Genomic DNA, 55,323 nt, shown 5'->3' with positions numbered 1-55,323 from the left:
AGGGGGCGGCGCGCGCGGATCGGCCCGCCATGGCCGGCTTTGCGTCGTCATCGGCATCACCGGTGCCGGGGCGGGGCAACGGGCCGGGCAGCGCCTCCAGCGCCTCGCGCGTTTCCGCCGCCGCGCCCATCGTGTCCATCAGATCGACCAGATCGCGGGCCTGTTCGCCCAGCGCCAGCGCCCGGTCCGATTCGAACATCGCCTCACGCGTGTAGCCGACGGAGCGCAATCGATGATCGGCCTGCATCTGCACCAGCGCCAGCCGCTCATTCTCAAGCCGCGCACGGCCGTCGCGCAGGCTGCGCACCGCCAGCTGCGCGCCCTCGCGCAGGCGACGGGTGCGTTCGACTTCGGCGCGAATGTCGGCGGTGCGCGCCCGCACCACCGGGGTCACGGTCGCCAGCACGGCACGGACATGGACGATGTCGCGGGTCGATCCGGGTTGAACCAGCCCCAGCACCGCCGGGCGCCGCGCCAGCGATTGCAGCGCCGCGATGAGCCGCGCGATCGGCCCCTGTTTTTCGGCCAGGCGCACGCGCTGGGTCGCCAGCATCCGATCGACGATCGCGATCCGCGCGCGCGCCGCCGCGATCTGCGCCTCGGCCGCCTGAATGCTCGCCGCGACCGCCGCCTCGCGCGTCTTCGCCCGCCGCGCCTCGTCGCGCTCGTTCGATGCGGCCTGTTGCAGCGACCGCGCGCGTGCTTCGGCGTCCTTCGCGGCCTTGTTCGCGGTCTTCAGCTCGTCCTGCTGCTGCGACAGGCTCGGCGTCTGCGCCCACAGCGCGCTGCCGCCCAGGCCCGCAAGCGACAGGATGACAAGCAGGGCAAGAGCGCGGCGCATCGCGTCAGCCTTCGCGATGATAGGGGTGGTTGGCAAGGATGCTCGTCGCCCGCCACAATTGCTCGGCCAGCATCGCGCGCGCCATCAGATGCGGCCAGGTCGCCTGTCCAAAAGCGATCAGCAGGTCCGCCGCGTCGCGCTCGGCATCGCCGAAGCCGTCGGCGGCGCCGATCAGGAACCGCGTTTCGCGCACCCCATCCTCGCGCCACGCCTGCAACCGCTCCGCCAGTACGCGGGAGGGCAGATTGTCTCCCTTTTCGTCGAGCAGCACCCGGCGCGTGCCGGGGGGCAGGTCGGGCATCCTGCCGCCGGTGTCCGGGAGTTCGGTCACTCGCGTCGGCCAGGACACCCGCTTCAGATAGCGATCGACCAGCTCGCTCTCCGGGCCACGGCCGATCCGCCCCCGCGCGACGATATGCAGCAGCATCGATCGGTCAGCCGTCGTTCCCGCCCGTCATCGGGTCAGGCGGTGCCTGACGGCCCGTCGCCGAACGCCCACATGCGTTCGAGATTGTAGAAGGTGCGCACTTCCGGGCGGAACAGATGGACGATCACGTCGCCCGCGTCGATCAACACCCAGTCGGCGGTCGGCAGCCCTTCCACCCGTGGCGTCTGGCCATATTCCGCCTTGATCTTCTCGGCGAGCTTGTTGGCCATCGACGCGACCTGGCGGGTCGATCGGCCGCTCGCCACCACCATGTAATCGGCGATGCTGCTCTTGCCCGCCAGCGGGATCGAGACGGTCTCGACCGCCTGATCGTCGTCCAGCGAGGCGAGGACGAGCCGGTGCAGCCCTTCGCCGGCTGGGGCGTCGGACGCGGAAGCGAGTTGGGTCGAAGCGGGCAAGTGGGTTCCTTTACGGTGCGGATGATCTGGCGGCGGTGCGGGCGCCGGTATAACGCCGGTGCCAGCCGGGGTCGGCGGCGCGCAGGCGTGTCGCCGAAGTCGGATCGGGTCGGAAGCGCAACAGCACCAGGGCCGGCAAACTCCACTTCGTCCAGTTCTTCGCCTGGCGTGCGGGCCGCACGAAGCGCCGCAGCCAACCCATGGCAGGACTTGCATGGGCATCGCGATCATAGCCCGGACGCGCGATGACCGCAATCGGAACCTGCCGGGCGATGTGGCGCCACCCCTTCCACCGATCGAACTGGGCCAGGTTGTCCGCGCCCATCAGCCAGATGAAGCGATGCCGGGGATAAAGGCGCGGCAGCTTCGTCAGCGTATCGACCGTATATCGTGTCTTCAGCCGCCGCTCGACCGCGGTCGGGCGGATCGGGGCGTGTCGCGCCATCGCCCGGGCCGATGCCATCCGCGCGGCGAACGGCGCCATCCCCTTCGCCTCTTTCAGCGGATTGCCGGGGGAGACCATCCACCAGACCTCGTCCAGCGCCAGCGCACGCAGGGCGTGGAGCGAAATCGCCCGATGGCCCCGGTGCGCCGGATTGAACGACCCGCCAAGAAGCCCGATGCGTTTCAGCGCGCCGCCTCCCGTGGCGATTCGCCGGCCATCGCGCCGGCGCGATATTCGGCCTGGCGTTCGATCATCCACCCGGGATATTCCGCCGGCAGCGCGCTCGCCGCATCCAGCGCCGCGATCTCGTCGGCGCTCAGCGTCAGCGTCGCTGCGGCCAGATTGTCGGCCAGCTGATCGACCCGCTTGGCACCGGCGATCACGCTGGTCACCTCGGGCCGCTGCAACAGCCAGGCGAGTGCCACCCGCGCCATCGACGCGTCATGGGCCTGCGCGATCGGCTCCAGCGTGTCGAGCACCTTGTCGCCGCGCGTCATGTCCACCGGGGGAAAGTTGAAATTCGCACGCCGCCCCTCGCCATCGCCGCCGCGATATTTGCCCGAGAGATAGCCGCCGGCAAGCGGGCTCCATACCATCAGGCCCAGCCCCTCCGACGCGATCATCGGCCCGATTTCGCGCTCCAGATCGCGGCCGGCAAGCGTGTAATAGGCCTGAACGCTCTGAAACCGTGCCGCCTGCCGCCGTTCGGCGATGCCCAGCGCCTTGGCGATCTGCCAGGCCGCCCAGTTCGAAACGCCGACATGGCGCACATCGCCCGCGCGAACGAGGCTGTCCAGGGCGTCGATCGTCTCCTCGACCGGGGTCGCCGCATCCCAGCCATGGATCTGGTAAAGGTCGATATAGTCGGTGCCGAGCCGCTTCAGGCTCGCCCGGGCCTGCGCCATGATATGCTTGCGCGAGGCGCCGCGATTGTTGACGCCCGGCCCCATCGGCCCGAGCACCTTCGTCGCGAGCACCAGTTCGTCGCGATCGATGCCCAGATTGCGGATCGCCTGTCCGGTGATCTCTTCCGACAGTCCTTCCGAATAGACGTTCGCGGTGTCGATGAAATTTACCCCGGCATCGAGCGCCGTCCTGACCAGCGCATCGGCGTCCGCCTGTCCGACCTTGCCCACCTGCGCGAACATGCCCTTGCCGCCAAACGTCATCGTGCCGAGGCAGATTTCGGAAACGAACAGGCCGGTTCGGCCGAGCGGCTTCATGCGCATGGGGATTCTCCTGCGGGCGGGGACGGGGCGCGAGATAGGAAGCGCGAACCCCGCTTCCTAGGGGCGGCAGGTTCAGGGCCGGCTCTGGCCGGTCCCGCGCACCACCCATTTATAGGTGGTCAGTCCCTCCAGCGCGACCGGGCCGCGCGCATGCAGCCGGCCGGTGGCGATGCCGATCTCCGCGCCCAGCCCGAATTCACCGCCATCGGCGAACTGGGTCGATGCGTTCCACATCACGATCGCGCTGTCGACGCCGGCCAGGAAGCGTTCGGCGACCGCCGCATCGTCGGTGACGATCGCGTCGGTATGATGGCTCGAATGCGCGGCGATATGCGCCATTGCGCCGGCAACCCCATCGACGAAGCCGGCGGTGACCACCGCGTCGAGATATTCGGTGTCCCAGTCCGCGTCGGTGGCGGGATTCGCACGCGGCTCGATCGCGATCACGCGCGCATCGCCGCGAATCTCGCACCCCGCATCGGCCAGCGCCGCCAGGATCGGCGCCGGATCGGCAAAGGCGCGGTCGATCAACAGCGTTTCGGTCGCGCCGCAAATGCCGGTGCGCCGCATCTTTGCATTGACCGCCAGCGCGCGTGCCATCTGCGGATCGGCGGCGCCGTCGATATAGGTGTGGCAGATGCCGTCCAGATGCGCGAGCACCGGCACCCGCGCTTCCGCCTGTACCCGCGCGACCAGGCTCTTGCCGCCGCGCGGGACGATCAGGTCGATCATCCCGTCCGCGCGCAGCATCGCGCCCACCGCCGCGCGATCGGTGGTCGGCACCAGCTGCACCGCTTCGGCGGGCAGCCCGGCGTCGGCCAGCCCCCGCGCGAAGGCGGCGTGGATCGCGCGGTTGCTGTGCGCCGCCTCCGATCCGCCGCGCAGGATCGCGGCATTGCCGCTCATCACGCACAGTGCGGCCGCGTCGGCGGTCACATTGGGCCGGCTTTCATAGATGATGCCGATCACCCCGATCGGCACGCGAACACGGCTGAGCGACAGGCCGTTGGGTCGCGCGCGGTGGTCGATCACCGCGCCCACCGGATCCGCAAGCGCCGCCACCGCCTCCACCCCCGTCGCGACGCCGGCGAGCCGGTCCGGCGTCAGCCGCAGCCGGTCGAGCATCGCGCCGGTCAGGCCGTTCGCCGCGCCGGCATCGATATCGCGCGCGTTGGCGGCCAGGATCGCATCGGCATCGGTGCGGATCGCCGCCGCCGCCGCGCGCAGTCCCGCCGCCTTGTCCACGCTGGGCAGGGCGGCCAGTGCGCGCGCCGCGCCGCGCGCCCGCGCGCCCATCTCCGCGACCAGTTGTTCGGGTGCCTGTTCCATCCCGCGCCCGCTATCACGCCCCGCGCGCAAAGTCCCTATCGCCTATCCTTGCCGGCGCTGATAGTCGGGCTTGCATGGGCGAATTCGACGCGGCGGGGGACATCGTGACGGGCGGGCTGGTCGCCCGCGCGATCGATGGCGGGCATGGTGCGGGTCATGACGGGGGCGGGCCGGGTGCGCTCTGCCTCAATTGCGGGACCGTGCTGGTCGGCCCGCACTGCCACCGCTGCGGCCAGCCGGCGCATGTCCACCGCACGATCGGTGCGATCTGGCACGAAATCCTGCACGGCGTCGTCCATTTCGAGGGGCGGTTGTGGAACACGCTGCCGCTGCTGGTCTTTCGTCCAGGCGAGCTTACCCGCCGCTACATTCATGGTGAGCGCGCCCATTTCGTGTCGCCGATGGCGATGTTCCTGTTCGCCGTCTTCACGATGTTCGCGGTGCTTCAGATCGGCGGCATCTCTCCGCCTGCGGAGATCGGGACGCAGGCCCAGTTCCGTCAGGGGATGGAACTGGCGATCAAACAGTCCGAAACCGCGCTCGCGGAGGCCCGTCAGGCACGGTCGGCCGCGCCGCCCGAAAGCGACAAGGCGCGCAAGCTGGACGCGCGGATCGGCGAACTCGAACGCAGTCTTGCCGGGCTGCGCAACGTGCCGGCGACGGCGATGCGTCCCCAGGGCAGCATGTTCGGGTTCAAGACCGGTTGGAACCGGCTGGATCACGGTATCGAAAAGGCGGAGAAGAATCCGGGCCTCGCGCTCTACAAGCTCCAGACGAACAGCTATAAATTCAGCTGGGCGCTGATCCCGTTGTCGATCCCCTTCATATGGCTGTTGTTCGCGTGGAAGCGGCAATATCGCGGCTATGACCATGCGGTGTTCGTCACCTATTCGCTCGCCTTTGTGTCGTTGCTGTTCATCGCGATCACGATCGCCGGTGGGCTTGGAGTGGGGTCGGACTGGCTCGGCCTCGCCGCGATGCTGGTTCCCCCGGTCCACATCTTCTTTCAGATGAAGGGCGCCTATCGCCTGCGCTGGTGGAGCGCGCTGCTGCGCACGCTCGTCCTGCTGTGGTTCATCACCATCATCGCCGTGCTGTTCGCACTGCTGCTGCTGGGGCTGGGATTGCTCGGCTGAGGCTTCACAGACAGGGGAAGATCGCGTCGAGCACCCCGAACATCGCCTGATCGAACGGTTGGTCGCGGCGCTCGGGCGGCAATGTTCTCAGGCGGGGCATGAATTCATCCGAATCGAGCTGCGCCTGGCCCGGTGGCGGCGGGCAGCCGGGGGCCGGCTGCCCCGCCGCGACGGCATCGGCGATCCGCTGGCGATACGCCTTCGCCGCGCTGGACACGAGTTCCCACAGCGCGAGGCGTTCCGGGTCGTCCTCGGCGACATCGCCCGGCCGCGCCTCAAGTGCGTCCCACCGGGCGAGGAACTGGCCCAGCGTGGTCCGCTCCGCCGCCGCGACCGGCTGCGCGCCGAACGCCAGCGCGATCGCGATCATCACCGGCTTCAGCACGGGAAGCGCTTCTTCATCATGGCGTAGAACGCGGCCTTGACGCTCATCCCCCGCTGCGCGGCCGGGATCGCCTCGAATTCGGCGAGCAGTTCCTTTGCCCCGATCCTGGCCTTGCCGACCGGTGGCGGACAGCTGTGCGGGGTGCGCCCCGCCTGCTGCGCGGCGGTCAGATCGGCGCGATACGCATCGGACACGCCCTTCATCTCGCTCTGCAACAGCTTGATGTCGGGCGAACCCATGGCGAAGATGCCTTTCGCTTTCAGCGCATTCGCCTTGTTCAGAAACTCGCCGACGCTCATCGCCTGCGCCCCGGCCGGCGCGCAGATCAGCGCCACCGCAACCACCCATCCCGTACGCATTCCGCCCTCCCGCGAATCGGGCGGAAGTAAGCACGACCGGACGCCCGTGCGCCATATGAATTCGTCAGCTTCACAGTCGCTTCGTCGTCGCTAAAGTCGCGGCGCGAATCCATCTGTTCGGGGGCATTGATGATTATCGGAATCGACCTCGGCACGACCAACAGTGCCGCGGCGGTCTGGCGCGGGGGGCGGGCGGAGCTGATTCCCAACCGCCTGGGGCATGTGCTTACCCCCAGCGCGGTGAGCATCGGTGCGGACGGAGAGGTCATCACCGGGCTTGCCGCGCGCGAGCGGATGGCCAGCCACCCCGACGTGACCGCGACCGCGTTCAAACGCTATATGGGGACGCGCCGCTCGGTCCGGCTCGGCAATCGCAGCTTCTCACCGGAGGAACTCTCCGCGCTGGTGCTTCAGGGGCTGAAGGCGGATGCCGAGGCGTTTCTGGGCGAACCGGTGACCGAGGCGGTGATCACCGTCCCCGCCTATTTCAATGACAAGCAGCGCAAGGCGACGCACCGTGCCGGGGAACTGGCCGGGCTGAAGGTCGAACGGCTGGTCAACGAACCGACCGCCGCGGCGCTGGCCTATGGCATCCATCAGCTCGACGACGAATCGCGCTTTCTCGTCTTCGATCTGGGCGGCGGGACGTTCGACGTTTCCATCGTCGAGATTTTCGAAGGCATTATCGAGGTGCGCGCCTCGACCGGCGACAATCATCTGGGCGGGGAGGATTTCAACGAACTGCTCGTCGCGATGATGCGCGATGCGCATGCCGATGCGTTCGGCAATGCCGGGCGCGGCGACGATGCGCTGCATCAGAAACTGCGCGAAGCGGCGGAGCGCGCGCGCCGTTCGCTGTCGACGGCGGGCGAGGCGGAGATGCGGATCGTGTGGGCCGATACCGAATATCGCCACACCGTCACCGCCGCCGCGTTCGAGGAGGCGGCCAAGCCGTTGATCGACCGGCTGCGCGAACCGGTGCTGCGATCGATGCGCGATTCGGGTCTCAAGAGCGCGGACCTGTCGGAAATCATCCTGATCGGCGGATCGACGCGCATGCCGCTGGTTCGCGCCGCGGTGACGCGCATGTTCGGCCGCTTCCCCAATGCGACGGTCAACCCGGACGAGGCGGTGGCGCTGGGCGCGGCGGTGCAGGCCGGGCTGAAATCGCGCGATGCGGCGCTGAGCGAAGTGGTGGTGACCGATGTCTGTCCCTATTCGCTGGGCGTGGCGATTGCACGCCGGCTGCCGGGCGGCGGGATCGAGGACGGGCTGTTCGCGCCGATCATCGAACGCGGCACGGTGATCCCGGCCAGCCGGGTCCACAGCTTCGGCACGATGCACGACAACCAGACCAAGGTCGAATTCGGGATTTTTCAGGGAGAGGCCCGGCTGGTCCGCGACAATGTCGAAATCGGCCGGACCGAGGTGCGCATCCCGCGTGGCCCGGCGGGGCAAGCGGTGGACGTGCGCTTTTCCTATGACGTGTCGGGCCTGCTGGAAGTCGATATCGAGGTGGCCGAAAGCGGCGAGAAGGTGAGCCTGACCATCAATGACGGCATGGCGGGCGACGAGAAATCGCTCGCGAAGGCCCGCGCAGCGCTCGCCGCGCTGAAGACGCATCCGCGCGAGGAGGCGGAGAACAAGGCGGCGCTCGCGCGGGGCGAAAAATGCTTCGAGAACTTCCTGGGGGAGCAGCGCTATTGGGTCGGCGAGTTGATCTCGCGCTTCGTCGCGGCGCTCGACACCCAGGATCCGCGCACGATCGATGCGGCACGAAGGGAACTGCATCAGGCGCTCGACAGCCTGGAAGGCGAAACCTTCCTGTGACGATATGCCGGTGAGGGCCTGGTGGCAGGTACTCGGCGTCGCGCGCGATGCCGACCGCACGACGATCCGCCGCGCCTATGCGAAGCGGTTGAAGGTCACCAACCCTGAGGACGATCCGCAGGGATTCATGGCGCTGCGTGAGGCGTATGAGGCGGCGCTGCGCTGGTCGGACTTCGCCGTCGTCCACGATGACGATGACGATGACGATGACGATGAGGAGGAGGCACGCGCGGCACCCGACGGTCCCGACGCCGTTCCGGACGGCGATCCGGTCGCTGTCACGCCCGTCGCCCCGCAAGTCATCCCGCACGTCGCGCAGGCCCGCCCCGCCGATCCGGCCCCCGCATCTGCCGCCGATGATCCGGCCATGGCCGACGCCACGCACTCGGACGTGGATTGGCAGCCGGAGGCGGCCGCCCATGACGCCGAACGGGCCGATCTGCGCGCGCTCACCGACGCGCTTGAGGCTGGCCTGCGCGGCCCGTGGTTCGCCGATGCCGATCGCCTTCGATTCACCCTTGCCCGCATGCTCGACGCGCCGGCGATGATCGAACTCGAAACGCGTGACCGGATCGAACACTGGCTCGCCGGGTTGCTGGCCGACACGATCCCGCGCAGCGACGTCCTGCTGGTCCCCGCGATCGAGGCCTTTGGATGGGAGGCGGAGGGCAATCGTCCGCACGCCGTCTGGGATATCCTGAGCCGCCTCGACGAATGGCGGCTGATCGGCGATTTCGATCGCGGCGAGCATCGCCTGTCGCCGGCATGGCGGGCATTGACGCGCGGGACGGGGACGCGTTGGCCGCGACGGCTCACCGCGCTGCGCCCGGGGTTCCAGGCAAAGATGCGCGAGTTGCTCGATCTTGTCGATTATCAGCTGCCCGGGCTGGCCCATTCGATCGATGCGTCCGCGCGCGACTGGTGGCGGGCGTTTGTCGAGCGCCCGCGATTCGCATTTACCGACGCGATCGTGATCTTTCTGTGCGCCTGGTTCGCGATCTCGGCCGCGCTCAGCGACGCGCCTTCGGGTCTGCGCCTCGCGATCCTGACCGCCAGCGTGCTGGTCGCGACCGGTTTTCCGCTGGTGCGGCTGCACCTGATCGCGCCCTGGCGATCGCGGCGACAGGAACGTGGCGCGCTGCCCGATTGGCGGTCGCATGGCTGGATCGCGCTCTGGCTGGCATCGGCGATGGTTTTCATCTTCGCGCCGGACCGGATGGCGGTGATGGTCGCCGTGGCGGCGGCCGGCGCGATCGCGGCCTTGTGGATGCTCGTCGCCGCCGCGAGTGCGCCGCGCCTGGGCAATTGGATGTGGCGCGCCTTTTCCTATGGCGCGCTGCTGGCGCTCGGCGGTTCCGCGCTCGAGGCTGCGTCGCCCTCGCATCAAATCGCGCTTGCGGGCGTCGCACTGGCGTCGCTGGCCATCACCGTGTGGGGAGGACCCGCGCTGGTGGCTGCCGGATGGCGGCTTGGCCGCTGGCCCGTGGCGATCGCGACCGGGACCGCGCTCGCCTTTGTCGCCGCGGGACTGGTGCGGGTCGCGATGTCCGCCAGCCCGTTCCCGATGGCGCAGTCCGTCGGGGCGGGGCTGGTCGCCACCGTCCTGCTCGGCGCGGTGCGCGACGTGGCCGATGGCAGCGTCTTCGTGCGCTTCGTGCCGGCATTGCGGTTCGGCATCTGGTTCGTGCTGGTGATTGCGATCATCGCCGGCGCGCCGGATCGACGGAGACAGGACGGCCCTCCGCCGGTCCAGACCGTGTCGGCCGATGCCATGAAATCGATGGAGGCGGTGCAGCCCGGCTATCGCGCGCTCCGGACGGGCAACCCCACGCTCTATGCCTCGATCCGCGATATCGCGGCACAGATCGCCAGCGGGAGCCGCACGCGTGACGATGGCGCGCGCGCGATCGACCGGCTGGTGAACATCGCCTATCGCGAGCGGCTGCCAGAGGCTTCGGCGGCGCTGATCGCGGCGGAATTCGAGATTCAGCTGGCGACGCGGCGCGAATTGCGGAGCCGGGACCCGCGCGCCTGTGCCGACGGGCTGCGCGAGGGGCAGAAGCACGATCTGAGCGCCCAGCTCGAACGGCGCCACTATGCTCATGCGCTCGCCGTCGCCGCGAGCATGCCTGCGTCCGTCGCCGATCGTGCCGCCGGCACGCCGGCGTCCCTCGCCGATCTCCTGCGCGATGCGGCGAATGGCAAGCCGGACCGCGAACAGGCGCTATCCCGCGCGTTGCAGGGAAGCGACGCGGCCGCGAAATGCGCCGCGCGGATCGCCGTGCTGGAGGCGCTGGTGGCGCGTCCCGACGCCGATATCGCCAAAACGATGCGGCCCGCGCTCGTCACGCAGGCCGCAGAGGATTCAGCAAAGGCGAAAGGGCGTCAGGCCCCCTGAGGGGCAGGGTTGCCGAACGGCCCCTTTGGCCGCCGCGTCTTGGGGATCGATGTCCCCGCAACCGCGACCGGTTTCGTGCCGGCGCCCGGATCGGGGCGGCCGATATCGCCATCGGCGAGCAGCTTCTTGATCTCGTCGCCCGACAGCGTCTCATATTCGAGCAGCGCGCCGGCCAGCGTGTGAAGCTGGTCGATATGCTCGGTCAGCACGTCGCGCGCGCGCTTCAGGCCACCCTCGACCGTCGCCTTGATCTCGGCATCGATCAGCTGCGCGGTCTCGTTCGACATGTGGCGCGGCTGTGCGGCGGAGTAGCCGAGGAAGCTCTCGCCCTCGGGCTGCGCATATTCGACCGGGCCGACCGCATCGGACATGCCCCATTTGGTGACCATGTCGCGGGCAAGGCCCGTGGCGTACTGGATATCGCCGCTGGCGCCCGACGACACCTTGTCATAGCCGAAGATGATTTCTTCGGCGACGCGACCGCCCATGCTCACCGCCAGGTTCGCGTACATCTTGTCGCGATGGTAGGAATAGCTGTCACGCTCGGGCAGGCGCATCACCATGCCCAGCGCGCGACCGCGCGGGATGATCGTCGCCTTGTGGATCGGATCGCTGGCCGGCTCGTGCAGCGACACGATCGCATGTCCGGCCTCATGATAGGCGGTCATCCGCTTCTCGTCGTCGGTCATGACCATCGATCGGCGTTCGCTGCCCATCATGACCTTGTCCTTGGCCTCTTCGAACTCCTGCATCGCGACCAGCCGCTTCGACTTGCGCGCGGCCATCAGCGCCGCCTCGTTGACGAGATTGGCGAGATCGGCGCCCGAGAAACCCGGCGTGCCGCGCGCGATCACCCGCGCATCGACGTCGGGCGCCAGCGGCACCTTCTTCATATGGACTTCGAGGATCTTCACGCGCCCTTCGATGTCCGGGCGCGGCACCACGACCTGGCGGTCGAACCGGCCCGGCCGCAGCAGCGCGGGGTCGAGCACGTCGGGGCGGTTGGTCGCGGCGACGATGATGATCCCCTCATTCGCCTCGAACCCGTCCATCTCGACCAGCAGCTGGTTCAGCGTCTGTTCGCGCTCGTCATTGCCATTGCCCAGGCCGGCGCCGCGATGGCGGCCGACCGCGTCGATCTCGTCGATGAAGACGATGCACGGCGCGCTCTTCTTGGCCTGTTCGAACATGTCGCGCACCCGGCTGGCGCCGACGCCCACGAACATCTCGACGAAATCGGAGCCGGAAATGGTGAAGAACGGCACGCCCGCCTCTCCCGCGATCGCACGGGCGAGGAGCGTCTTGCCGGTGCCGGGCGAACCGACCAGCAGCGCGCCCTTGGGAATCTTGCCGCCCAGCCGGGCGAACTTGGTCGGGTCCTTGAGGAACTCGACGACCTCCTCCAGCTCCTCGCGCGCCTCGTCGATGCCGGCGACATCGTCGAACGTGACCTTGCCCTCTTTCTGGGTCAGCAGCTTCGCGCGCGACTTGCCAAAGCCCATCGCGCCCGATCCGCTGTTCTTCTGCATCTGGCGCAGCACGAAAAAGGCGATGCCCAGGAACAGCAGGAACGGCAGCGACTGATACAGCAGATACAGCCACACCGACGGCTGCTCTTCCGGCCGCGCGCTGATCGTCACGCCCTTCCCGCGCAGCGTCGGGATCAGCTGCGGGTCCGGCACCGTATTGGTGCGGAATTTCGAATTGTCGTCGAACGTGCCGGTGATGACGCTGGGCGAGACGTTGACGTCCTTCACCGCGCCCTGCTGCACCTTGTCGAGGAAGGTGGAATAGGGGATCGTCGTCCCCGCGGACTGGGTCCCGCGGCTGTCGAACATCGTGACGAACAGCGCGAGCGCCGCCAGGATGCCCACCCAGATGAGCAGGCTCTTCATCCACGGGTTGCCGTTGTTTTCGGGCCCTTGCTGCTTGTCGTTGTCGTTCATGCGGTTCCGGCACTCTTGCGATAGGCTGCCAAGATAGGCGTTGTCAGGTTAATGGCAATGGAACGGCCCGCGCATTGAGCCGATCAGTGTGATCGACGCGGCGGGGCCGGCGCGAACAGCCACAGATCGCCCTTCGGCGTCGCCATGACGCCGGCATGCGTCGCCTTGCGCCCGCTCTCCAGCGCGTCGAGCAGCGCCTCGATGTTCGCTCCCTCGGACCATTGCCCCTCGCCGATCGCCGAAATCATGCGAACATAGGCGATGGCGTCGCGCGCGAGCCGCCGCCGCAGTTCGCGAGGCAGCCCGCTCATATCATAGTGTCGGGAATCGACGTCGCTCGCGCGCAACCGGTCGCGGCTCAGCCATTCGAACATGGCGGTAAGGTCGCGGTCGGCATCCGCGCAGATGCTGGCGGATTTCGACAAGGCGACAGCGTCCAGCCAGGGGTTTTCCGCCAGCAGCCGGCGCATGCGCACGCGTTCGAAACGTGGATCGACGTTGCTCGGGTCATCGATGAACGGTGCCGCGATCGCCTCGGCAAACCGACGCAAGTCCGACCGCCGCCAGTTCAGCAAGGGGCGGATCACCGCGACGCGATCCACGTCCGCAACGGCCACGACGCCATCCTTGGGATAGCCCCGATGCCAGCGATGCCTGTCCCAGTTCCAGCGCGGGCGGATTCCCGACAACCCCGACGGCCCGGTGCCGCGGCGCGCGCGAAGCAAAAATGTCTCGGCCTGATCGTCGGCATGATGCGCGGTGGCGACCGCCATCGCCCCCGTCTGGACCGCCCAATCCCCCAGCAACGCATAGCGAGCGGTGCGGGCCACCGCCTGGATACTCGCACCCGAGAGCTTTCGCCGGGGCTTGAGGATCTGATGCGGGACCGCGATTCGATCGCACAGCTCCGCGACGAGCGCGGCCTCGTTCCCCGACTCGCGTCGCAAGCCATGATCGACGGTGGCGGCACGCACGGCACCGGGATGCGCTTGGGCGGCCAGCATGAGCATCGCCACACTGTCGGGGCCACCCGATACCGCGAGCGCAAGCATCCTTTCCGATGACGGCGTTTCGCCGGTCAGCGCCTCCACGTCGCCCCGGAACCGTTCGACCCATCGCGGGTCGGGCGGGGTCAGCGCGTCACTTGCACTTGCTGGCGGATCGGCCGGTCGCGACATCCATCTTCATCGCTTCGCTGATCCGGTCGCCATAGACCTGGGTCAGTTCGTCATAGACCTTGCACACCTCGCTCGCCGGCTTCTTCATCTTCACCAGCGCCTGTGCGAGATAATAGAGCGAATCCGGCGCGCGCTCGCCATTCGGCATCTTCTGGTAGTTCTCGAAAAAGGCGGTGGCGGCCAGCGCCGGCTTGCCCTGGTCGAGCAGCGCGCGGCCCAGCAGGTTCTGGGCATAGCTGGCGCGGCGATGCTTGGGATATTTCTGGACGACCTGGCGCAGTTCGACCACCGCCTTGTCATATTCCTTCGCCGACCACAGGCGGAAGCCATAGATATAGCCATCCTCGGCCGGGTCGTCGGTCTTTGGCCGTTCGATCCCCGCGACCGTGGTGGACGCGGCGGGGGCCGGGGTCGGCGTGCTCGCGGCGGCGCCTCCGCCGGTGGACGGGCGCGATGCCGGCGGGCGGGTGGCGCCCGACGATGACGGCGGCGCGTCGCCGGTCCCGACCGACGAGGCGGTTTCCTCCAGCGCCTTCAGCCGCGCGTCGGTCGACCGCTTATAGGCGGTGAACGCGTCCTCCAGCTGACGCAATTTATAGGAGGTCTGTTCGATCTGCCCCGTCATCGACGACATCTGCGATTCCAGCGCGTTGACGCGCGCGGTCAGGTCGGTGACGACGCCGGTCGCCGGCACGCCGGGAGCGCCCTGGCTCTGTTGCGGCGGGGTGATCTGCGGCTCGACGGTCTGGCCGGCGCCGCCCGGAAACACCTTGCGCTGCACCGCGCGCATCTCGCGCTCCAGCCGGTCGACCCGGCCCTCGATCCCGTCGCGGCCCGCCTGGGCGCCCGCCGGCATCGCCGCGATCGTCAGCATCGACGCGGCGCTGCCGAGCGCCGCCAGTTTCAACACGTTACGCATTCACACACCCCCCACAGGCGTCAGATATCGGTACCCTATACATCACATGGCGAATCTGTCGCCACGCTTTACGGCGGCGGCGTCAGGGCGCGGTCGAATTCCCGACCGGCGCCGCGTCCGCGCCCCGCGCCATCAGCGCCTCCGCGCTCACGGGTATGTCCTTCACGGCGACCCCGGCCTTGCCCAGCGGCGCGACGTTCGATCCGTTGATCGTCACCTGAATCGCCTCGGGCCGGCCCAGATTGATCATCGGCCCCCTGGCGTCGCGTGGCACGTCATACCGCTCCCCGGCGGCCATTTCCTTTTCGAACAATCGCTTCCCGTCGGCATCATAGATGCGCAGCCATACTGGCTGGGTCGCGGTCAGCGTCACCTGGCCGCCGCTGGACGGCGTCGGCGTCGCGCTCGGCGCGGGTTCGGGGGTCGCGCTGGCGACGGGGGTCGGTTCGGGCGCCGCGGCGTGGCCGCCCCGGAACAGGTCGGTGCCGTACCACAGGCCGACCGCCGCGAGCAGCAGCACCGCGATCGCCGCGCCCGCCCAGACCAGGCCGCTCGACGGCTCGCGGATCGGGTCCTCCGGGTCGTAGCTTTCATACACCTCGCGCTGGGCGAACATGTCCGCCGTCTCGCCGCGAAGTTCCCTGGCCAGCGCGACCTCGTCCAGCCCCAGCGTGCGCGCATAAGCCTTGACGAAGCCGATCGCATAGGTGGGGGAGGGCAGGCCCGAATAATCCGACGCCTCGATCGCCTCCAGATGGCGCAGCGGCACCCGCGTCCGCGCCGCGATGTCGGCCAGCTCCAATCCCTGCGCAAGCCGCGCGTCGCGCAGCTTCTCGCCGACCTTCTCGGGGAAGAGGCTGGGGCTGTTGCCGGTTTCTTCGTCCATTCGCTCGGCTCCGGTCGTGCGCGGGGTGGTGCGTCGTCCTGTGGTGACCCGCGCCCGGGGGTGATGTCAACGCTGGCAGGCGAGAAAAACCCGGAAAACCGCAGATCGATCAGGCCAGTTCGACCCCGTTCGCGCTCGCCCATGCGGCCAGCGCACCCCGCATGTCGCGGGGGGGCGCGGCCAGCAGTGCCGGCATCGCCGCCATCAGCGCGGCGCGGTCGAGCGACCGGACCATCGCTTTCAACGGGCCGACCGCCGCCGGGGTGATCGACAGCCGATCGATGCCCAGCCCGATCAGCGCCATCGCCTCCAGCGGCCGACCGCCCATCTCACCGCACACCGCCAGCGGCTTGCCGGCGTCGCGCGCCTGGTCCGACACGCGTTTCAGAAAGCGCAGGATCGACGGGCTGAGCCAGTCGTAGCGGACCGCCAGCTTGGGATGCGCGCGGTCGGCGGCGAACAGGAACTGGGTCAGGTCGTTGGTGCCGACCGACAGGAAATCGAGCCGTTCGAACAGGATGTCGAGCACTTCGGCAAGCGCCGGCACCTCCAGCATCGCGCCATAGCGGATCTGGAGCGGCAGTTTGTGGCCGCGCGACTCCAGCCACGCGCGCTGGCTTTCGAACAGGGCGCGTGCCTCGTCGAACTCCCACGGTTCGCTCACCATGGGGAACATGACGTTCAGCGTGCGCCCGGCCGCCGCCTCCAGCAGCGCGCGGGCCTGCACCTTCATCAGGCCTTCGCGGTCGAGCGCCAGGCGCAGCGCGCGCCAGCCCATCGCCGGATTCTCCTCCTCGCCATTTTCGTCATGGTCGAGATAGGGAAGCGCCTTGTCGCCGCCGATATCGACGGTGCGGAACGTCACCGGGCGGTCGCCCGCCGCGTCCAGCACATCCTTGTACAGCCGTTTCTGCCCCTCGCGCTGGGGCAGGGTGGCGGACACCAGAAACTGAAATTCGGTGCGGAACAGGCCGATCCCGTCGGCGCCGGTGATGTCGAGCGCGGCGACGTCGTCACGCAATCCGGCATTGACCATCACCGTCACGCGATGCCCATCCTTCGTCACCGGCGGTTCGCTCTTCAGCGCGGCGAACGCGGCCCGGCGTTTCTGCGTGATCAACAGCTTGGCGTCGAACGCCTCTTCCATCGCCAGCGTCGGGCGGATGACCAGCGTTTCCTCGTTCACGTCGAGCAACAGCCGGTCGCCCTCCGCGATCAGGCGGCGGATATCCTTGACGCGCCCCAGCACCGGCACGCCCATGGCGCGCGCGACGATGGTGACGTGCGCGGTCAGCGACCCTTCCTCCAGGATCACGCCCTTCAGCCGGCGGCGATCATATTCCAGCAGTTCGGCCGGACCCAGGTTGCGCGCGATCAGGATCGAATCCTGTCGCAGGCCCAGTTGCGCGGCGGTGCCGAGCTGGCCCGACACGATCCGCAACAGCCGGTTGGACAGATCCTCCAGGTCGTGCATCCGGTCGCGCAGCAACGGATCGTCGATCTCGCGCATGCGCATGCGGGTGCGCTGCTGGACGCGCTCGATCGCCGCCTCGGCGGTCAGGCCGCTGTCGATCGCCTCGTTGATGCGCCGGCCCCAGCCCTCGTCATAGGCGAACATCTTGTAGGTCTCGAGCACCTCCTCATGCTCGCCGCCGACGCCGAACTCGGCCTGGCTCGTCATCCGGTCGATCTGCTCGCGCATCTTGTCGAACGCGGCATAGACCCGGTGGCGCTCGGCCTCGGTATCCTCGGCGACGGTGTGCTCGATCGAAATGCGCGGCTGGTGGAACACCGCCGCGCCCGCGGCCATGCCATCGACCAGCTTGAACCCGCCGACGCGCGCGGTGGCAGTCGAATGCGCCCGGGTCGTCCCGGCGCCCACCCCCGCCTCGTCGATCAGGCCGGCGTTGGAGATCAGCTCGCTCAGCACCATCGCCACGGTTTGCAGCGCCTCGATCTCCACCTCTTCATATCGGCGCGGATCGGCATGCTGTACCGCGAGCACGCCGACCGCGCGCTCCCTGCGGATGATCGGTACGCCGGCGAAGCTGTGGAACGCCTCTTCCCCGGTTTCGGGGCGATAGGCGAAGTCGGGATGCGCGGCCGCCTCGTCCAGGTTCAGCGTCTCGACATTCTTGGCGATCGTGCCGACTAGTCCCTCGCCCGGGGCCAGGCGCGTGACATGCACCGCCTCCTGCGACAGGCCGCGCGTCGCGAACAGCTCGAGCACGCCCTCACGCAGCAGATAGATCGAACAGACCTCGCTTTGCAGCGCCTCGCCGATGATCTCGACCACCGCGTTCAGCTTGCCCTGCGCGCCGGTGCGCGACGCCATGACATCGTGAAGACGCGTCAGAATCTCGCGGGCGGATGCGGCGGCGGTCGGCATGGCGTCGGCGCTATCAGATCGGCGCGGGCGCGCCAAGCGAGCGTCAGCGCGCGGCGGTCACCTCACGCCCTCCGGTGACGACCGCATCGGCGACGAAGACGGCGGTATCATAGGCGAGTTGCGGAGGGCCGGATTCGCCGCGCCGCCATGCCGCCACCGCGATCCGCCAGTCGTCATAGCGCGCGTAAAAAGCGGTAAAGGGCCGGTCGATCGCGGCGATCGCGGTCGGCGCGAACGCGGCGAACTGACCGGCGGGCAGGCTTGCCGCCTCGCGCAACAGCGGCGCCGCGACCGCGCAGAAGCCGGCGGCGGCGGGCGGCTGGGCGAAATAATTATAGAGGCGCGTCATCGCCGGATCGAACCGGTCGGCGCCGCCATATTCCGCCGCGAGGCGGCGATGCGCCGTCGCCAGCGTCTCGCGATGCGCGGTGAGCAGGCGGTTATAGGCCTGCGCCAGCATGGGGTCGGGACAGTTCAGCGCGGCGACGTTGAACGCCGCACGCAGGTGCCACACCGCCCCTGCCGGCGACAGGTCGCGGTTCGGCGTCGCATAGCCGCCATCGGCCAGTCGCGCCGGGATCGACAGGTTGGGCGCCGCGCCGTCGGGCGGCGCCGGGGGTCCCGCGCGCATGGGGACCGGCGGGGTCGCAGGCGCGGGTGCGGTGGCGACGCGCGGAGTGGCGGCACAGGCGGACAGCAGCGCCAGGGCGGCGAGGACGGGAACGCGATACATGCCGCCGACCTGATCATGGCCGCGTCAATTTCGCGTTAAGGCGCGCCGCCCCCGCGCGTCAGGCGGCGCGTTTTTCCAGAGCGGCGGCGGCCTCGGCCATCAGCTGTGCGATGATCTCGGCGACCGGCTCTTCCTTCGAAACCATGCCGACCGACTGGCCAGCCATCAGCGATCCGCTGTCGATGTCGCCGTCGATCACCGCGCGACGCAGCGCCCCGGCCCAGTAATGTTCGATCTGCAACTGCGCCTCGGCCATCGCGACCCGGCCCTCGTCCAGCGCCTGCGCGACCTCGCGCTGCTTGGCGGTAAACAGCTCGCTGCCCGCATTTTTGAGCGCGCGAACCGGGATCACCGGCAAGCGCGGATCGATCTGTACGCTCGCCACCGCGTCGCGCGCGCTGGCGCGGAAGAACGCCTTTTTGAAGTTGGGGTGCGCGATGCTCTCGCTCGCGCAGGCGAAGCGGGTGCCGAGCTGCACGCCCGCCGCCCCCATGTCGAGATAGCCGGCGATCGCCTCCCCCCGGCCGATCCCGCCGGCAACGAACACCGGCACCTGATCGGCGACTTCGGGCAGGATTTCCTGCGCCAGCACGCTGGTCGAAACCGGGCCGATATGGCCGCCGGCCTCCATCCCCTCGACCACCAGTGCATCGACGCCCGAGCGGATCAGCTTTTTCGCGAGCGAAAGGGCCGGCGCGAAACAGATCAGCCGGGCGCCATTTCCCTTGATCGCGTCGAGCGATCCGGCCGGGGGCAGCCCGCCCGCCAGCACGATGTGCGTCACCTCATGCTTTGCGCATATCGCGATCAGATCGAACAGCTGCGGGTGCATGGTGATCAGGTTCACGCCGAACGGCTTGTCGGTCAGCGCCTTCGTCCCCGCAATTTCCGCGTCCAGCAATTCGGGGGTCATCGCGCCGCATGCGATCAGCCCGAACCCGCCGGCGTTGGAAATCGCGGACACCAGGTTGCGCTCGCTCACCCACGACATCGCGCCGCACAGGATCGCCGTTTCACTGCCAAGGAACTCGCGGCCGCGCGCCATCCGGCGCTGCAAGCGTTCTTCACCGATGCTCATCGCCCGGCCCTAGCGCCGGGATCGGCGGATGTGCAAGCGTCGGCGCGATCAGGGACCGCATTCCCAGATGCCGTCGATGGCGGCCGGCGCCATGCCCGCGCCCTCGATCGACAGCGTCGCCGCGTGGCTCGATCCCTCATGGCCCGTCGCCCGGTCGGCGCCGCGCGTCAGCGAAATGCGCAGGCCGCCCCCGGCAAAGCCGCCGCCCTGGCGCATCGCATCGAACCCGCCGGTCGCATCGGCGCGCAGCGCGACCGGCGTGCCGGCGCGCGCCACCACCGCCGTCGCATGGCTCGCGGGATCGGCGTCGCCCGCTGCGGCGAACAGCAGCACGCCCTGCTCGCTCAGGAATGCGCAGCGCAGTTCACCCTTCAGCACGCCGGTCGCGGCCTCGCCGACCGGATCGAGCGTGATCGTGCCGAGTGTGGGGCGGGGCGCCGGGATCACCGGCGCCGGCGTGCCGGCCGGAGTCGCTTCATTGGCGGTTGGCGCCTGCGGTGCGGGCGAACAGGCGGCCAGCGTCGCGGCGAGCAGGGCGGAGCAAAGGTTGCGCATGTCGTCCCAACGCGTATCCGTCGATGCGGTGCCGGTCCAGCCGGTGAAAGGAGCGACGATGCGCCAGCATGCCGGCGAACTCACCATCGCCACGCCCGGCCCGGGGCTGCACGACGTCACGCACCCGGTGCGCGCGTGGGTGACGGGGACGGGCCTCGCCACCGGTCTGCTCACCCTGTTCGTGCGCCACACCAGCTGCTCGCTGCTGATCCAGGAAAATGCGGCGCCCGCCGCCCGCCGCGATCTCGAACGCTGGTTCGCGGCCCTGGCGCCGGAACGCGCCGGCTATGAACATGACGATGAGGGCGCCGACGACATGCCGGCGCACCTGCGCGCCGCGATCACCGCCGTTTCGCTTTCGATTCCGGTCGCGAACGGCGCGCCGGTGCTCGGTACGTGGCAGGGCATCTATCTGTTCGAACATCGCCGGATGCCGCATCGCCGGCAGATCGCGCTGCACCTGATCGGCGAGGCCTGGCGGGCGCTTGGCGACCATGACCGGGGCGGTTAGGGATCGGGGATGATCGATCGCCGTTCCCTGCTCGCCGTCGCCGGCATGGCGCCGCTGGCCGCCTGTGCGCCGCGTCCCGCCGCACCCCGCGCGCTGCTGCGTCTCGCCACGTTCAACATCTGGCACGATGCCGGCGACTGGGCGGCGCGCCTGCCGCTGCTGGTCGCCGCGTTGCGCGCTGCCGACGCAGATGTGATCGGGCTTCAGGAAGTGTTGCAGGACGGTCGCAAGCGCTTGCCCAACCAGGCCGAAACGATCGCGGCGGCGCTGGGCGGCTATCGCGTGACCTTCATGTCCACCTCGCCGCCGGATGCGGCGAACCGCTATGGCAATGCGGTGCTGACCCGTTTGCCGGTCCTGTCGGCGGATACGCGAAAGCTGGCGCCACTGTCCGATTATCGCACCGCGATCCGGGTCCGCGTCGCGCGTGCCGGGACGCCCGTCGATATCGTCGTTACCCATCTGGCGTGGCAGCCCGATGCCGCGGCGGTCCGCGCGCAGCAGGTGCGCGATCTGCTCGCCTGGCTGCCCGCCGACGGTACGCCGCTGGTGGTAATGGGCGATTTCAATGCGCCGCTCGCCGATCCGGGGCTGGCCCCCCTGCGCCAGCGCGGCCTGGTGCCGGCCCCGCTTCCGCCCTCGGTGCGCACGACGCTGGTCGAGGCGCGGGGCCATGCGCCGCGCATCATCGACCATATCCTTGCCGATCCGGGGCGTTTCGCGATCGGTCCGGCGCACCGCATCGGCGACGTGCCGACAGATGGCGAATATCCGTCCGATCATTTCGGCGTGGCGGCCGCGCTCAGGCTGAGCTGACCGGCGCGCCGACCGCCGGTTCAGGCCGCCGCTTCCTCCGGCGCGTCCAGGCCATAGGCGGTGTGCAGCACGCGCACCGCCAGTTCGGTCTCGTCCTCATGGATCAGCACGCTGACCTTGATCTCGCTCGTGGTGATGGCGAGGATGTTGATGCGCCGTTCGGCCAGCGTGTCGAACATCGTCGCGGCGACACCGGCATGGCTGCGCATGCCGACGCCGACGACGCTGATCTTCGCCACTTTCGCGTCGTGGATCAGCCGGTCGAAGCCGATCGGTCCCTTCTGCTTTTCCAGGACGTCCAGCGCGCGGGCCAGTTCGGCGCGCGGAACCGTGAAGGTCACGTCGGTCGATCCGGTCGCATGGGCGATATTCTGGACGATCATATCGACGTTGATCCCCGCCTCGGCCAGCGGGCCAAAGATGTGCGCGACCGCGCCCGGACGGTCCGGCACGTCGGTCAGCGTCACCTTGGCCTCGTTCCGGTCGTGCGCGATTCCCGTGATCAGCTGGCGTTCCACGTCCTCAATCTCCTCTTCGCCGACGATCAGCGTGCCGCGATGCCCGGCGTCGTCGCGCCTGTCGTCTTCCTGATGCTCCTCGAACGAGGACAGCACGCGCACGCGCACCCCCTCCTTCATCGCCAGTCCGACCGAGCGGGTCTGAAGCACCTTCGCCCCCACGCTCGCCAGCTCGAGCATCTCCTCATAGGTGACCTTGCCCAGCTTGCGCGCGCGCGGAACGATACGGGGATCGGTCGTGTAGACGCCGTCCACATCGGTATAGATGTCGCACCGGTCCGCCTTCATCGCCGCCGCCACCGCGACCGCACTGGTATCCGATCCGCCCCGACCCAGCGTGGTGACGCGATTGTCGTCGGCCAGCCCCTGAAATCCCGGCACCACCGCGACTTTGCCGTCGGCCAGGCTGGCGTTCAGCGCGTCGGTGTCGATCGATCCGATCCGCGCGCTGGCATGCGCGCTGCTGGTGTGGACCGGCAGCTGCCAGCCGAGCCAGCTGCGCGCCGGCACGCCGATCGCCTGGAGCGTGATCGCCAGCAATCCGCTGGTCACCTGTTCCCCGGCGGAAACCACGACGTCATATTCGCGCAGGTCGTAGAGCGGCGAGGCTTCCTTGCAAAAGCCGACCAGCCGGTCGGTTTCGCCCGCCATCGCGGACACCACCACCGCCACCTGGTGGCCCGCCTCCCATTCGCGCTTCACGCGTTCGGCGACGTTGCGAATCCGCTCGATGCCCGCCATCGACGTGCCACCGAACTTCATCACAATCCGCGCCATTGATTCCGCCCCTTGGGTCGTTGCGGGGGCGCTGATAGGAGGGGGGGATGGCAATGACAAGCAAAGCTACGATTGACCCCCGCGAAGCTGAGCATTTCGGGCGGCTGGCGGCGGACTGGTGGGACCCGAAGGGGGCGTCGGCGATGCTGCACCGGCTGAACCCGCCCCGGCTGCGCTATATCCGGGAGGCGATCGATGCGCATTGGGGCGGCGATCCGGCCGGTTTCGCGCCGCTGGCGGGCCGGTCCGCGCTCGATGTCGGCTGTGGCGCGGGATTGTTGTGCGAACCGCTCGCCCGGCTCGGCGCCCGCGTCACCGGAGTCGATGCGGCGCCCGAGAATATCGGCGCGGCGCGCGCGCATGCCGCCGCTGCCGGTCTCGACATCGACTATCTGGCCGGAGAGTTCGAGACGCTGACCGCCGGCCGCCGGTTCGATCTCGTCACGTCGATGGAGGTGATCGAGCATGTCGCCGATCCGGCGGCCTTCGTTACGGGGCTGGCCGCCGCGCTGGCCTCTGACGGCCTGATGATCCTCTCCACCCCCAACCGCACCCCGCTCTCGCGCCTCGCGATGATCACGGTCGGGGAGGGGCTGGGGATGATCCCGCGCGGCACCCATGACCATGATCGCTTCCTCACGCCCGATGAGCTGGAGGAGATGCTGGTCGCGGCCGGGCTTCGGGTGACCGACCGGCGCGGGCTGTCCTTCTCTCCGGGCGCGGGCTTCCACCTCTCGGCCGACGACAGCCTCAATTATCTGCTCACCGTCCGCCACGCGGCATAGCGATCGGGGATGCGCGGGGAGCGGTGGATCCGGTCGAACAGGGTGTTGGCCGCGTCCGGGTCGGGCTGTGCGCGCGCATCTCTCGGCGGCGGCGTGGGGGCGCTCATGCCCGTCGTCCGGCGGTACGGAACGCCAGCGCGGCGATCAGCCAGCATGCGGTGAACATGCCGGTCAGCGCGATCACATCGTCCGGCCAGCCCGCGCCCTCGCGCCCCATCCCGCCGGCCAGCGCCACGATGCCGAGCGTCAGCTGAACGCCCGCCGCCGCGATCAGCGTATGCGTCATCCCCGTCATCGAGCCGCGCAGGGCGATCGCGCCGCCGACGATGGTTGCGACCACCAGCGCGAACATCAGGTTGGCGGCGTTGCCCGCGTCCCCGACGATGCCGACCGCCATGGCGATCCAGACCAGCAGGAACAGGCCGGTGGCGGTGATCGCAGCGCCGGCGCGGTACAGGCCGTCCGCGCCGCTTCGGATCAACAGCTCATATCCGCCCATCGCCCCGGCGAGCGGCAGCGCCATGACCGCGAAGTCGGCGGCGCTCCAGCGCACCTCGACGGTAAAGCGCATGGCGACCGCCGGGATCAGCAACAGGCCGGCCGTGGCCGTCCAGCGCATGATGCGCCAGCCACGTCCGCTCTCAATTCGATCGATCATCGTCCTTCCTCCGTCAGGGATGACGAAGGAGCTACGCGCCGGCCCCGCCGCGCGTCATGAGCGCGACCTGAGCAACATATGAGCAATCGGCGCGGCGCCGCATGCGCCGGGACCGGGCCGCTATTTCTTCTTGGTGAACTTGAATCCGCTCAGCCGCACCGCCTTCAGCTCGACCTGATAATCGGTGCTCGACGTCTGCCGGTCCTTGACCGACGCTTCGCCCGCGGCCGCCCATTTGCCGGCGCCGCTGGGATCGCCCTCGATCGTATAGTCGAACGTGCCGCCGCTCGCATTGGCGACCTTCAGCGTGCTGGTCGATCCCTTCACCGTCAGCGTCGCCGTGATGATCGCCGTCCGCTTCATCGGGCCGTCCGCCAGATGAACCATCGTCGCGCCATCGTCGCCGGCCATCGCCAGCAGCACCTTTTTCTCGCCCGCCTTGATCTCCACCGACTGGATCGCCGCGCCGGTCGGCTCGGATTCCGGCGTCCCCTCTGCCTTGGGCTTGGCGGGTTCGTCGCGGTCGGGATTGTTCATCGAATGGGTCGGCGTGCCGAGCCGCTGGGCGAATGCCGGCGCCGACATCGCCGTCGCGGTGAGCGCGAGCGCGCCGATGAAAGTCGTGGAGCGAAGCAAGCGTGCCTCCTGAAAAGCGGTGCGTGGATGGCACGAGATTTGCCTAGTGCGCCGGCAATGGCAAGGGCGGGCGCGCGCATTTGCGACGAATCAGAACAGCCGGCCGCCGTTCGGTACCGGTTCGCTCGGTCCCATCAGCACCACCTTTCCATCCGCATCGGGAAAGCCCAGCGTCAGCACTTCGGACATCATCGGCCCGATCTGGCGCGGCGGAAAATTGACCACCGCCGCCACCTGCCGTCCGGGCAGGTCGTCGCACGCATAATGTTCGGTGATCTGTGCCGATGAACGCTTGACGCCGATCGCCGGGCCGAAATCGATCGTCAGGATGAACGCCGGCTTGCGCGCCTGTGGAAAGGGATCGGCGGCGATGATCGTGCCGATGCGGATATCGACCGCCAGAAACTGGTCGAACCTGATTTCGGGCGCGGCGGGCGCGGTGCTGTCATGGGCCATGTGCATCGGCGCGCATTGACAGGTCCGCCCGCCATCGCCCAGTCCCCAAACGATGACGGTCCATCTGCACCCCGAATGGCTCGAACCGCTTCGCGGGCAGTTCGACGCGCCCTACATGGCGGATTTGCGCGCATTTCTGGTCGCGGAAAAGGCGGCGGGCAAGCGCATCTTCCCGCGTGGCCGCAACTGGTTCCGCGCGCTCGACCTTACCCCGCCCGGCGACGTGCGCGTCGTGATCCTGGGACAGGACCCCTATCATGGCGAAGGGCAGGCGCATGGCCTGTGCTTCTCCGTCCAGCCGGGCGTGCGCGTGCCGCCCAGCCTGGTCAACATCTACAAGGAGATGCAGAGCGATCTCGGCATCCCGCCGGCGCGGCACGGGTTCCTCGAACATTGGGCGCGGCAGGGAGTGCTGTTGCTCAACAACGTGCTGACGGTGGAGATGGGACAGGCCGCCTCGCATCAGGGGCGGGGCTGGGAACGGTTCACCGACGCGATCGTCGCGCATGTCAACGCGCTGCCCGACCCGGTGGTGTTCCTGCTCTGGGGCAGCCATGCGCGCCGCAAGGCACAGGCGGTGGACGATCGCCACCTCGTTCTCACCGCGCCGCATCCCTCGCCGCTGTCGGCGCATGGCGGGTTTTTCGGCTGCCGCCATTTCTCGAAAGCGAACGCGTTCCTCGCGGCGAACGGGCGCGGCACGATCGACTGGGCGCTGCCGCCACTGTAGATCAGGGCTGTCCGGCGATCCGATCTCTGACGACGGTCTCAAACCGGCTGCCGTTCCACAGTTCGGCGTCGAACACGCGTGCGCCATTCGCCGCCACGGTCCAGCCCCAGCGCAGCGTCCCGTCCCTCGATGCGCCGCGGCCGATTGCGTAATAGGGGGAAATTTCCGTCGTGCCGGGCTTGCCGCTACAGGATGCGCGGCGCACGCGCGGCGTTTCGGGCAACGCGCGCGGCGTGGTCAGCGTATCGCCGCCGTCATAGACCCACTTCCAGCCGCCATCGTCCTGCCGCTTCCACACGGTGGTGAAATAGCCGCTTGCGCCCGGCCGCACCCACGGCCCGGTGTTCACCGCAAAGCTGCCGTCGCACGACACGAAGCTGTCGGCCGGCCACCATTGTACCGCAATGGGGGGATCCTTGAGCGGCTCCAGAAAAGCCCGCGCATCCTTCTGCTCGGGTACGAACATCACCGCGTTGTCATCGGCGTAGCGGCGGAACGCGGTCCACTGCCCCTCGATCTGCGCGGCACGATTGAACGCGCGCTCGGCATCGACGGCGGTCATGGCCTGGGCCAGCACAAGCACGCTCAACATCAGATCGCGTCCTTCGCCAGGTCAATCCCGGCATTACGGTACGCGGCGACGATCGTGTTGCGCAACAGGCATGCGATCGTCATCGGTCCGACCCCGCCCGGCACCGGGGTGATCGCGCCGGCCACCGATGCCGCGCTGTCGAAATCGACATCGCCGGTCAGCGCGCCATCGACGCGATTGATGCCGACATCGATCACCGTCGCCCCCGGTTTCAGCCATTCGCCCTTGACGAAGCCGGCGCGCCCCACCGCCGCGACGACGATATCGGCGCGCGCGACATGGCCGGGCAGGTCCTTTGTCCGCGAATGCGCCAGCGTCACGGTGCAGCTCGCCCGGGTCAGCAGCGCCGCCATCGGCTTGCCGACGATATTCGATCGCCCGATCACCACCGCGTCCTTGCCCGCCAGGTCGCCAAGCTGATCTTCGAGCAGCATCAGGCAACCCAGCGGGGTACAGGGAACGAATCCCTCCAGCCCGGTCGCCAGCCGCCCGGCATTGACCGGGTGAAAGCCATCGACATCCTTGGCCGGGTCGATCCGTGTCAGTACCGCCTGTTCATCGATCTGTCCGGGCAGCGGCAGCTGGACCAGGATGCCGTCCACCGCCGGATCGGCGTTCAGCCGATCGACCAGCGCGATCAGTTCGGCCTGGTCGGTCCCGGCCGGCAGGCGATGTTCGAAACTCGCCATGTTGGCGGCGACTGTCGCCTTGCCCTTGCTGCGGACGTAAACCGACGATGCCGGATCCTCGCCCACCAGCACCACCGCCAGCCCGGCCTTGCGCCCCGCCGCCGCCTCGAACGCGGCCGCGTGTTCGCCGACCCGCGCGCGCAGCCCCGCCGCGAATGCCTTTCCGTCGATCAGTTCAGCCGTCATGTCCCGCCCCATAAAGTCTTGCCGCGATCCCCGCCAGCACCTCCGGATCGCCGCGCACGAAAAGCCGTTTCACCCGCGCCGTGTCCCCGGCGATCAGCGTCACCTCGCGCTTCGCCACGCCGAACGTCTTGCCCAGCAGCGCGATCAGCGCGGCGTTGGCCGCCCCCTCGACCGGCGGCGCGGTCAGCCGTGCGGCGAAATGCTCGGCCGTGCCGGGCAACACCACATTCTTTGACGCACGCGGCGTCACCCGCACCGCGATGCGGATGCCGTCCGGTTCGACGCGCCAGGGGGTCACATCGGCGGGCTGGCGAGCGCGGCGTCGAGATTGGGAATGACCGCGTAATTGATGATCGCGATCAGGATCAGCACGACGAACGGCGCGAAATCCATCGGCCCGGTATCGGGCAGGACGCGGCGGATCGGGCGGTAGATCGGCTCGGTCAGCGTGTTGAGGCCACGCCACAGCGCGCTCACGAAATCATTATAGGTGTTGATCACGTTGAACGCGATCAGGATCGACAGGATCGCCTGGACGACGATGATCCACCACAACACGTTCAACAGGATCTGGACGATGTCGAAGGTGATCGCGAGTAAGGTTTCCAACAGGGTCCTCCGGTGCTTTCGCCGCTTCTACCCGCAAGCCGGGGGCCGCGGCAACCGTATTACTAATATAGAACGCCTCAGCGGTGAACCAAGGTACCCGCGCCCTGGGTGGTAAAGATTTCGAGCAGCATCGAATGCGGAATCCGCCCGTCCAGGATGACCGCCGCATCCACCCCGGCATCGACCGCCGCGACACAGGTTTCGACCTTGGGGATCATGCCGCCGCTGATCGTCCCGTCGGCCTTCAGCGCCAGGATCCGGCCGGGATCGAGGTCGGTGAGCAGATCCTTGTCCTTGCCCAGCACGCCCGGCACGTCGGTCAGCAGGAAAAAGCGCGCGGCGCCCATCGCGCCGGCGATCGCCCCGGCCATCGTATCGGCGTTGATGTTATAGGTGTGGCCATCCGCACCCATCGCGATCGGTGCGACCACCGGGATGAAGCCCTGGTCGCACAAGGTCCGCAGCACGCCGGCATCCACCGCCACCGGCTCGCCGACAAAGCCCAGATCGACATGCCGTTCGATTCCCTGCAACGGATCGGCTTCGCTGCGTTCGATCTTGCGCGCGGTGACCAGCCCCGAATCCTTCCCCGAAATGCCGATCGCCCGGCCGCCGGCCGCGCTGATCCAGCTGACGATTTCCTTGTTGATCGATCCGGCCAGGACCATTTCCGCGATCCGCGCGGTTTCGGCGTCGGTCACGCGCAGCCCGCCCACGAACTGCGATTCGACGCCCAGCCGCTTCAGCATCGAACCGATCTGCGGGCCGCCGCCATGGACCACCACCGGATTGATGCCCACCGCCTTCAACAGCACGACATCCTCGGCGAAATCGCGCGCCAGTTCAGGGTCGCCCATCGCATGGCCGCCATATTTCACGACGAACGTCTTGCCCTTGTAGCGCTGCATATAGGGCAGCGCGTCGGTCAGTGTTTCCGCCTTGGCCAGCATCGCGGGGTCGGGTGCATGATCGGTCATGCCGCGCCCTTAGCGGGAGATGGGGGGCGGGGGAAGCGGCGCATGGCGCAAGGGTGCTTGACTCAATTCGATAATTAGCTAATTAACAAATCATGAGCCAGGTGTTCAAGGCATTGTCCGATCCGACGCGGCGGCGCGTGCTGCAATTGCTGCGCAAGGGGCCGCTGAGTGCAGGTGAGTTGAGCGCCCGGTTCGACGTGTCGAAGCCGACCATGTCGGCGCACTTCGCGGTGCTGAAGGAGGCCGACCTGGTCCATGCGGAAAAGGCGGGGAAGTCGGTGATCTATCACCTGAAGCTTTCGGTGCTGGAGGAAGCGCTGCTCGGCTTTGTCGATTCATTCGGTGTCGGCGCGAAAGCCCCGACCGCCAAGGAGGAGGGTACAACGTGAACAAGGAAGTGGTGGGGAGCCTGGCCATCGCCGGCGGCATTCTCGTGCTGGCGCTCGCCGGACTGGCCGCGCGCAAGCTTGGCTATGCGGATGGGGAGACGGTGAAGCGGATGGTGATCGGCGCCAACGGGCTGCTGATCGCATGGCTCGGAAACATGATGCCGAAGCGCTTCGTCCCGGGTGCCGGCGCGCGCAAGGTGCAGCGCGTGGGCGGGTGGTCCCTGTTGCTCAGCGGGCTGGTCTATGCCGGTGCCTATGCCTTCGCGCCAATCGAATGGACGACCTTGATCGCATGCAGCGCGGTCGCGATCGGGATGGCGATCACCATCGGCTATTGCCTCACCCTGCGCGCGCAGGCTCGCGCGTCCTAGGACGTCGTCGTGCTCCGATCCAGCCAGCGGCCCAGCGCGACGAACGCGTAGATCAGCACCGGCACCAGCACCGCCGACAACACCACCTTTGCCAGCATCTGGCCGATCAGCAATTCGGTGATGGGGAAGACGCCATAGAAGGCGACGCTGATAAAGATCAGCGTATCGACGATCTGGCTCAGCACCCCGGCGATCGCGGCGCGCAGCCACAACAGCTTGCCCTCCTCGCGCTTCAGCCAGGAAAAAATCGTGACGTTCAGCGTTTGCGAGACGCCATAGGCGATGATGCCGCCCGCCCAGATGCGCGGGGTGCCGCTCATCATCAGCGTGAAGGCGTCGATCCGCTCCGGCGCCATTTCGGGCGAGGCGGGAAGCGCCAGGACGATCAGCGACAGCAGGATCGACACGATCAGCGGGACGAAGCCGATCTGAACCAGCCGGTTGGCGGCCGCGCGTCCGTGCAGTTCGGCCACCGCGCTCGACACCGCGACCAGCAGCAGAAAGGCGAAGATGCCCGCCTCTACCGCCAGTGGCCCCAGCGCCACCTGCTTGTTGCCCAGCACGCCGGCGATGCAGACCATGCCGCCGTAAAAGATCGAGAGGAAGAAGAGCGAGCGCGACAGCGGAGCCGAAGAAGTCATGTCATCTGCTAGCGCGCTTTTTTCCCGGGCGAAAGATGGCGCGAGGGGTGGCGGCGCGCCGCGCGCAAGCGTGAACCCTGTTTGCCTGGCCTGCCGCCATGGTCGCCCTGCTGCTCCCGCCGTTCAATCTTCGCTGGCGGTCGGCGCACACGGCATTATTGTCCGGTGGATTCGGCCGCGTCGTTCGCGGGAATTGGGGGGCGTTTTCACTTGAGCAATTTTCCGATCGGCATCTTCGGCATCGTCGCCATTCTGGCGATCGCGTTCCTGCTGTCGTCCAACAAGCGCGCGATCCGGCTGCGTGTCGTCGCCGCCGCCTTCGCGCTTCAGGCGGGGATCGCCACGCTGGTCCTCTACGTCCCTGCCGGTCGCCATGCGATCGAGGGGATGGCGACGGGCGTGTCGGCGCTGCTCGGCTATGCGCAGGCCGGCACCAACTTCATCTTCGGTCCGCTCGCCAAGCCGGAAGTCGGCGGCCAGTCCTTCGCGATCGCGGCGCTGCCGGTCATCATCTTCTTCGCGGCGCTCGTCTCGATCCTCTATCATATCCGCGTCATGCAGTTCGTCGTGCGCTGGATCGGCGGCGCGATCGAAAAGGTGATCGGGGTCAGCAAGGTCGAATCGCTGTGTTCGGCGGCGAACATCTTCGTCGGGCAGAGCGAATCGCCGCTCGTCATCCGCCCCTATCTCGCCGGGCTCGCGCCGTCGCAGCTGTTCGCGATCATGAGCGTCGGCATGGCGGGAGTCGCCGGCACCATCCTGGCCGCCTATGCGTCGATGGGGATCAACATCCAGTATCTGCTCGCCGCCAGCTTCATGGCCGCGCCCGGCGGCCTGCTGATGGCAAAGATCATCATGCCCGACGATCCCGCCCCCAAGCAGGACGAGCTTCCGCTGGAAGGGGATGCGGTCGCCGAGGAGGATAGCGCGATCCGCGCCGTCGAGCATGAGATTGACGAGGAGCGCGCGGCCAACATCATCATGGCCGCGGCGATGGGCGCGCAGACCGGCGTGAAGATCGCTGTCGCGGTCGGCGCGATGGTGCTCGCCTTCGTCGCGCTGGTCGCGCTCGCCAACGGCCTGCTGGGCGTGGTCGGCGGCCTGTTCGGCTATCCCGACCTCACCTTTCAGGGGATCATCGGCACCGTCTTCGCGCCGGTGATGTACCTTCTCGGCATTCCCTGGGACGAGGCGCTGCGGGCCGGCAGCCTGTTCGGGACGAAGGTGGTGCTCAACGAATTCGTCGCCTTTATCGATCTTGGCGCGATGAAGGACCTTGCCCCGCGCACCACCGCGATCGTCACCTTCGCGCTGTGCGGCTTCGCCAATTTCAGTTCGATCGCGATCCAGATGGCCGCGACCGGCAGCCTTGCCCCCAATCAGCGGCCGATGATCGCTAAACTGGGGATCAAGGCGCTGCTTGCCGGCAGCCTCGCCAATCTGATGAGCGCGGCGCTGGCGGGATTGTTGCTGCCTTGACCGACCGCTTCGTCGCGCGGGTTTCGCGCGCGGACATGGGCGTTTTGCTGGCGGTCGTCGCAGGCGTCGCGGCGCTGGGCGGCTGGCTGGCGCTCGACCGGGTTGAGGGATCGCAGGGCGGGGTGGCCGATCCGGCGACCTGGCTGCACGCCATGGGATGGCTGATCCTGCTCTGCGCCGGCGCCGGGCTCGCGGTGATCGTGCGACAGATGCTGCGCACCGGCCCGGTGGTCGAGGTCGATGCGCGCGGCATTCGCTGGTCGCGCTGGTCGGACGAGGTGATTCCCTGGGCCGCAATCACCCGGATCGAACCCCAGGTGATGGGGCGCCAGCTGTTCCTCTGCCTCTGGCTCGACCAGCCCGACCGCTATCCCTGCCGGTCGCTGCTCGGCAGGCTCGCCTGGGCCAACCGCCGGATGGGATTTGGCGATATCGCGCTGAACATGCAGGGGCTGGACCGCAGCTTCGACGATCTGCTCGCCGCGGTCGAACCCCATTGGCTTCAGCGCGTCGGCACCGGTTCCGCGCCCGAATAATCGTAAAAGCCGCGCCCGGTCTTGCGCCCGTACCAGCCGGCCTCGACATATTTGACCAGCAACGGCGCGGGGCGGAATTTGGGGTCGCCGGTCCCTTCGAACAGCACCCGGGTGATCTCCAGACAGGTGTCGAGGCCGATAAAGTCGGCAAGCGTGAACGGTCCCATCGGATGGTTGAGGCCCAGCTGGATCGCGGCGTCGATGTCCGGGATCGTCGCGACCCCTTCGCCGAGCGCGAAGCAGGCCTCGTTGAGGAACGGCATCAGCACGCGGTTGACGATGAACCCCGGCGCGTCGTTGGCGTGGACGATCCGCTTGTTCAGCGTCCTGCCATAGGCCTCGACCGCCGCGACCGTCGCGTCGCTGGTGGCAAGGCCGCGGATCAGTTCGATCAGGCCCATGACCGGAACCGGGTTGAAGAAGTGGACGCCCATGAACCGCGCCGGATCGTGCGATGCCTGTGCCAGCCGCGTGATCGGGATCGATGAGGTGTTGCTGGCCAGGATCGCACTGTCCGACAGCACCTTCGCGACATTGGCGAAGATCGTCCGCTTGATCTCCTCCCGCTCGGTCGCGGCTTCGATGACCAGATCGCAGGGGGCGAAGGCGTCGGTGCCGGCGACACACTCGATATTGGCGAGTGCCGCGTCCATCGCCTCGGTCGAAATCTTCTCCTTCTCGACTGCGCGGGCAAGCTGTTTGGCGATGCCGGCCTTGCCCTTTTCGGCGCGCGCCTGATCGACGTCGGACAGCAGTACGCGATAGCCCGCCTGCGCCGAAACCTGGGCGATTCCCGCGCCCATCTGTCCCGCCCCGATCACGCCAACCGTCTTCATCTCCGCCTCCTTTTTCCGCGTGCGCCGGCCCTAGCGGGGGAGGGGCAGGCTCGCCAGCGATTTGTCTCTTGACGATCCCCGGGGCCGGGCGCAGCCTCGCTGAAAAGGGAGGATAAATCATGGACATGCAGGTGTTGCTGTGGTGCTGGCTGGCGGCGTTTGGCGCGTTCGCGCTCGGCTTTTGGACGCGGTCCCGGATCAAACGGGAAAGGGCCGCGGCAAGCGGGAGCGGCAACTGGCAGACGGTCGAGGGCGTGATCGAGGAGTCTCACCTGGAAGCCGAGGACAACAGCGAATCCTGGGGGACCAAGGTGCAACCGCGCGTCCGCTACGCCTATCAGGTGAACGGCACCGCCCATACCGGCACCAACCCGACCCGCTATCCCGAATTCGCCATCTGGGAAGAGGCGGGCAAGAAGTGGCTGGACGCGCATCCGGTCGGCGCGCGCGTGCCGGTTCATTATGATGCCGCCGACCCCGCGCAATCGGCGCTGGTGCTCAACAAGTCCCAGGCGTCGGCCGGCTATATGATGGGCGAGTGGATGATGTACGCGATCGGCGCGTTCCTGCTGGTGATCCCGTTCATCGTGTAAACCGCTTCGCCGCCACAGCGCCCCATCACAGGACCGCACGATGACGATGATCTTCCTCCTCCTTGCCCAGGCCGCCGCGCCCGCGGTGGGCGAGGTCCGCGTCTTTGGCGACTGGGCGGTCGCCTGCGACAATGTAAGGCGCTGCGAAATGACCTCGCTTCAGCCCGAACGGGCAGAGGACACCGATGGCTGGCAGCTGTCGGCGACGCGCGACGCCGGGCCGGCGGGCGGCTGGACCGTCCGGCTGATCGGCCAAGACGCGACCGCCGGCACCGGCGTGCGGATCGAGGGCGCACGCGGGGCCGCCGCTGCGAAATTCTGGAAGGGCGATCGGTTCGACGGCGACGATGCCGCCGCGATCGCTGCGGCCCTTGTCGATGGCAGGGCGGCGATCATTTCCCGCTCGACCGCCACCCCCGCCGGCCGGGTGTCGCTGGCCGGCAGCGCGGCGGCGTTGCGGTACATCGATGCGCAGCAGGGCAGGGCGGGGACCGTGACCGCCATCGTGGCCCGGGGCGACGGGCCGGCGACGGACGTCCCGTCGCGCCAGCCATGGCCGCGCGTTCCGGCGATCGCACCCGCCGGCAATGCCGGCCTGCCTCCCGCCATTACGGCGGTGTTGTGGAAGCGATCGGCCTGCGGCGAAAATTATCCCGACGGGCAGCGGCCGGCGATCCAATCCCATGCCGTCGGCGGCGGCGCGGTGCTCGCGCTCGTCCCGTGCGGCGCCGGGGCCTATAATCTGTTGTCGGAAGCCTTTATCGTGCGCGCTGGACAGGCGGCCGCCGCCGCGTTCGACAGTCCGCCCGGCTTTGGTGAAGAGGGCGACGACATGCCGGTCAACGCCGATTTCGACGCGAAAACCGGACGGCTGACCAGCTATGCGAAGGGGCGCGGCCTTGGCGATTGCGGCACGTCGCAAAGCTATGTCTGGGACGGAAGCCGCTTTCGCCTGGTAGAGGCGCGGGTGATGAGCGAATGTCGCGGATCGGTGAACTGGCTCATCGTCTGGAAAGCGCAGCCGGTGCGCGAATAGCGCGCGCCACCTTGTCTAGGGGGCCGGCGGCAAGGCCCGCGCATCTGCCAGATACAGCGCGAACAGGTCGTCCGGGTCGGTCCATTCCCGCGTGACGGTCCAGCCGCCCGCCGAAAGCAGCAGCCGTGCGTCGCGCGGGCCGTATTTGTGGCTGTTTTCGGTATGGATGGTTTCGCCCGCGCCGATCGCGAAGCTGCGTCCCTCCACCTCGAACGCGGTTGGGCGCGTCGCCTCCAGATGCATCTCGATGCGCGCCTTCCCGTCATTCCATCGCGCCACATGCCGAAACGCATCGACCGGGATATCGGCGGACAATTCCCGGTTGATTCGATCGAGCAGGTTCAGGTTGAACGCAGCGGTCACCCCCTGCGCGTCGTCATAGGCGCGAACGAGAATGTCGGGCGACTTGATCCGGTCGATGCCGATCAGCAGCGACGCGCCCTCCCCCAGCGACTGGCGCATCGCCCGCAACAGATCGACGGCGGCGGGTGCCGACATGTTGCCGATCGTCGAGCCGGGAAAAAAGCCCAGCCGTGGCAGCCCGCCGATCCCCGCCGGCATGCGAAGCGGCTTCAGGAAATCGCCCTCCACCGGATGAACCGCGATGTCGGGGAAATCGGCGGCGATCGTGCGGGCGGACTCGCGCAGGAACGCGCCCGAGATATCGATCGGGACATAGGCGGAAGGGCGAACGCGTCGCAGCAATATCGGCGTCTTGACCGACGAACCCGAGCCGAATTCGATCACCGCGCCGCCGGTGCCGAACGCGTCGGCCACCTGGGGGCAGGCGTCGCGCAGGAGCGCCGTTTCGATGCGGGTTGGGTAGTATTCGGGGAGTTGCGTGATCTCCTCGAACAATTCCGATCCGCGCCGGTCATAGAACCAGCGTGCGGGAATCGCGCGGGGTCGCGCGGCAAGACCGGTCAGCACGTCGGCGCGAAAGGCGGGGTCGGCAAGGCTTGCCTGACCGTCTTCGATTTCCTGCTTGAGCATCGGTCAGAGGTCCTTTGCGAGGCGCACGCCGGTGAACTGCCAGCGCTGATGGGGGTAAAAGAAATTGCGGTAGCTGGCGCGGACATGGCCGCGCGGCGTCGCGCAGCTTCCGCCCCGCAGCACGAACTGTCCGCTCATGAACTTGCCGTTATATTCGCCGACCGCCCCTTCGGCGGCGCGGAAGCCGGGATATGGGCGATACGCACTGCCGGTCCATTCCCACACATCCCCGAAAAAGCCGGGGCCGCCGGGCGACGGGCGCGGTTCGACCGGTCCCGCCGCATCGAGTTGATTGCCCGACAGTGGATCATGGGTGGCGGCCGCTGTTTCCCATTCGGCCTCGGTCGGCAGGCGCGCGCCGGCCCAGCTGGCATAGGCGTCGGCCTCGTACAAACTCACATGCGTGACCGGGGCGGCAGGGTCGATCGCGCGGCGACCGTCCAGGCCGAAGCGGGTCCAGCCGCCGTCGCCGCGTTCCCAATAGAGGGGCGCGTCGATCCCCTCCGCCTGGACCCAGGCCCAGCCGTCGGACAGCCAGTGGCGCGGATCGCGATAGCCGCCGCTGTCGATGAAATCGAACCACTCGCCATTGGTCACGGTGCGCGTCGCGATCGCATGGGGTGAGAGCAGCGTGGGGTGGCGCGGCCCTTCACAGTCGAAGGCGAAATCGGGATCGGCGTCGCCCCCGTTCGATCGCGCGGCGAAACCGATTTCGACCTGTCCCGCGGCGCCCGGCGCGAATTCCATCGCGCCCGGCATCGCGACCGGGACCTTGCGCTCGCCCGTCCACAGTGCGGGCTGGACCGGGTTGCACGAAAAGAGGTGGAGAATGTCGGTGAGCAGCAGTTCCTGATGCTGCTCTTCATGATGGCAGCCGAGCCGGATCAGGTCGAGCGCGGCGGGGGAGAGGTGGGGGAGCGCGGCGATCAGCGCCTCCTCGACCGCGCGGCGATAGTCCATCACCTCGGCAAGGGTCGGCCGCGTGATCATGCCACGGCGCGGCCGGGCATGACGCTTTCCCTCCGCCTCGTAATAGCTGTTGAACAGAAAGGGGAAGCGCGCGTCGTGCAGCGTATGGCCCGGCACGTGATCGCGCAGGACGAAGGTTTCGAAAAACCAGCTCGTATGGGCGAGGTGCCATTTGGCGGGCGACGCATCGTCCATCGACTGGACGGTCGCGTCGGCGTCGGAGAGCGGGGAAGCCAGATCGGCGGACAGCGCGCGGACCTTTCGGAACCGGGCCTCCAGCGTTGAGCTACACGCGGCGGGCGACGCCTTCGTTCGCATTTCGTTCTCCTAGACCGGGATGCGACGAAGGTCAATGTGCGACGCTAGCGATTGGCCCCGGGTCTCCACAAAACGTCCCCGCCGCCCGAAAGGTTCATTTCGCGGGCAAGCACAAAAAGCAGGTCCGACAGGCGGTTAAGATAGGCGATCGCATACGGGTTGACCGGCGTGGCGTGTGCGGCGGCAACCGCGCTGCGCTCTGCCCGCCGCACGATCGCGCGGGCGAGGTGGATCGCCGCGGCGGCCGGGTTGCCGCCCGGCAGGATGAAGCTGGTCAGCGGGGTCAGGCGCGCGTTGGCCGCATCGATCGCGGCCTCGATCCGCGTCACCTGCGCGGCGACGATGCGCAACGTCATTTCCGACGGGGTGAAATCGTCGCCCGGAGTGGCAAGGTCCGCGCCAAGGTCGAACAGGTCGTTCTGGATGGCTTCGAGCAGGTCGGCGGGCGCGGCACCGGAAAGCGCGGCGATCGCGACGCCGATCGCGCTGTTCGCCTCATCGACATCGCCGATCGCGGCCATGCGCGCGTCCGATTTGGCGATGCGCGATCCATCGACCAGGCCGGTGGTGCCGTCATCGCCGGTGCGGGTGTAGATCTTGGTGAGTTTGACCATTTCCTGTCGTCACTCGCGGCTTGTTCCGGGGTCACGACACCACGGCGACGCGGGTCGGGCCTCGAAATGGTTCGTCGGCCGCCCGGCGGCGTACCGAACAAGGTTCGGGACTGAGGGGCTTCTCTAGCCCTGGCTCGCCATCAGCAGCAGGAGCGCGACGATCGCGATCGCGATGCCCTGAAACAGGATGCGCTGCTGCATCATCTTGTTCGACTTGAGCGACGACGCGCTCGGCCCGTTGCCGGATTTCACATCCTCCGCACTCGATTGCAGGAACGCGACGATGCCACGGATCAGCGCCACGACGGTCGCGATCATCGCGGCGATGAGCAGGAGGACGAGGAAGAGCTTCATGAGGTGTTGCCTTTAGGTTGCCGCTCGGCACTGCTGAACCCCAGACCTAGTCCCTTGCGGCCGCGAATCCAACCGGGAGTTCGCCACGGCGGAGCGCGTCGGCAAGCGCATGGCCGTCCGCGCCGGCTTCGCGCAGGGCGGCAAGGGTGGGCGCGCCGTGCCGTTTGGCGAGCCGTTCGCCGTCCGGCCCGGTCAGCAGTTCATGGTGGTGATAGCGCGGGGTGGGAAGGCCGAGCAGCGCCTGGAGCAGGCGGTGGACATGCGTCGCGGGGAGCAGGTCGGCGCCGCGCACGACATCGGTAACCCCCTGCGCCGCATCGTCGAGCGTGACGGCGAGGTGGTAGGAGGCCGGGGCATCCTTGCGCGCAAGGACGACATCGCCGTGCTGCGCGGGATCGGCGGCCGTCACGCCGTGGCGCGTGTCGGTGAAGGTGAGCCCGCCGCGTGCCGCCGTCGCCATGTCCAGTCGCCAGCAATGGGGGCGTGACAGATCGGGCCGCGCCAGGCCCCGGCATGTCCCCGGATATAGCGGCCCCTCCGGTCCGTGCGGCGCGCTGGTGCTGGCGGCGATGTCGGCACGCGTACAGAAACACGGATAGATCAGGCCGCGCGCGCGCAGTTCCTGAAGCGCGGCGTGGTAATAAGCGAGGCGGCGCGACTGGAAGCTCACCGCCCCGTCCCAGCCGATGCCCAGCCAGTCGAGATCGCGCAGGATCGTGTCGATATGATCGCGGCGGCTGCGCGTGCCGTCGATATCCTCGATCCGCAGCAGGAAGCGGCCGCCGGCGCCGCGGGCAAAGTCATGCGCCTTCAACGCGGAAAAGGCGTGGCCAAGATGCAACCGGCCGGTGGGGCTGGGCGCGAAACGCGTGACGATCATGCCATGAACCCTTGACCGCGAGTCGGCGGGTATGGTGTCATGACGACGTAACGCTTCGTGGCGAGGAGCGGTGCAAGACGTCGGGCATCACTGGGGGGAACATGTACCATCCCGATCTGATCCGCCATCCCGAGGGGTGTCCTGCCCTCGTCCTCAACGCGGATTATACGCCGCTTTCCTATTATCCGCTCAGCGTGTGGCCGTGGCAGACCGCGATCAAGGCGGTGTTCCTCGACCGGGTCGATATCGTCAGCCATTACGAACGCGAGGTGAGGAGCCCCACCGCCGCGATCAAGCTGCCAAGCGTCATCGCGCTCAAACAATATGTGAAGCCGAGCCAGTTTCCGGCCTTCACCCGGTTCAACCTGTTTCTGCGCGACAAGTTCGAATGCCAATATTGCGGCAGCGGGCGCGACCTGACGTTCGACCATGTGGTGCCGCGCGCGCAGGGCGGGCGCACGACATGGGAAAATGTCGCCACCGCCTGCGCGCCGTGCAACCTCAAAAAGGGCGGGCGGACGCCGAAACAGGCGGCGATGCCGCTGTTCATGCCACCGATCCGGCCGACCAGCTGGCAGTTGCAGGAGCATGGCCGGCGGTTCCCGCCGAACCACCTGCATGAGACGTGGCACGACTGGCTCTATTGGGACGTCGAACTGGAAGCGTAAGAGGGCGGCCCGCCAGCCGGGCTTGTTTGCACAGGCCGCCTGTGGCTAGCGTCGCACAAACCGTTCGAACGACCGCTTTCGCGGCATCGGGGACCTGGAAACGGTTTCGGAACGGGCTTGCGCGGGAGTAGCAGATGAGCGGATTCACGATCGACCGGCGCGGCGTGCTGGCGCTGGGTGCCGGCGGGGCGGTTGGCCTGGCGCTGCCCGCCTTCGCACAGGATGCGGCGACCGGCGGCGATCTGGACGGTGCGATCGACGCGATCGTCCGCAATTTCATGCGCGCGTTCGAAACGCCGGGCATCGCGGTCGGCATCGTGCGCGCGGGGCAGGCGCCGTGGCTGCGGGGCTATGGCGTGCGGACGATGGGCCAGGCGGCACCGGTCGATGTCCACACCAGGTTCGGCATCGCCTCCAACACCAAGGCGTTTACCGCCGCCGCGATCGCGATGCTGGTCGAGGAGAAGAAGCTGGGCTGGGATGACCGGCTCACCACCCATATCCCCGAATTCAAGATGGCCGATCCTGCGGTGACGCAGCTGTTCACCGTGCGTGACCTGCTGGTCCACCGCTCGGGCCTGCCGCTCGGCGCCGGGGACCTGCTCTATTTCCCCAAATCGAACCGCAGCGCCCAGGACGCGCTGCGCGCGCTGCAATTCCTTCAGCCGGTGCGGCCGTTTCGCGGCGGCTATGATTACGACAACATCCTCTATGTCGTCGCGGGCGTGCTGATCGCGCGCGTTTCGGGGATGAGCTGGCGCGATTTCGTGCGGACGCGGCTGGTCGAACCGATCGGAATGGACGACGCGGTGGTGTCGCTCGATCTGCTGCGCACCGACAATGTTGCGGCGCGCCACGCGCGATTGGGGCCGCCGGTGCGCGGGGTCGGCCCGATGCAGGTGATCCGGCCCGACGAAAGCGCGGTGATCGATCCCGGCGCCGGGATCAATGCCAGCGTCACCGATGTCGCCAAATGGCTCACCGCCCAGCTTGCCGGGGGCGAACTGCCCGGCGGAAAGCGGCTGTGGACCCGCGCGAGCGCGGCGGAAATGTGGTCGCCCCAGGTGGTCGTGTCGTCGAGCGACGGCGCGACCGATCTCAATCCCGCGCGGCCGGTCATGTCGGGCTATGCGCTCGGCTGGTTCGTCCAGGATTATCGCGGGCGGCGGCTGATCAGCCATTCCGGCGGCCTGTCGGGACAGGTCACGCAGACCGCGATGATCCCGTCCGCCGGGATCGGCGTCGTCGTGCTGAGCAATACCGAGGACAGCGTATCGGGCGGAATCCGCAACGCGATCCTCGATCGCCTGCTCGATGTGTCACCCGCCTATGATTGGGTCGGCAGCTATGTCGCGCGCAACAAGCTCGCGCGGGAAAATGCCGTCGCGGCGATGGGGGAAGGGGGCGAGAAGCGGCCGGATGGCGGGCCGAGCGTGCCGCTGGCCGGCTATGCCGGACGGTATCGCGACCCATGGTATGGCGACATCGTGGTGAGCGTTCGCGGCCGCGGCAGGAAGGCCGCGCTGTTCATCGATTTCGTGCCGACGCCGCAATTCGCCAGCGTGCTTGAGCCCTGGGGGACGGACGCGTTCCGCACGCGCATCGCCCCGGGACTGGGCGAGGATGCGGTGGTGACCTTCACGGTCGCGGACGGAAGGGCGACGGCAGTCAGGATGAAGGCGCTCTCGCCGCTTGCCGATTTCAGCTATGATTTCCACCATCTCGCCTTTGTCCGGGTGGATTGACGCGCGATGCGTGCTTGAGCCGGCTGTAATATCAGGGTAATACGGTCGCCGGTTCGATGCGCTACGACACCCTGTATCCAGAGATTGGCGACCCGCGAGCGGCGTCCGCGTCCCGACCGCTTGGCGGTGGCGCGCCTGGCGGCATGGGCGGCGGGGAGCCGCCCGACGACTATACGACGAACCTGCCGGTCGCGTATCGCCGCCGGAACTGGAAGTGGCTGTGGCGCGGCATCGCCGCCGCGTTGCTGTTGTTCTTTGCCGCGGTCGCCTGGCTCGTGTTCACCGCGCCGCTCAGCAAATCGCTCGAGCCGCCGGTTCCGCCATCGATCACGCTGCTGTCCGCAGAAGGGACGCCGATCGCGCGGTCGGGGGCGATCGTCGGCGCCCCGGTGGACGCGACGAAACTGCCCGACCATGTGACCCAGGCGTTCATCGCGGTCGAGGATCGCCGCTTCCGGTCGCACTGGGGCGTCGATCCGCGCGGGATCCTGCGCGCCTTCGTCAACAACGTCTTCACGTCGAACGGCGCGCAGGGTGGCAGCACGATCACCCAGCAGCTGGCGAAGAACGCGTTCCTCAATTCACGGCGCACGTTCGGGCGGAAGTTTCAGGAGGTGCTGATCGCCTTTTGGCTCGAGGCGTGGCTGACCAAGGACGAGATTCTCTCGCGCTATCTCTCGAACGTCTATTTCGGCGACAATGTCTATGGCCTGGACGCCGCCGCCCGACATTATTTCAGCCGTCCCGCGACCGAGTTGACGGTGGGACAGGCGGCGATGCTCGCGGGACTGGTCAAGGCGCCGTCGCGGCTGGCTCCGTCGGGCAATCTGAAGGGCGCACAGGCGCGCGAGGCCGTGGTGGTCGGAACGATGGTCGATGCCGGCTTCCTGACGGCGGCGGAGGGCAAGGCGGTTGCCCCGGCGCGGCTGCGGCTGGCGCGGACGAAGCAGCTGCCCAACGGAACCTATTTCGCCGACTGGGTGCTGCCCGATGCGCGCGAACTCAACGAATCGGGTGACGGCGACGACGAAATCCGCACCACGCTTGAGATGAAGGCGCAGAGGGCGGCCGAACGCGCGGTGCGCAATGCGGGCCTTCGCAAATCACAGATCGCGATCGTCGCGATGCGGCCCGACGGGCGGGTGATCGCGATGGTCGGCGGCAAGAGCTATGCCGAATCGCCGTTCAACCGCGCGACCCAGGCGCAGCGCCAGCCGGGATCGACGTTCAAGCTGTTCGTCTATCTCGCTGCCCTGCGATCCGGCATGACTCCCGATTCGACCGTGCTGGACGAGCCGGTGACGATCGGCAACTGGTCGCCCAAGAACAGTGGCGGCCGCTATGAGGGCGAGATCACGCTGCGCCATGCCTTCGCCAAATCTAGCAATGTGGCCGCCGCCCGCCTGATCCAGAAGGTGGGGCCGGCCGCAGTGATCCGGGCCGCGCGTGACCTGGGCATCACCAGCCCGATCCCCAGCGAGGCGTCGATCGCGCTCGGCACGTCGAGCGTGTCGCTGATCGAGCTGACCGCCGCCTATGCCGCGATCGCCAGCGGCCAGGCGCCGGTCCGGCCGCGCGGGCTGGGGGCGGAGGCGGATCGCGGCTGGCTCGCGCGCTTTTCGGGGATGACCCGGCCCCTCGGCCAGCGCGAGCTGGCGGGGATGCGCGAGCTGCTCGCGGCGGCGGCGACGGAGGGAACCGGTCACGCCGCCGCCCTCTCGGTCGATACGTTCGGCAAGACCGGGACGACGCAGGACAATCGCGATGCGCTGTTCATGGGCTATGCCGATGGTATCGTGACCGGCGTCTGGATGGGCAATGACGACAATACGCCCAATCCCGGCCTGGCGGGCGGCGGCCTGCCGGCGCGGGTGTGGCGCGATTTCATGACCCAGGCCCTGGGCGTGACCGCGCGACCCAAGGCCGAGCCGGTGGTCGCAGACAATATCGGCGATGTGATCGATGGCGACGAGGGGGGCGATGAAAACGCCCTCGACGCGCCGATCGAGTTCGAAGGGCGGTTCGGCGGGCAGGGAATGGGCGTGCGGGTCAATCCGGACGGCAGCATCGACGTAGTCCGCCCGCGTGACCGGATGCCGCCGCCCGGCGATGAGGGATTGGACGAGCCTCCGCCGGTGCGCGACCGCGGCCCGGCGGGGCGGCGCGACGAACGGCGCCCCGAGGGTGGGGACCCGCAATTTGATGGCGCGCCGGGCGACGGGTTCTAGCGATCCCCGTCGATCGAACGCGCGGCCACCCCGAAACAGGCGCCTGCCGCCAGCCACAGCGCCGCCAATACGACGCCGGTCACCAGATAGCGGCCGGTCGCGTCCGGCGTCGCCGCGGTCACCGGCGCGGTGACGATCAACGCGGTAAGGGCGACCTGCATCGCCGCGACCCCGATCATCGCGCGTGCCGTTCCGCCGGGGCGTGCGTGCGCCGCGAAGGTCCCGGTGGCGGCGGCCAGAATGAGCATGAAGAATCCCGCCCCGTTGCCGTCGTCGCGAACGATGGTCGTCCAGACCGTGAGCGCCGCCGTGACGATCGCGACGACGACCCCCGTCCGAAACCAGCGGTTCGTGGAAACATTCATGGCATCCCTCCTTCCATTGCGGATGCCCGGTCGTGCGCCATGCGGAGGGTGCGCGTCATGAGGCAAAGCTGAGCAATGCGTGGTCTGGCGGTCCGTGCTGGCGGATCAGGCGGGAATCTCGGTCCCGTCCCAGGCGAAGCATTTGCCCGAGTCGGCCGGCTTGAGGCCCTCGATCACGTCGAGCAGCTGGAGCACGGCGCGATCGGGCGCGAACAGCTTGCCGGGGGCGAGCGTTCCGCGAAACGGTTCGGACAGCTTCGTATCGACGGTGCCGGGGTGGAGGCCGATCACGATGCTGCGATCATTGTGGCGCGACGCGTCGATCGCGAAATTGCGGATCAGCATGTTGAGCGCGGCCTTGGACGCGCGATAGCCGTGCCAGCCGCCAAGGTGATTGTCGGAGATGCTGCCGACACGGGCGGAGAGCGCGGCGAACACCGGGGTTCCGTTGCGCGGCAGCAGTGGCAGGAAGTGCTTGGCGACGAGCGCAGGACCGATCGTGTTGATCGCGAACATCCGCGCGAGCCAGTCGGGGTCGAGGTCGCGCAGCGCCTTTTCGGGACCGCGCGCCCCCTCCCCCAGAATGCCGGTGGCGATCAGGATCAATGACGGCGGCGGACCGGAGGCGACGTGCGCTGCCGCCGCCGCGATGCTGGCTTCGTCGGCAAGGTCGAGATGCGCCTCCCCGGTTAGCGAGCGGCCAAACCGCCACACCTTGCGATGCCCCTCTTCCTCGTCGAGCAGGTCCGCGAACGCCGCGCCGATACCGCCGGTCGCGCCGATGACGACCGCGCTCGATCCGGTCACAGGTCGAGCTTCTCGTAATCCGCGGGCGGGTTGATCCCCTCCATCCGCTCGGCCAGCAGCGGGCGGAAGCTCGGGCGGCTCTTCATGCCGATATACCAGCGCTTGGCCTGTTCGTGGCTCTTCCAGTCGATCCCGCCCAGATAATCGGCCACGCTGATCTGTGCCGCCGCCGACAGATCGGCAAGGCTCATCGTCGCGCCGCCGATCCAGGTGCGGTGGTCGAGCAGGTAATCGATATAGTCGAGGTGCGCGACCGCGGCCTTCATCGCCTCGCGCAGCGCACCCGAATCCGGCGTCGCGCGCTGGACGATCCGCTTGATCATCCGCTCGTTCAGCAACGGCCCGGTAATGTCGCGAAAGAACTGGTTGTCGAACCAGCTGACGAGGCGGCGGATTTCCGCGCGGTCGGCGGCGGTGCCGTTGAGCAGGGCCGCCTTGCTCACCGTCTCCTCGAAAAACTCGCAGATCGCCACCGAATCGATCAGCACCACCCCGCGATCATCGGCCATCACCGGCACCTGGCCGGCGGGATTCATGTCGAGAAATTCGTCGCGCCGCTGCCACGGCGATTCGCGAACCGGTTCGTACCCGACGCCCTTTTCCCCAAGAACGAGGCGGACTTTCCGCGAGAAGGGACACAGCGGGAATTGGTAAAGCTGCCACATGGGGAGAGGCTTTACGCGCGCGCAGGCACGCGCGGCAAGCGGGGGCAGGGGGTTGTTGTGGATTATGGCGTACCTTCGTCACCCCGGACCTGTTCCGGAGTCCGCCTGGCGGCTTGCGCTTCGGTCTATTGGCTCGCGGCGTGGCTGGCCGCGCGATGGACCCCGGCACGGGGCCGGGGTGACGGGACCGCGTGTTACTCCGCCGCGACCATCTCCACGCTGTCATCCAGCGGATGTGCGAGCCGCGTCAGCATCTCCTTCGGCACCACCTGCCAGAAATGGCCACGCGCGCGCGCCCAGTCCTCCAGCAGTTCGCCCGACCATCTGCTGTCGGTGGCGGCGTGGTGGTCCTCGACCAGGTTCTTGAGCACCGCCTCCCAATGCATGGAGGACAGCCGCTGCCAGACGATGCTGTCGCCATTGGCGCGGCGCTCGAAGCTGCCGGCCTCGTCATAGATGAACGCCATGCCGCCGGTCATGCCCGCGCCGAAATTCGCGCCGACCTGGCCCAGCACGACGGCGACGCCGCCGGTCATATATTCGCAGCCATTGGCTCCGCACCCCTCGACCACCACCTGCGCGCCCGAATTGCGGACGGCGAAGCGCTCGCCCGCCTGGCCCGCCGCGAACAGCCGGCCCGATGTCGCGCCGTAGAGCACGGTGTTGCCGACGATCGTGTTGTCCTGGCTGGCGAGCGGTGAGCTGACCAGCGGGCGGACGACGATCGTGCCGCCCGACAGCCCCTTGCCGACATAGTCATTGGCGTCGCCGAACACTTCCAGCCGCACGCCCTTGCACAGGAACGCGCCGAGCGACTGGCCCGCCGATCCGCGCAGGCGAATCTGGACATGGCCGTCATTGAGCTTGCTCATGCCGAAGGTGCGGGTGATCTCGCTCGACAGGCGGGTGCCGACCGCGCGGTGAGTGTTGCGGACATTATAGGCGAGCTGCATCTTCTCGCCGCGCTCGAACACCGCCTTCGCGTCGGCGATGATCTGCGCGTCGAGGCTGTCGGGAACCGCGTTGCGGAACGTGCCGAGGCTAAAGCGCCGCTCGCTTTCATCCGCATCCACCTTGGCGAGGATCGGGTTGAGATCCAGATCGTCGAGATGCTCGGCGCCGCGGCTGACCTGGCGCAACAGCTCGGTGCGGCCGATCACCTCGTCCAGGCTCTTGCAGCCGAGGCGGGCGAGGATCTCGCGCACCTCTTCCGCGATGAAGGTCATCAGGTTGATGACCTTTTCGGGCGATCCGGTGAACTTGGCGCGCAGCCGCTCGTCCTGGGTGCAGACGCCGACCGGGCAGGTGTTCGAATGGCACTGGCGCACCATGATGCAGCCCATCGCGACGAGGCTCAGCGTGCCAATGCCGAACTCCTCCGCGCCCAGGATCGCGGCGATCACGATGTCGCGCCCGGTCTTCAGCCCGCCATCGGTGCGCAGCTTCACCCGGCCGCGCAGGCCGTTGAGGGTGAGCGTCTGATTCACCTCCGACAATCCCATTTCCCACGGGGTTCCGGCATATTTGACGCTGGTCTGGGGGGAGGCGCCGGTGCCGCCGACATGGCCGGCGACCAGGATGACGTCGGCATGCGCCTTCGCGACGCCCGCCGCGACGGTGCCGATGCCCGCCGAACTGACCAGCTTCACGCAGACCCGCGCGCGCGGGTTGATCTGCTTGAGGTCGTAGATCAGCTGGGCAAGATCCTCGATCGAATAGATGTCGTGATGCGGCGGCGGCGAGATAAGGGTGACGCCGGGGGTCGAGTGGCGCAGCCGGGCGATGAATTCGGTGACCTTGAAACCGGGCAGCTGGCCGCCCTCGCCGGGCTTGGCGCCCTGCGCCACCTTGATCTCGACCTCTTCGCACGCGCCCAGATATTCGGCGGTCACGCCGAACCGGCCGCTCGCGATCTGCTTGATCGTCGAATTGGCGTTGTCGCCATTGTCATAGGGCGTGTAGCGGATCGAATCCTCGCCGCCCTCGCCCGACACCGCCTTGGCGCCGATCCGGTTCATCGCGATGGCGAGCGTCTCGTGCGCCTCGGGGCTGAGCGCGCCCAGCGACATGCCGGGCGTGACGAAGCGCTTGCGGATTTCGGTGATCGCCTCGACCTGGTCGATGGCGACACCCTCGCCCGGGAAGTTGAATTCGAGCAGGTCGCGCAGATAGACGGGCGGCAGGTCGCGAACCCCGCGTGAGAATTGCAGATAGGTCGAATAACTGTCGGTCGCGACCGCGGTTTGCAGCGTGTGCATCAGCTGTGCCGAATAGGCATGCGTCTCACCGCCATGCCGCTGGCGATAGAAGCCGCCGATCGGCAGCGTCGCGACGCCGGTGTCAAAGGCGGCCTCGTGGCGCAGCTTCGCGTTGAGATGCAGCGAGGCATAGCCCTCGCCCGAAATCTTGGCCGGCATGCCGGGAAAGAAATCGTTGACCAGCGCGCGGGACAGGCCGACCGCCTCGAAATTATAGCCGCCACGATAGCTGGAGATCACCGCGATCCCCATTTTCGAGATGATCTTGAGCAGCCCCTCGTCAATCGCCTTGCGGTGGTTGGCGAGGCACTGGTCGAGCGACAGGTCTCCGAACAGGCCGCGCGCATGCCGGTCCGCGATCGATGCCTGGGCAAGATAGGCGTTCACCGTGGTCGCGCCGACGCCGATCAGCACCGCATAATAATGGGTGTCGAGGCATTCGGCGGTCCGCACATTGACGCTGGCATAGCTGCGCAGCCCCTTGCGGACGAGGTGGGTGTGGACGGCGGCGGCGGCCAGCACCCCCGGAATCGCGATCCGATCGGCATCGACGCCTTCGTCGGTCAGGAAGATTTCGGTCTTGCCGGCACGCACCGCCTGTTCCGCCTGAAGACGGATGTCCGCGATCGCGGCGCGCAGCGTTTCCGGCCCGCCGGCCGCGTCGAACGTGCAGTCGATTTCGGCGGCGACATCCGCGAAATGGCCCTTGAGACGCGCCCAGTCGGCATTGGTGAGCACCGGGCTTTCCAGCACCAGCACGCGATTGGCCGTCTGCGCCGTGTCGAGGATATTGGCGAGATTGCCGAACCGCGTCTTGAGCGACATCACATGGCGCTCGCGCAGGCTGTCGATCGGCGGGTTCGTCACCTGGCTGAAATTCTGGCGAAAGAACTGGCTGATCAGGCGCGGCTTGTCGCTGATGACGGCGAGCGGGGTGTCGTCGCCCATCGAACCGATCGCCTCCTTGGCGTCGGTGACCATCGGCGAAAGGATCAGCTCCATATCCTCCAGCGTCTGGCCGGCGGCGACCTGGCGCCGGGTGAGCTCGGCGCGATCATATCCGGACGCGGCATCGTCCGGTGCATTCAGATCGTCGATGCCGATGAACTCGCCGATCATCGCGGCATAATCATATTCGCCGGCAATCCGGTCCTTTACCTCGCGGTCGGTGTAGAACCGGCCCTCGCCCAGATCGACGGCGATCATCTGGCCCGGTCCCAGCCGGCCCTTGGCGACCACCGTCGCTTCGGGCAGCTGCACCATCCCCGCTTCGGACCCCACGACCAGCAGGCCGTCGGACGTGCGGGTATAGCGCAGCGGACGCAGCGCGTTGCGATCGACCCCCGCGACCGCCCAGCGGCCGTCGGTCATCGCCAGCGCGGCGGGGCCGTCCCACGGCTCCATCACGCTCGCCAGATATTTGTACATGTCGAGATGCTGTTGCGGCATCTCGTCCACCAGCTGCCACGCCTCCGGCACCAGCATCAGCTTGGCGGTCGGCGCGTCGCGGCCCGACCGGCAGATCGCCTCGAACACCGCGTCGAGCGCGGCGGTGTCCGACGCGCCGGCCGGGATCACCGGCTTGATATCCTCCGAATGCTCGCCGAACGCGGTCGCGGCCATCTTGATCTCGTGGCTCAGCATCCAGTTCTTGTTGCCGCGGATCGTGTTGATCTCGCCATTGTGGGCGAGGCAGCGGAACGGCTGCGCCAGCCACCATTGCGGGAAGGTGTTGGTCGAATAGCGCTGATGAAAGATCGCGATCCGGCTGACGAACCGGTCGTCGCGCAGATCGGGATAGAATTCGCTCAGCGACTCCGCGAGGAACAGCCCCTTGTAGATGATCGAGCGGCAGCTGAGCGAGCAGACGTAGAAGCCGCTGATCTGTGCGGCGATCACCCGCTTTTCGATGCGGCGGCGGACGAGGTAGAGATTCTTCTCGAACTCGGCTTCCGATTGCACGCCCGGAAGCGGGCCGGCGATCATGATCTGCTCGATCTCCGGCCGGGTGGCCTGCGCCTTCATGCCGATCACCGACACATCGACCGGCACCTGCCGCCAGCCATAGATGGTGTAGCCCGCCTCGATGATCGCGCTTTCGACGATCGTCCGGCACGCTTCCTGCGCGCCCAGATCGACGCGCGGCATGAAGATCATGCCGACCGCGAGCCGGTTGGGCAGCACCCGGTGGCCGCTCGCCAGCACCGCATCGTCGAAGAAGCGCAGTGGCAGGTCGACATGCAGCCCGGCGCCGTCGCCGGTCTTGCCGTCGGCATCGACCGCGCCGCGGTGCCATACCGCCTTCAGCGCGTCGATCGCGCCCTGGACGACGCGGCGCGACGCCTGACCATCGACCGCAGCGACCATGCCGACGCCACAGGCGTCGCCCTCGAACTCGGGGCGATACATGCCCTCCCGGGCGAGGCGTTCGCGCTGGGATTCAGGATTTGGCAGGTGCGGCATCGGCGTCTTTCAGAACGGGCTTGAGGTCGGTGAGGAGGCGGTTGATCTCGGCCGGCATGCGTGCCTGCGCCTTTTCGGCGATGCCGCGTTGCCAGGCGGCGATGGCGGGATCGCTGAACAGCGTCGGGCCGGCCTGTACGAACCGGGCGCCGGCATCGGTGCGCACGAACGCCTCGATCTGCGTCAGTTCGGCGAGCGTGAAGCGGCGGGCATAGGCCTGCGCGATCGCTTCGATCATTTCGGGCGTGGTCTGTTTGAGGTCGGCGAGCGAAAGCTGTTTCTGCCGCGCGACAAAGGCGGCAAAGACGCGCGCCGCCTCCGGATTCTCGCGCAACGTCGCGGCCAGTTTCGGATCGCCCTTCATCATGCCGCCCAGCATGTTCGCCATCATGGCGTCCATCATCTGTCCGAACATCGCGTCGCGCTGCGATTCCGGCATCGACAGCTCGACGATGGCGCGCGCCGTGGTCAGACGGGCGGCCGCGTCGGCGTCGGCCGCGGTCGCAGCCGGCACACCCGGTGCCGCCTGCGCCATGGGGGCGAGCGGCACCAGCATCAGCGCCGCAAGGACGGGTGCCGTCACCTTCATTTCGGTGCCGCTCCCGCGATTTCCGCCCGCCCGCGTTCGATCGCCTTCGGCACCGCGACCATGCCGACTTCCATGCCGATGCGCTGGCCGATGCCGGTCAGCCTGGTCTGCAATGCGGGGCTCGCCGCGACATATTTCGCGCCGATCCCGCTTGCGAAAAAGGCGGTGAGGCCGTCGAGTTCGGTTTTTGAAAAGGTCGCCGCATATTCGCGGGCATATTCGCTCAGCATGCGCGGGATCTGCGCACGCGTCGCCTTCAGATACTCCTCGGCGAAAATCGCCTCCAGCTTCTGCTTGCGGGCATAATCGCCACCGGTCAGTTCGGTGAACAGCGCACGGCTCTGCTCGCCTGCCTCAAGCTGTGCCATCGCCGATTTCGCCATCATCGGCGCGAGCGCGGCGAATTGCTGGTCGAGCTGCTGCTCGGTTCCCATCTGGGCCAGCAGCTTCTGCGCCGACGCGATCGTCGCCGGGTCGGCACTCTGGCACAGCGCGGGGGCGGCGAGCGCGAGTGCGGTCGCGGTGAGTATCGTGCGGATCATGCGCTTTCCCTCTCCCTGGCCACCGGCGCGGCGGCCCGCTGCGCGGCCAGCCATGCGTGCATCCGCTCGCTGACGTCGCGTCCGTCGCGGATCGCCTGGACGACCAGGCTGGCGCCCTTGACGATGTCGCCGGCGGCAAAGACGCCGTCGAGGTTCGACATCATCGTGCGCGCATCGGTGCGCACCGTTCCCCAGCGGGTCACGCCCAGATCGGGCGCGTCGAACAGTACCGGCAGATCCTCTGCGTCGAAACCCAGCGCCTTGATGACCATATCGGCGGGGATGCCGAACTTCGCGTCGGGATCGACCTCGGGCGCGCGACGCCCGCTGGCGTCTGGCGCGCCCAGGCGCATCCCCACCACCTTCACCGCCGTGACATGCCCGCTGCCGTCAAACGCCTCCGGCGCAGAGAGCCAGACGAATTCGACGCCCTCTTCCTCGGCATTGGCGACCTCTCGCTGGCTGCCCGGCATATTGGCACGGTCGCGGCGATACAGGCATTTGACCGAGGCGGCGCCCTGGCGGATCGCGGTGCGCACACAATCCATCGCGGTGTCGCCGCCGCCGATGACCACGACATTCTTGCCGGCGGCATTCAGCCGGCCATCGTCAAAGGCCGGGACGGCGTCGCCGAAACTCTTGCGGTTCGACGCGATAAGATAATCCAGCGCCTCGATCACGCCATCCGCGCCGACGCCGGGTGCCTTGATCGCGCGGGCGCGATACACGCCGGTCGCGATCAAGATCGCGTCGTGCCGGTCGCGCAGCGCGTCGAGCGTCGCGTCCCTGCCGACCTCGAACCCCTGGTGAAAGACGATGCCGCCATCGGCGAGCCGGTCGGTCCGGCGCATCACCACCGGCTTTTCCAGCTTGAAGCCGGGAATGCCATAGGTGAGCAGTCCGCCGGGCCGGTCGTGCCGGTCATAGACATGGACGTCATAGCCCAGCCTGCGCAGATATTCGGCCGCGGTCAGCCCGGCCGGGCCGGCGCCGATCACGCCGACCGACTGGCCGCGATCCGGGCCGGGGACGAGCGGTTCCACCCACCCTTCCGCCCAGGCGGTGTCGGTGATGTATTTTTCGACCGATCCGATCGTCACCGATCCGTGATCCGAAAATTCGATGACGCAATTCCCCTCGCACAGCCGGTCCTGCGGGCAGATGCGGCCGCAGATTTCGGGCATGGTCGAGGTTGCGTTGCTCAGCTCATAGGCCTCGCGCAGCCGCCCTTCGGCGGTCAGGCGCAGCCAGTCGGGGATATGGTTGTGCAGCGGGCAATGCACGGAGCAATAGGGGACGCCGCATTGCGAGCAGCGCCCCGCCTGATCCTGCGCGGCCTGGGGTGCGTATTTGTCGGCGATCTCCCGGAAATCCCGGGCGCGCAACGGGGCCTCGCGCTTGGCCGGAAAGGCCTGCGCACGATCGACGAATTTGAGCATGACTTCCTGTGCCATGCGCGGCGCGATGGCAGGTTTTGCGCGGGAAGTCACCCTGAAATCGGCATTTATGTCAGTAATACTTACCTATATTTCAGGCGCTCCGTCGCGATCCCGCCAATCCGGTGAAATATTATTTCGATATTAGGTCCGTGTCGGTCCTACCGCATGCCGAGCCAGATCAGCGCGGCGGTTCCCGCAGCGATTCGATACCAGCCAAAGGGCGAGAAGCCGTGACGCTGCACGATGTGGAGAAACGCCTTTACCACGCCCAGCGCCACCACGAACGAGACGACGAAGCCGACGCCGATCAGCCCCAGGCTGTCGGGCGTGATCGCGTCCCGGTGCTTGTAGAGTTGCAGCACCGTCGCACCGGTCAGCGTGGGCAGCGCGAGGAAGAAGCTGAAATCCGCCGCCGTGCGCCGTTCGATGCCCAGCGCCATCGCACCCATGATCGTCGCGCCCGACCGGCTGACACCGGGGATCATCGCGAGGCACTGGACCAGACCGATCTTGATCGACTGACCGACCGTCACGCCCGACACGCCGACCGCCTCGCCCGGTTTGACCAGCCGTTCGATCACCAGGATCGCGACGCCGCCGACGATCAGCGCCCAGGCGACGACGACGGCGTTTTCGAGCAGCGCCTCGATCTGGTCGGCAAAGGCCAGGCCCAGGACGACCGCCGGGATGAAGGCGATCAGCAGGTTGCGCACGAACGCGACCGATTCGCGCTCCCATTTCAGCAGGCCGCGCAGCACCGCGATGAAGGTGCGCCAGTACAGCACGACGATCGCCAGGATCGCGCCGGGCTGGATCGCGATGTTGAACACCGCCCATTGCGCCGCGTCATATCCCATCAACTCGCTGGCGAGGATGAGGTGTCCGGTCGAAGAGACCGGCAGGAATTCGGTGATCCCTTCGACAATGCCGAGCAGGATCGCGACCAGCAGTTCGCTCATCGGGTGTACGCCTCGTCAGGAGGATGGGGGCAGAAGGGTAGGGGGTTCAGGCGGCCTGTTTGGTGCCGTCGAACCGGCCGTGCCTGCGATACTGGACCAGCCAGCCGGGCGCGACCGCGCCAAGCGGGGTGGGCTGGATGCCGAGCGCGGCCAGTCCGTCGCCCTGCGCGACATTGTCCTGTTGCAGCAGCAGCCACTGATCCCATGTGATCGGCGCGCCGGGCAGGAAACCGAGCGTGGCGAGCGCGGCGCCGGCCGGATCGGGCAGGTCGAACACCGGCTTGTCACGCCCGATCGCGCCGACGATCCAGCGGTTGAACGCCGCAAAGCTCATGACGTCCGGCCCGCCAAGTTCCAGTGTCCTGCCGCCCCAGCGGTCGGGCTGGGTGAGCGCGCGCACGATGCCGGCGGCGACATCGGCGACATAGACCGGCTGGATCCGCGTGCCGCCCTTCAGCACCGGCACCGCGGGCAATGCGGCGGCCAGTCGCGCGAAGCGGTTCACGAACTGGTCCTCGCGCCCGAAGATCAGGCTCGGCCGGACGATCGTGGCGGTGGGAAAGGCGGCGCGGACCGCAGCCTCGCCCTCACCCTTGGACCGGGCATAGGCGGAGGGCGAATCGCCATCGGCGCCGATCGCCGACAGATGAACCAGCGCGGCGGCGCCGGCGTCGCTCGCCGCCTTTGCGACATTGGCCGCGCCATCGGCGTTCACCGCGAATGCCTGACCGCCGAACACCCCGGCCAGGTTCACCACCGCATCCGACCCCGCAAGCGCACGTGCGAGCGTGTCGGGCCGGGTCACGCTGGCCGCCACGAACTGGGTCTGGCCCAACCCGCCAAGCGGCTTGAGGAACCACGCCTGGCGCGGATCGCGCTGCGCGACGCGGACCCGCGCGCCCGCCTGCAACAATGCCTGCGCGACATAGCGGCCGACGAACCCGCCCCCGCCCACCAGGGTAACCAGCATGTCCTTCATGGCGTCCTCGAAAAACCGGTACCGAACTGCGGCTCTCCATGCCGCGCCGCGAGAGAAAGCACAACCGGGCGAAAGCGCGGTTGACAAGCCCCCCACCCCTCCCCTAGAGGCGCCCGCCTACCCCGTGCCCAGATGGCGGAATTGGTAGACGCACCAGCTTCAGGTGCTGGCGGTCGCAAGGCCGT

The 55,323-nt window shown here is 68.0% G+C and carries 58 protein-coding genes (1 of these 58 only partly in view); 16 read left to right on the top strand and 42 right to left on the bottom strand.

The window, feature by feature from the left end; all coding sequences use genetic code 11:
• From KF783_RS10980 to KF783_RS10955, 6 genes are all read right to left on the bottom strand, one after another.
• A protein-coding gene (locus KF783_RS10980) for a peptidoglycan DD-metalloendopeptidase family protein (RefSeq protein ID WP_294079247.1) crosses the window boundary here: on the bottom strand, window positions 1–841 show its 5' portion. Its footprint begins 356 nt before the window's first position; only the first 841 of its 1,197 coding nucleotides appear in the window; its start codon is at window positions 839–841; its stop codon lies off the left edge, out of view.
• Window positions 842–845: 4 nt separating this feature from the next.
• Entirely contained in the window at window positions 846–1,268 is a 423-nt protein-coding gene (locus KF783_RS10975) for a 23S rRNA (pseudouridine(1915)-N(3))-methyltransferase RlmH (RefSeq protein ID WP_294079246.1), read from the bottom strand.
• A 35-nt stretch (window positions 1,269–1,303) separates the two neighbouring features.
• Window positions 1,304–1,687 carry a ribosome silencing factor gene (gene rsfS / locus KF783_RS10970; protein WP_294079244.1) on the bottom strand — a complete coding sequence of 128 codons (384 nt, stop codon included), beginning with the start codon at window positions 1,685–1,687 and terminating at the stop codon, window positions 1,304–1,306.
• A gap of 10 nt (window positions 1,688–1,697) precedes the next feature.
• Entirely contained in the window at window positions 1,698–2,318 is a 621-nt protein-coding gene (locus tag KF783_RS10965; protein WP_294079408.1) for a nicotinate-nucleotide adenylyltransferase, read from the bottom strand.
• Window positions 2,315–3,361 (bottom strand): aldo/keto reductase, encoded by a 1,047-nt coding sequence (locus KF783_RS10960; RefSeq protein WP_294079242.1) that lies wholly within the window; start codon window positions 3,359–3,361, stop codon window positions 2,315–2,317. The genes KF783_RS10965 and KF783_RS10960 overlap by 4 nt, the downstream gene beginning before the upstream one ends.
• Window positions 3,362–3,433: 72 nt before the next feature.
• Entirely contained in the window at window positions 3,434–4,690 is a 1,257-nt protein-coding gene (locus tag KF783_RS10955) for a glutamate-5-semialdehyde dehydrogenase (protein WP_294079240.1), read from the bottom strand.
• A 74-nt stretch (window positions 4,691–4,764) separates the two neighbouring features.
• Here KF783_RS10955 and KF783_RS10950 point away from each other — a divergent pair, with 74 nt between their 5' ends.
• Window positions 4,765–5,826, top strand: a complete 1,062-nt coding sequence (locus KF783_RS10950) for a DUF3667 domain-containing protein (protein WP_294079238.1) — start codon at window positions 4,765–4,767, stop codon at window positions 5,824–5,826.
• 4 nt (window positions 5,827–5,830) lie between these two features.
• On the opposite strand, the gene KF783_RS10945 is transcribed toward KF783_RS10950, so the two are convergent.
• On the bottom strand, window positions 5,831–6,211 hold the full coding sequence (locus KF783_RS10945) for a hypothetical protein (RefSeq protein WP_294079236.1): 381 nt from the start codon (window positions 6,209–6,211) through the stop codon (window positions 5,831–5,833).
• Window positions 6,205–6,570, bottom strand: coding sequence for a hypothetical protein (locus tag KF783_RS10940; protein WP_294079234.1), 366 nt, complete (start codon window positions 6,568–6,570; stop codon window positions 6,205–6,207). Before KF783_RS10940 ends, KF783_RS10945 begins: the two co-directional genes overlap by 7 nt.
• A gap of 129 nt (window positions 6,571–6,699) precedes the next feature.
• On the opposite strand from KF783_RS10940, the gene KF783_RS10935 reads away from it, so the two are divergent.
• Together KF783_RS10935 and KF783_RS10930 are read left to right on the top strand one after the other, a co-directional pair.
• On the top strand, window positions 6,700–8,400 hold the full coding sequence (locus KF783_RS10935) for a molecular chaperone HscC (protein ID WP_294079232.1): 1,701 nt from the start codon (window positions 6,700–6,702) through the stop codon (window positions 8,398–8,400).
• A gap of 4 nt (window positions 8,401–8,404) precedes the next feature.
• Window positions 8,405–10,798, top strand: coding sequence for a J domain-containing protein (locus KF783_RS10930; protein WP_294079231.1), 2,394 nt, complete (start codon window positions 8,405–8,407; stop codon window positions 10,796–10,798).
• Here KF783_RS10930 and ftsH read toward each other — a convergent pair.
• The 8 genes from ftsH to KF783_RS10890 all read right to left on the bottom strand — a co-directional run bounded on the left by ftsH (window position 10,786) and on the right by KF783_RS10890 (window position 20,569).
• Complete coding sequence (ftsH, locus tag KF783_RS10925; RefSeq protein WP_294079230.1) at window positions 10,786–12,744, bottom strand: ATP-dependent zinc metalloprotease FtsH; 1,959 nt, start codon at window positions 12,742–12,744, stop codon at window positions 10,786–10,788. The two genes, KF783_RS10930 and ftsH, sit on opposite strands and share 13 nt — an antisense overlap.
• Window positions 12,745–12,827: 83 nt before the next feature.
• Window positions 12,828–13,922, bottom strand: coding sequence for a tRNA lysidine(34) synthetase TilS (gene tilS / locus KF783_RS10920; protein ID WP_294079229.1), 1,095 nt, complete (start codon window positions 13,920–13,922; stop codon window positions 12,828–12,830).
• A complete protein-coding gene (locus KF783_RS10915; protein ID WP_294079228.1) occupies window positions 13,885–14,841 on the bottom strand; it encodes a tetratricopeptide repeat protein in 957 nt (318 codons plus the stop codon). The genes tilS and KF783_RS10915 overlap by 38 nt, the downstream gene beginning before the upstream one ends.
• Before the next feature lie 82 nt (window positions 14,842–14,923).
• Window positions 14,924–15,727, bottom strand: coding sequence for a RodZ domain-containing protein (locus tag KF783_RS10910; RefSeq protein WP_294079227.1), 804 nt, complete (start codon window positions 15,725–15,727; stop codon window positions 14,924–14,926).
• 109 nt (window positions 15,728–15,836) lie between these two features.
• On the bottom strand, window positions 15,837–18,116 hold the full coding sequence (gene ptsP / locus KF783_RS10905) for a phosphoenolpyruvate--protein phosphotransferase (protein ID WP_294079225.1): 2,280 nt from the start codon (window positions 18,114–18,116) through the stop codon (window positions 15,837–15,839).
• Window positions 18,117–18,159: 43 nt separating this feature from the next.
• A complete protein-coding gene (locus tag KF783_RS10900) occupies window positions 18,160–18,849 on the bottom strand; it encodes a hypothetical protein (protein ID WP_294079223.1) in 690 nt (229 codons plus the stop codon).
• 58 nt (window positions 18,850–18,907) lie between these two features.
• On the bottom strand, window positions 18,908–19,927 hold the full coding sequence (locus KF783_RS10895; protein WP_294079222.1) for a nitronate monooxygenase: 1,020 nt from the start codon (window positions 19,925–19,927) through the stop codon (window positions 18,908–18,910).
• A 48-nt stretch (window positions 19,928–19,975) separates the two neighbouring features.
• The gene (locus KF783_RS10890) at window positions 19,976–20,569 is read right to left on the bottom strand and encodes a hypothetical protein (RefSeq protein ID WP_294079220.1); all 594 of its coding nucleotides are present in this window, start codon (window positions 20,567–20,569) and stop codon (window positions 19,976–19,978) included.
• On the opposite strand from KF783_RS10890, the gene KF783_RS10885 reads away from it, so the two are divergent.
• Window positions 20,541–20,993 (top strand): secondary thiamine-phosphate synthase enzyme YjbQ, encoded by a 453-nt coding sequence (locus KF783_RS10885; protein WP_294079218.1) that lies wholly within the window; start codon window positions 20,541–20,543, stop codon window positions 20,991–20,993. The two genes, KF783_RS10890 and KF783_RS10885, sit on opposite strands and share 29 nt — an antisense overlap.
• Before the next feature lie 9 nt (window positions 20,994–21,002).
• A complete protein-coding gene (locus KF783_RS10880) occupies window positions 21,003–21,809 on the top strand; it encodes an endonuclease/exonuclease/phosphatase family protein (protein WP_294079216.1) in 807 nt (268 codons plus the stop codon).
• Window positions 21,810–21,829: 20 nt separating this feature from the next.
• Here the strand turns inward: KF783_RS10880 and KF783_RS10875 are convergent, their stop codons facing one another.
• Window positions 21,830–23,104: an aspartate kinase gene (locus tag KF783_RS10875; RefSeq protein WP_294079214.1), complete on the bottom strand. Its 1,275-nt coding sequence runs from the start codon at window positions 23,102–23,104 to the stop codon at window positions 21,830–21,832.
• 47 nt (window positions 23,105–23,151) lie between these two features.
• On the opposite strand from KF783_RS10875, the gene ubiG reads away from it, so the two are divergent.
• Window positions 23,152–23,889: a bifunctional 2-polyprenyl-6-hydroxyphenol methylase/3-demethylubiquinol 3-O-methyltransferase UbiG gene (gene ubiG / locus KF783_RS10870; RefSeq protein WP_294079213.1), complete on the top strand. Its 738-nt coding sequence runs from the start codon at window positions 23,152–23,154 to the stop codon at window positions 23,887–23,889.
• On the opposite strand, the gene KF783_RS10865 is transcribed toward ubiG, so the two are convergent.
• The 4 genes from KF783_RS10865 to KF783_RS10850 all read right to left on the bottom strand — a co-directional run bounded on the left by KF783_RS10865 (window position 23,859) and on the right by KF783_RS10850 (window position 25,645).
• Complete coding sequence (locus tag KF783_RS10865) at window positions 23,859–23,996, bottom strand: hypothetical protein (protein ID WP_294079211.1); 138 nt, start codon at window positions 23,994–23,996, stop codon at window positions 23,859–23,861. The two genes, ubiG and KF783_RS10865, sit on opposite strands and share 31 nt — an antisense overlap.
• The gene (locus tag KF783_RS10860) at window positions 23,993–24,547 is read right to left on the bottom strand and encodes a hypothetical protein (RefSeq protein ID WP_294079210.1); all 555 of its coding nucleotides are present in this window, start codon (window positions 24,545–24,547) and stop codon (window positions 23,993–23,995) included. Before KF783_RS10860 ends, KF783_RS10865 begins: the two co-directional genes overlap by 4 nt.
• Window positions 24,548–24,667: 120 nt before the next feature.
• The gene (locus KF783_RS10855) at window positions 24,668–25,183 is read right to left on the bottom strand and encodes a hypothetical protein (RefSeq protein WP_294079208.1); all 516 of its coding nucleotides are present in this window, start codon (window positions 25,181–25,183) and stop codon (window positions 24,668–24,670) included.
• Between the two features lie 90 nt (window positions 25,184–25,273).
• Window positions 25,274–25,645 carry a tRNA-binding protein gene (locus tag KF783_RS10850; protein WP_294079206.1) on the bottom strand — a complete coding sequence of 124 codons (372 nt, stop codon included), beginning with the start codon at window positions 25,643–25,645 and terminating at the stop codon, window positions 25,274–25,276.
• Window positions 25,646–25,691: 46 nt separating this feature from the next.
• Between KF783_RS10850 and ung the strand changes: the two genes are divergently transcribed.
• Window positions 25,692–26,369, top strand: coding sequence for a uracil-DNA glycosylase (gene ung / locus KF783_RS10845; protein ID WP_294079205.1), 678 nt, complete (start codon window positions 25,692–25,694; stop codon window positions 26,367–26,369).
• Between the two features lies 1 nt (window position 26,370).
• Here the strand turns inward: ung and KF783_RS10840 are convergent, their stop codons facing one another.
• The 5 genes from KF783_RS10840 to argB form a co-directional block, all read right to left on the bottom strand.
• Window positions 26,371–26,961 (bottom strand): hypothetical protein, encoded by a 591-nt coding sequence (locus tag KF783_RS10840; protein WP_294079203.1) that lies wholly within the window; start codon window positions 26,959–26,961, stop codon window positions 26,371–26,373.
• Window positions 26,961–27,836: a bifunctional methylenetetrahydrofolate dehydrogenase/methenyltetrahydrofolate cyclohydrolase FolD gene (gene folD, locus KF783_RS10835; protein WP_294079201.1), complete on the bottom strand. Its 876-nt coding sequence runs from the start codon at window positions 27,834–27,836 to the stop codon at window positions 26,961–26,963. The genes KF783_RS10840 and folD overlap by 1 nt, the downstream gene beginning before the upstream one ends.
• The gene (locus KF783_RS10830; RefSeq protein WP_294079199.1) at window positions 27,826–28,134 is read right to left on the bottom strand and encodes a DUF167 family protein; all 309 of its coding nucleotides are present in this window, start codon (window positions 28,132–28,134) and stop codon (window positions 27,826–27,828) included. Before KF783_RS10830 ends, folD begins: the two co-directional genes overlap by 11 nt.
• Entirely contained in the window at window positions 28,131–28,445 is a 315-nt protein-coding gene (locus tag KF783_RS10825) for a YggT family protein (RefSeq protein ID WP_294079197.1), read from the bottom strand. The genes KF783_RS10830 and KF783_RS10825 overlap by 4 nt, the downstream gene beginning before the upstream one ends.
• A gap of 77 nt (window positions 28,446–28,522) precedes the next feature.
• Window positions 28,523–29,422 (bottom strand): acetylglutamate kinase, encoded by a 900-nt coding sequence (argB, locus tag KF783_RS10820; protein ID WP_294079195.1) that lies wholly within the window; start codon window positions 29,420–29,422, stop codon window positions 28,523–28,525.
• 92 nt (window positions 29,423–29,514) lie between these two features.
• On the opposite strand from argB, the gene KF783_RS10815 reads away from it, so the two are divergent.
• Together KF783_RS10815 and KF783_RS10810 are read left to right on the top strand one after the other, a co-directional pair.
• Window positions 29,515–29,811, top strand: coding sequence for an autorepressor SdpR family transcription factor (locus tag KF783_RS10815; RefSeq protein WP_294079191.1), 297 nt, complete (start codon window positions 29,515–29,517; stop codon window positions 29,809–29,811).
• Window positions 29,808–30,182 (top strand): ammonium transporter, encoded by a 375-nt coding sequence (locus KF783_RS10810; protein WP_294079190.1) that lies wholly within the window; start codon window positions 29,808–29,810, stop codon window positions 30,180–30,182. Before KF783_RS10815 ends, KF783_RS10810 begins: the two co-directional genes overlap by 4 nt.
• Here KF783_RS10810 and KF783_RS10805 read toward each other — a convergent pair.
• Entirely contained in the window at window positions 30,179–30,823 is a 645-nt protein-coding gene (locus tag KF783_RS10805) for a queuosine precursor transporter (RefSeq protein WP_294079188.1), read from the bottom strand. The genes KF783_RS10810 and KF783_RS10805 overlap by 4 nt on opposite strands.
• Before the next feature lie 210 nt (window positions 30,824–31,033).
• On the opposite strand from KF783_RS10805, the gene KF783_RS10800 reads away from it, so the two are divergent.
• The gene (locus KF783_RS10800; RefSeq protein ID WP_294079187.1) at window positions 31,034–32,302 is read left to right on the top strand and encodes a NupC/NupG family nucleoside CNT transporter; all 1,269 of its coding nucleotides are present in this window, start codon (window positions 31,034–31,036) and stop codon (window positions 32,300–32,302) included.
• Entirely contained in the window at window positions 32,299–32,838 is a 540-nt protein-coding gene (locus tag KF783_RS10795; RefSeq protein ID WP_294079185.1) for an STM3941 family protein, read from the top strand. The genes KF783_RS10800 and KF783_RS10795 overlap by 4 nt, the downstream gene beginning before the upstream one ends.
• On the opposite strand, the gene KF783_RS10790 is transcribed toward KF783_RS10795, so the two are convergent.
• Window positions 32,805–33,674 carry a 3-hydroxybutyryl-CoA dehydrogenase gene (locus KF783_RS10790; RefSeq protein ID WP_294079183.1) on the bottom strand — a complete coding sequence of 290 codons (870 nt, stop codon included), beginning with the start codon at window positions 33,672–33,674 and terminating at the stop codon, window positions 32,805–32,807. The two genes, KF783_RS10795 and KF783_RS10790, sit on opposite strands and share 34 nt — an antisense overlap.
• 119 nt (window positions 33,675–33,793) lie before the next feature.
• Between KF783_RS10790 and KF783_RS10785 the strand changes: the two genes are divergently transcribed.
• Complete coding sequence (locus tag KF783_RS10785) at window positions 33,794–34,267, top strand: DUF3592 domain-containing protein (protein ID WP_294079181.1); 474 nt, start codon at window positions 33,794–33,796, stop codon at window positions 34,265–34,267.
• Window positions 34,268–34,307: 40 nt separating this feature from the next.
• A complete protein-coding gene (locus tag KF783_RS10780) occupies window positions 34,308–35,303 on the top strand; it encodes a DUF1176 domain-containing protein (protein ID WP_294079179.1) in 996 nt (331 codons plus the stop codon).
• 15 nt (window positions 35,304–35,318) lie between these two features.
• Here the strand turns inward: KF783_RS10780 and egtD are convergent, their stop codons facing one another.
• The 5 genes from egtD to gluQRS form a co-directional block, all read right to left on the bottom strand.
• Complete coding sequence (egtD, locus tag KF783_RS10775; RefSeq protein WP_294079176.1) at window positions 35,319–36,296, bottom strand: L-histidine N(alpha)-methyltransferase; 978 nt, start codon at window positions 36,294–36,296, stop codon at window positions 35,319–35,321.
• Between the two features lie 3 nt (window positions 36,297–36,299).
• Window positions 36,300–37,583 (bottom strand): ergothioneine biosynthesis protein EgtB, encoded by a 1,284-nt coding sequence (gene egtB / locus KF783_RS10770; RefSeq protein ID WP_294079174.1) that lies wholly within the window; start codon window positions 37,581–37,583, stop codon window positions 36,300–36,302.
• Between the two features lie 44 nt (window positions 37,584–37,627).
• Entirely contained in the window at window positions 37,628–38,197 is a 570-nt protein-coding gene (locus KF783_RS10765; RefSeq protein WP_294079173.1) for a cob(I)yrinic acid a,c-diamide adenosyltransferase, read from the bottom strand.
• A 123-nt stretch (window positions 38,198–38,320) separates the two neighbouring features.
• The gene (locus KF783_RS10760; RefSeq protein ID WP_294079172.1) at window positions 38,321–38,551 is read right to left on the bottom strand and encodes a twin transmembrane helix small protein; all 231 of its coding nucleotides are present in this window, start codon (window positions 38,549–38,551) and stop codon (window positions 38,321–38,323) included.
• A 46-nt stretch (window positions 38,552–38,597) separates the two neighbouring features.
• On the bottom strand, window positions 38,598–39,431 hold the full coding sequence (gene gluQRS, locus KF783_RS10755; RefSeq protein ID WP_294079170.1) for a tRNA glutamyl-Q(34) synthetase GluQRS: 834 nt from the start codon (window positions 39,429–39,431) through the stop codon (window positions 38,598–38,600).
• A gap of 101 nt (window positions 39,432–39,532) precedes the next feature.
• Between gluQRS and KF783_RS10750 the strand changes: the two genes are divergently transcribed.
• The 3 genes from KF783_RS10750 (at window position 39,533) to KF783_RS10740 (ending at window position 44,072) form a co-directional block, all read left to right on the top strand.
• Entirely contained in the window at window positions 39,533–40,099 is a 567-nt protein-coding gene (locus tag KF783_RS10750; protein ID WP_294079168.1) for an HNH endonuclease, read from the top strand.
• 134 nt (window positions 40,100–40,233) lie between these two features.
• Window positions 40,234–41,844 (top strand): serine hydrolase, encoded by a 1,611-nt coding sequence (locus tag KF783_RS10745; RefSeq protein WP_294079166.1) that lies wholly within the window; start codon window positions 40,234–40,236, stop codon window positions 41,842–41,844.
• Window positions 41,845–41,987: 143 nt separating this feature from the next.
• On the top strand, window positions 41,988–44,072 hold the full coding sequence (locus KF783_RS10740; protein ID WP_294079406.1) for a PBP1A family penicillin-binding protein: 2,085 nt from the start codon (window positions 41,988–41,990) through the stop codon (window positions 44,070–44,072).
• Here KF783_RS10740 and KF783_RS10735 read toward each other — a convergent pair.
• The 9 genes from KF783_RS10735 to KF783_RS10695 form a co-directional block, all read right to left on the bottom strand.
• The gene (locus KF783_RS10735) at window positions 44,069–44,437 is read right to left on the bottom strand and encodes a hypothetical protein (protein ID WP_294079164.1); all 369 of its coding nucleotides are present in this window, start codon (window positions 44,435–44,437) and stop codon (window positions 44,069–44,071) included. The two genes, KF783_RS10740 and KF783_RS10735, sit on opposite strands and share 4 nt — an antisense overlap.
• A 105-nt stretch (window positions 44,438–44,542) precedes the next feature.
• Window positions 44,543–45,244 (bottom strand): SDR family NAD(P)-dependent oxidoreductase, encoded by a 702-nt coding sequence (locus tag KF783_RS10730; RefSeq protein ID WP_294079162.1) that lies wholly within the window; start codon window positions 45,242–45,244, stop codon window positions 44,543–44,545.
• Window positions 45,241–45,909 (bottom strand): glutathione S-transferase family protein, encoded by a 669-nt coding sequence (locus KF783_RS10725; RefSeq protein ID WP_294079160.1) that lies wholly within the window; start codon window positions 45,907–45,909, stop codon window positions 45,241–45,243. Before KF783_RS10725 ends, KF783_RS10730 begins: the two co-directional genes overlap by 4 nt.
• A 194-nt stretch (window positions 45,910–46,103) precedes the next feature.
• The gene (gene gltB, locus KF783_RS10720) at window positions 46,104–50,630 is read right to left on the bottom strand and encodes a glutamate synthase large subunit (protein WP_294079158.1); all 4,527 of its coding nucleotides are present in this window, start codon (window positions 50,628–50,630) and stop codon (window positions 46,104–46,106) included.
• Window positions 50,608–51,219, bottom strand: a complete 612-nt coding sequence (locus KF783_RS10715) for a DUF2059 domain-containing protein (protein ID WP_294079156.1) — start codon at window positions 51,217–51,219, stop codon at window positions 50,608–50,610. Before KF783_RS10715 ends, gltB begins: the two co-directional genes overlap by 23 nt.
• Window positions 51,216–51,761, bottom strand: a complete 546-nt coding sequence (locus KF783_RS10710; protein WP_294079154.1) for a DUF2059 domain-containing protein — start codon at window positions 51,759–51,761, stop codon at window positions 51,216–51,218. Before KF783_RS10710 ends, KF783_RS10715 begins: the two co-directional genes overlap by 4 nt.
• Window positions 51,758–53,215: an NAD(P)-dependent oxidoreductase gene (locus KF783_RS10705; protein ID WP_294079152.1), complete on the bottom strand. Its 1,458-nt coding sequence runs from the start codon at window positions 53,213–53,215 to the stop codon at window positions 51,758–51,760. Before KF783_RS10705 ends, KF783_RS10710 begins: the two co-directional genes overlap by 4 nt.
• Before the next feature lie 143 nt (window positions 53,216–53,358).
• Window positions 53,359–54,159 carry an undecaprenyl-diphosphate phosphatase gene (locus KF783_RS10700; protein WP_294079150.1) on the bottom strand — a complete coding sequence of 267 codons (801 nt, stop codon included), beginning with the start codon at window positions 54,157–54,159 and terminating at the stop codon, window positions 53,359–53,361.
• 46 nt (window positions 54,160–54,205) lie between these two features.
• Window positions 54,206–55,138 (bottom strand): complex I NDUFA9 subunit family protein, encoded by a 933-nt coding sequence (locus KF783_RS10695; protein WP_294079148.1) that lies wholly within the window; start codon window positions 55,136–55,138, stop codon window positions 54,206–54,208.
• Window positions 55,139–55,323 lie beyond the last annotated feature (185 nt).

This window comes from Sphingomonas sp., from assembly GCF_019635455.1.
Taxonomy (GTDB): Bacteria; Pseudomonadota; Alphaproteobacteria; order Sphingomonadales; family Sphingomonadaceae; genus Sphingomonas.
The sequence above is the reverse complement of the archived record's forward strand: the minus strand, read 5'-3'. Positions and strand labels throughout refer to the sequence as shown.

Excerpts from the sequence above, each read along its gene's own strand:
- KF783_RS10975 (WP_294079246.1), bottom strand. The coding sequence starts at position 1,268 with ATGCTGCTGCATATCGTCGCGCGGGGGCGGATCGGCCGTGGCCCGGAG.
- KF783_RS10960 (WP_294079242.1), bottom strand. The coding sequence starts at position 3,361 with ATGCGCATGAAGCCGCTCGGCCGAACCGGCCTGTTCGTTTCCGAAATC.
- KF783_RS10955 (WP_294079240.1), bottom strand. The coding sequence starts at position 4,690 with ATGGAACAGGCACCCGAACAACTGGTCGCGGAGATGGGCGCGCGGGCG.
- KF783_RS10950 (WP_294079238.1), top strand. The coding sequence starts at position 4,765 with ATGGGCGAATTCGACGCGGCGGGGGACATCGTGACGGGCGGGCTGGTC.
- KF783_RS10940 (WP_294079234.1), bottom strand. The coding sequence starts at position 6,570 with ATGCGTACGGGATGGGTGGTTGCGGTGGCGCTGATCTGCGCGCCGGCC.
- KF783_RS10935 (WP_294079232.1), top strand. The coding sequence starts at position 6,700 with ATGATTATCGGAATCGACCTCGGCACGACCAACAGTGCCGCGGCGGTC.
- KF783_RS10930 (WP_294079231.1), top strand. The coding sequence starts at position 8,405 with ATGCCGGTGAGGGCCTGGTGGCAGGTACTCGGCGTCGCGCGCGATGCC.
- ftsH (WP_294079230.1), bottom strand. The coding sequence starts at position 12,744 with ATGAACGACAACGACAAGCAGCAAGGGCCCGAAAACAACGGCAACCCG.
- tilS (WP_294079229.1), bottom strand. The coding sequence starts at position 13,922 with ATGTCGCGACCGGCCGATCCGCCAGCAAGTGCAAGTGACGCGCTGACC.
- KF783_RS10915 (WP_294079228.1), bottom strand. The coding sequence starts at position 14,841 with ATGCGTAACGTGTTGAAACTGGCGGCGCTCGGCAGCGCCGCGTCGATG.
- KF783_RS10910 (WP_294079227.1), bottom strand. The coding sequence starts at position 15,727 with ATGGACGAAGAAACCGGCAACAGCCCCAGCCTCTTCCCCGAGAAGGTC.
- ptsP (WP_294079225.1), bottom strand. The coding sequence starts at position 18,116 with ATGCCGACCGCCGCCGCATCCGCCCGCGAGATTCTGACGCGTCTTCAC.
- KF783_RS10900 (WP_294079223.1), bottom strand. The coding sequence starts at position 18,849 with ATGTATCGCGTTCCCGTCCTCGCCGCCCTGGCGCTGCTGTCCGCCTGT.
- KF783_RS10895 (WP_294079222.1), bottom strand. The coding sequence starts at position 19,927 with ATGAGCATCGGTGAAGAACGCTTGCAGCGCCGGATGGCGCGCGGCCGC.
- KF783_RS10885 (WP_294079218.1), top strand. The coding sequence starts at position 20,541 with ATGCGCCAGCATGCCGGCGAACTCACCATCGCCACGCCCGGCCCGGGG.
- KF783_RS10890 (WP_294079220.1), bottom strand. The coding sequence starts at position 20,569 with ATGGTGAGTTCGCCGGCATGCTGGCGCATCGTCGCTCCTTTCACCGGC.
- KF783_RS10880 (WP_294079216.1), top strand. The coding sequence starts at position 21,003 with ATGATCGATCGCCGTTCCCTGCTCGCCGTCGCCGGCATGGCGCCGCTG.
- KF783_RS10875 (WP_294079214.1), bottom strand. The coding sequence starts at position 23,104 with ATGGCGCGGATTGTGATGAAGTTCGGTGGCACGTCGATGGCGGGCATC.
- ubiG (WP_294079213.1), top strand. The coding sequence starts at position 23,152 with ATGGCAATGACAAGCAAAGCTACGATTGACCCCCGCGAAGCTGAGCAT.
- KF783_RS10865 (WP_294079211.1), bottom strand. The coding sequence starts at position 23,996 with ATGAGCGCCCCCACGCCGCCGCCGAGAGATGCGCGCGCACAGCCCGAC.
- KF783_RS10860 (WP_294079210.1), bottom strand. The coding sequence starts at position 24,547 with ATGATCGATCGAATTGAGAGCGGACGTGGCTGGCGCATCATGCGCTGG.
- KF783_RS10850 (WP_294079206.1), bottom strand. The coding sequence starts at position 25,645 with ATGCACATGGCCCATGACAGCACCGCGCCCGCCGCGCCCGAAATCAGG.
- ung (WP_294079205.1), top strand. The coding sequence starts at position 25,692 with ATGACGGTCCATCTGCACCCCGAATGGCTCGAACCGCTTCGCGGGCAG.
- KF783_RS10840 (WP_294079203.1), bottom strand. The coding sequence starts at position 26,961 with ATGTTGAGCGTGCTTGTGCTGGCCCAGGCCATGACCGCCGTCGATGCC.
- folD (WP_294079201.1), bottom strand. The coding sequence starts at position 27,836 with ATGACGGCTGAACTGATCGACGGAAAGGCATTCGCGGCGGGGCTGCGC.
- argB (WP_294079195.1), bottom strand. The coding sequence starts at position 29,422 with ATGACCGATCATGCACCCGACCCCGCGATGCTGGCCAAGGCGGAAACA.
- KF783_RS10815 (WP_294079191.1), top strand. The coding sequence starts at position 29,515 with ATGAGCCAGGTGTTCAAGGCATTGTCCGATCCGACGCGGCGGCGCGTG.
- KF783_RS10805 (WP_294079188.1), bottom strand. The coding sequence starts at position 30,823 with ATGACTTCTTCGGCTCCGCTGTCGCGCTCGCTCTTCTTCCTCTCGATC.
- KF783_RS10790 (WP_294079183.1), bottom strand. The coding sequence starts at position 33,674 with ATGAAGACGGTTGGCGTGATCGGGGCGGGACAGATGGGCGCGGGAATC.
- KF783_RS10785 (WP_294079181.1), top strand. The coding sequence starts at position 33,794 with ATGGACATGCAGGTGTTGCTGTGGTGCTGGCTGGCGGCGTTTGGCGCG.
- KF783_RS10780 (WP_294079179.1), top strand. The coding sequence starts at position 34,308 with ATGACGATGATCTTCCTCCTCCTTGCCCAGGCCGCCGCGCCCGCGGTG.
- egtD (WP_294079176.1), bottom strand. The coding sequence starts at position 36,296 with ATGCTCAAGCAGGAAATCGAAGACGGTCAGGCAAGCCTTGCCGACCCC.
- egtB (WP_294079174.1), bottom strand. The coding sequence starts at position 37,583 with ATGCGAACGAAGGCGTCGCCCGCCGCGTGTAGCTCAACGCTGGAGGCC.
- KF783_RS10765 (WP_294079173.1), bottom strand. The coding sequence starts at position 38,197 with ATGGTCAAACTCACCAAGATCTACACCCGCACCGGCGATGACGGCACC.
- KF783_RS10760 (WP_294079172.1), bottom strand. The coding sequence starts at position 38,551 with ATGAAGCTCTTCCTCGTCCTCCTGCTCATCGCCGCGATGATCGCGACC.
- gluQRS (WP_294079170.1), bottom strand. The coding sequence starts at position 39,431 with ATGATCGTCACGCGTTTCGCGCCCAGCCCCACCGGCCGGTTGCATCTT.
- KF783_RS10750 (WP_294079168.1), top strand. The coding sequence starts at position 39,533 with ATGTACCATCCCGATCTGATCCGCCATCCCGAGGGGTGTCCTGCCCTC.
- KF783_RS10745 (WP_294079166.1), top strand. The coding sequence starts at position 40,234 with ATGAGCGGATTCACGATCGACCGGCGCGGCGTGCTGGCGCTGGGTGCC.
- KF783_RS10740 (WP_294079406.1), top strand. The coding sequence starts at position 41,988 with ATGGGCGGCGGGGAGCCGCCCGACGACTATACGACGAACCTGCCGGTC.
- KF783_RS10735 (WP_294079164.1), bottom strand. The coding sequence starts at position 44,437 with ATGAATGTTTCCACGAACCGCTGGTTTCGGACGGGGGTCGTCGTCGCG.
- KF783_RS10725 (WP_294079160.1), bottom strand. The coding sequence starts at position 45,909 with ATGTGGCAGCTTTACCAATTCCCGCTGTGTCCCTTCTCGCGGAAAGTC.
- gltB (WP_294079158.1), bottom strand. The coding sequence starts at position 50,630 with ATGCCGCACCTGCCAAATCCTGAATCCCAGCGCGAACGCCTCGCCCGG.
- KF783_RS10715 (WP_294079156.1), bottom strand. The coding sequence starts at position 51,219 with ATGAAGGTGACGGCACCCGTCCTTGCGGCGCTGATGCTGGTGCCGCTC.
- KF783_RS10710 (WP_294079154.1), bottom strand. The coding sequence starts at position 51,761 with ATGATCCGCACGATACTCACCGCGACCGCACTCGCGCTCGCCGCCCCC.
- KF783_RS10705 (WP_294079152.1), bottom strand. The coding sequence starts at position 53,215 with ATGGCACAGGAAGTCATGCTCAAATTCGTCGATCGTGCGCAGGCCTTT.
- KF783_RS10700 (WP_294079150.1), bottom strand. The coding sequence starts at position 54,159 with ATGAGCGAACTGCTGGTCGCGATCCTGCTCGGCATTGTCGAAGGGATC.
- KF783_RS10695 (WP_294079148.1), bottom strand. The coding sequence starts at position 55,138 with ATGAAGGACATGCTGGTTACCCTGGTGGGCGGGGGCGGGTTCGTCGGC.